Origin of the sequence: Winogradskyella psychrotolerans (genome assembly GCF_018860545.1) — a bacterium.
In the GTDB taxonomy this organism is placed as follows: Bacteria; Bacteroidota; Bacteroidia; order Flavobacteriales; family Flavobacteriaceae; genus Winogradskyella; species Winogradskyella psychrotolerans_A.
In genome coordinates this window covers 57,672-115,342 of sequence record NZ_JAHKPN010000026.1, presented here as the reverse complement: position 1 = coordinate 115,342, position 57,671 = coordinate 57,672, and the positions used below count along the sequence as shown (strand labels likewise).

The 57,671-nt window shown below is 33.8% G+C and carries 49 protein-coding genes (2 of these 49 cut by a window edge); 25 read left to right on the top strand and 24 right to left on the bottom strand.

Translation table 11 applies throughout. The features are described 5' to 3' along the window. Window positions 1-205, top strand: the final stretch of a protein-coding gene (locus tag KO515_RS09980; protein WP_215936216.1) for an aldo/keto reductase. It extends 638 nt beyond the left edge of the window; the window shows 205 of its 843 coding nt (coding positions 639-843); the start codon falls outside the window, past its left edge; the stop codon is at window positions 203-205. Window positions 206-236: 31 nt separating this feature from the next. On the opposite strand, the gene rimO is transcribed toward KO515_RS09980, so the two are convergent. Next, window positions 237-1,550 (bottom strand): 30S ribosomal protein S12 methylthiotransferase RimO, encoded by a 1,314-nt coding sequence (rimO, locus tag KO515_RS09975; protein WP_215936215.1) that lies wholly within the window; start codon window positions 1,548-1,550, stop codon window positions 237-239. Window positions 1,551-1,630: 80 nt separating this feature from the next. Here rimO and KO515_RS09970 point away from each other — a divergent pair, with 80 nt between their 5' ends. From KO515_RS09970 to KO515_RS09960, 3 genes are all read left to right on the top strand, one after another. Next, window positions 1,631-2,722: a serine hydrolase domain-containing protein gene (locus KO515_RS09970; protein WP_215936214.1), complete on the top strand. Its 1,092-nt coding sequence runs from the start codon at window positions 1,631-1,633 to the stop codon at window positions 2,720-2,722. A 2-nt stretch (window positions 2,723-2,724) separates the two neighbouring features. Next, window positions 2,725-3,798: a serine hydrolase domain-containing protein gene (locus tag KO515_RS09965; RefSeq protein WP_215936213.1), complete on the top strand. Its 1,074-nt coding sequence runs from the start codon at window positions 2,725-2,727 to the stop codon at window positions 3,796-3,798. Window positions 3,799-3,918: 120 nt separating this feature from the next. After that, complete coding sequence (locus KO515_RS09960; protein WP_215936212.1) at window positions 3,919-6,102, top strand: T9SS type B sorting domain-containing protein; 2,184 nt, start codon at window positions 3,919-3,921, stop codon at window positions 6,100-6,102. Window positions 6,103-6,144: 42 nt separating this feature from the next. Here KO515_RS09960 and ftsY read toward each other — a convergent pair whose 3' ends face one another. The 8 genes from ftsY to KO515_RS09920 form a co-directional block, all read right to left on the bottom strand. Next, complete coding sequence (gene ftsY / locus KO515_RS09955) at window positions 6,145-7,119, bottom strand: signal recognition particle-docking protein FtsY (RefSeq protein WP_215936211.1); 975 nt, start codon at window positions 7,117-7,119, stop codon at window positions 6,145-6,147. A 194-nt stretch (window positions 7,120-7,313) separates the two neighbouring features. Beyond that, complete coding sequence (locus KO515_RS09950) at window positions 7,314-7,466, bottom strand: DUF4295 domain-containing protein (protein ID WP_008271041.1); 153 nt, start codon at window positions 7,464-7,466, stop codon at window positions 7,314-7,316. Window positions 7,467-7,472: 6 nt separating this feature from the next. Then, window positions 7,473-7,655: a 50S ribosomal protein L33 gene (rpmG, locus tag KO515_RS09945; RefSeq protein ID WP_020896723.1), complete on the bottom strand. Its 183-nt coding sequence runs from the start codon at window positions 7,653-7,655 to the stop codon at window positions 7,473-7,475. 27 nt (window positions 7,656-7,682) lie between these two features. Next, complete coding sequence (gene rpmB, locus KO515_RS09940) at window positions 7,683-7,919, bottom strand: 50S ribosomal protein L28 (RefSeq protein WP_173588130.1); 237 nt, start codon at window positions 7,917-7,919, stop codon at window positions 7,683-7,685. Window positions 7,920-8,080: 161 nt separating this feature from the next. Beyond that, window positions 8,081-9,328: a competence/damage-inducible protein A gene (locus KO515_RS09935; RefSeq protein WP_215936210.1), complete on the bottom strand. Its 1,248-nt coding sequence runs from the start codon at window positions 9,326-9,328 to the stop codon at window positions 8,081-8,083. Window positions 9,329-9,340: 12 nt separating this feature from the next. Beyond that, window positions 9,341-9,682, bottom strand: a complete 342-nt coding sequence (locus KO515_RS09930) for an Hpt domain-containing protein (protein WP_215936209.1) — start codon at window positions 9,680-9,682, stop codon at window positions 9,341-9,343. Beyond that, window positions 9,683-10,294: a fumarylacetoacetate hydrolase family protein gene (locus KO515_RS09925; RefSeq protein WP_215936208.1), complete on the bottom strand. Its 612-nt coding sequence runs from the start codon at window positions 10,292-10,294 to the stop codon at window positions 9,683-9,685. 86 nt (window positions 10,295-10,380) lie between these two features. Further along, complete coding sequence (locus tag KO515_RS09920; protein ID WP_215936207.1) at window positions 10,381-11,157, bottom strand: 3'-5' exonuclease; 777 nt, start codon at window positions 11,155-11,157, stop codon at window positions 10,381-10,383. 172 nt (window positions 11,158-11,329) lie between these two features. Between KO515_RS09920 and KO515_RS09915 the strand changes: the two genes are divergently transcribed. Next, on the top strand, window positions 11,330-13,552 hold the full coding sequence (locus KO515_RS09915) for a tetratricopeptide repeat-containing hybrid sensor histidine kinase/response regulator (protein WP_215936206.1): 2,223 nt from the start codon (window positions 11,330-11,332) through the stop codon (window positions 13,550-13,552). A gap of 100 nt (window positions 13,553-13,652) precedes the next feature. Here KO515_RS09915 and KO515_RS09910 read toward each other — a convergent pair whose 3' ends face one another. From KO515_RS09910 to recR, 4 genes are all read right to left on the bottom strand, one after another. Continuing rightward, entirely contained in the window at window positions 13,653-13,805 is a 153-nt protein-coding gene (locus tag KO515_RS09910; RefSeq protein ID WP_215936205.1) for a hypothetical protein, read from the bottom strand. 2 nt (window positions 13,806-13,807) lie between these two features. Continuing rightward, window positions 13,808-15,241, bottom strand: coding sequence for a dihydrolipoamide acetyltransferase family protein (locus KO515_RS09905; RefSeq protein WP_215936204.1), 1,434 nt, complete (start codon window positions 15,239-15,241; stop codon window positions 13,808-13,810). A 90-nt stretch (window positions 15,242-15,331) separates the two neighbouring features. Beyond that, the gene (locus KO515_RS09900) at window positions 15,332-16,432 is read right to left on the bottom strand and encodes a glycosyltransferase family 2 protein (RefSeq protein ID WP_215936203.1); all 1,101 of its coding nucleotides are present in this window, start codon (window positions 16,430-16,432) and stop codon (window positions 15,332-15,334) included. 7 nt (window positions 16,433-16,439) lie between these two features. Further along, window positions 16,440-17,057, bottom strand: a complete 618-nt coding sequence (recR, locus tag KO515_RS09895) for a recombination mediator RecR (protein ID WP_215936202.1) — start codon at window positions 17,055-17,057, stop codon at window positions 16,440-16,442. Between the two features lie 168 nt (window positions 17,058-17,225). Between recR and KO515_RS09890 the strand changes: the two genes are divergently transcribed. From KO515_RS09890 to KO515_RS09880, 3 genes are all read left to right on the top strand, one after another. After that, window positions 17,226-18,671 (top strand): sodium:solute symporter, encoded by a 1,446-nt coding sequence (locus KO515_RS09890; protein WP_215936201.1) that lies wholly within the window; start codon window positions 17,226-17,228, stop codon window positions 18,669-18,671. A 138-nt stretch (window positions 18,672-18,809) separates the two neighbouring features. Next, entirely contained in the window at window positions 18,810-22,061 is a 3,252-nt protein-coding gene (locus tag KO515_RS09885) for a VCBS repeat-containing protein (protein WP_215936200.1), read from the top strand. Window positions 22,062-22,063: 2 nt separating this feature from the next. Continuing rightward, entirely contained in the window at window positions 22,064-23,401 is a 1,338-nt protein-coding gene (locus tag KO515_RS09880) for a vanadium-dependent haloperoxidase (protein ID WP_215936199.1), read from the top strand. Here KO515_RS09880 and KO515_RS09875 read toward each other — a convergent pair. Beyond that, window positions 23,398-23,760 carry a CoA-binding protein gene (locus KO515_RS09875; RefSeq protein WP_215936198.1) on the bottom strand — a complete coding sequence of 121 codons (363 nt, stop codon included), beginning with the start codon at window positions 23,758-23,760 and terminating at the stop codon, window positions 23,398-23,400. The two genes, KO515_RS09880 and KO515_RS09875, sit on opposite strands and share 4 nt — an antisense overlap. Before the next feature lie 105 nt (window positions 23,761-23,865). Between KO515_RS09875 and KO515_RS09870 the strand changes: the two genes are divergently transcribed. Beyond that, window positions 23,866-26,310 carry an outer membrane beta-barrel family protein gene (locus tag KO515_RS09870; RefSeq protein ID WP_215936197.1) on the top strand — a complete coding sequence of 815 codons (2,445 nt, stop codon included), beginning with the start codon at window positions 23,866-23,868 and terminating at the stop codon, window positions 26,308-26,310. Window positions 26,311-26,613: 303 nt separating this feature from the next. Here the strand turns inward: KO515_RS09870 and KO515_RS09865 are convergent, their stop codons facing one another. The 4 genes from KO515_RS09865 to KO515_RS09850 form a co-directional block, all read right to left on the bottom strand. Beyond that, a complete protein-coding gene (locus KO515_RS09865; protein ID WP_215936196.1) occupies window positions 26,614-26,922 on the bottom strand; it encodes a hypothetical protein in 309 nt (102 codons plus the stop codon). Between the two features lie 34 nt (window positions 26,923-26,956). After that, a complete protein-coding gene (locus tag KO515_RS09860; RefSeq protein ID WP_215936195.1) occupies window positions 26,957-28,255 on the bottom strand; it encodes a metal-dependent hydrolase family protein in 1,299 nt (432 codons plus the stop codon). 12 nt (window positions 28,256-28,267) lie between these two features. Further along, window positions 28,268-28,450, bottom strand: a complete 183-nt coding sequence (locus tag KO515_RS09855; protein WP_215936194.1) for a hypothetical protein — start codon at window positions 28,448-28,450, stop codon at window positions 28,268-28,270. Window positions 28,451-28,538: 88 nt separating this feature from the next. Beyond that, entirely contained in the window at window positions 28,539-29,549 is a 1,011-nt protein-coding gene (locus KO515_RS09850) for a 3-oxoacyl-ACP synthase III family protein (protein ID WP_215936193.1), read from the bottom strand. 235 nt (window positions 29,550-29,784) lie between these two features. Here KO515_RS09850 and htpG point away from each other — a divergent pair, with 235 nt between their 5' ends. The 6 genes from htpG (at window position 29,785) to KO515_RS09820 (ending at window position 37,058) form a co-directional block, all read left to right on the top strand. Continuing rightward, window positions 29,785-31,695, top strand: a complete 1,911-nt coding sequence (gene htpG, locus KO515_RS09845; protein ID WP_215936192.1) for a molecular chaperone HtpG — start codon at window positions 29,785-29,787, stop codon at window positions 31,693-31,695. A 284-nt stretch (window positions 31,696-31,979) separates the two neighbouring features. Further along, on the top strand, window positions 31,980-32,657 hold the full coding sequence (locus KO515_RS09840) for a carboxypeptidase-like regulatory domain-containing protein (RefSeq protein WP_215936191.1): 678 nt from the start codon (window positions 31,980-31,982) through the stop codon (window positions 32,655-32,657). A gap of 12 nt (window positions 32,658-32,669) precedes the next feature. Further along, entirely contained in the window at window positions 32,670-33,671 is a 1,002-nt protein-coding gene (locus KO515_RS09835) for a transglutaminase domain-containing protein (protein WP_215936190.1), read from the top strand. A 287-nt stretch (window positions 33,672-33,958) separates the two neighbouring features. Next, window positions 33,959-34,450, top strand: coding sequence for a Crp/Fnr family transcriptional regulator (locus KO515_RS09830; protein ID WP_215936189.1), 492 nt, complete (start codon window positions 33,959-33,961; stop codon window positions 34,448-34,450). Window positions 34,451-34,799: 349 nt separating this feature from the next. After that, the gene (locus tag KO515_RS09825; protein WP_215936188.1) at window positions 34,800-36,452 is read left to right on the top strand and encodes a serine hydrolase; all 1,653 of its coding nucleotides are present in this window, start codon (window positions 34,800-34,802) and stop codon (window positions 36,450-36,452) included. Window positions 36,453-36,512: 60 nt separating this feature from the next. Next, window positions 36,513-37,058 (top strand): hypothetical protein, encoded by a 546-nt coding sequence (locus KO515_RS09820; protein ID WP_215936187.1) that lies wholly within the window; start codon window positions 36,513-36,515, stop codon window positions 37,056-37,058. A gap of 60 nt (window positions 37,059-37,118) precedes the next feature. On the opposite strand, the gene KO515_RS09815 is transcribed toward KO515_RS09820, so the two are convergent. After that, entirely contained in the window at window positions 37,119-40,940 is a 3,822-nt protein-coding gene (locus KO515_RS09815) for a beta strand repeat-containing protein (protein ID WP_215936186.1), read from the bottom strand. A gap of 218 nt (window positions 40,941-41,158) precedes the next feature. On the opposite strand from KO515_RS09815, the gene KO515_RS09810 reads away from it, so the two are divergent. The 5 genes from KO515_RS09810 (at window position 41,159) to KO515_RS09790 (ending at window position 48,822) form a co-directional block, all read left to right on the top strand. After that, window positions 41,159-41,794: an MOSC domain-containing protein gene (locus tag KO515_RS09810; RefSeq protein ID WP_215936185.1), complete on the top strand. Its 636-nt coding sequence runs from the start codon at window positions 41,159-41,161 to the stop codon at window positions 41,792-41,794. Window positions 41,795-41,999: 205 nt separating this feature from the next. Continuing rightward, window positions 42,000-45,452: a pyruvate carboxylase gene (locus tag KO515_RS09805; RefSeq protein WP_215936184.1), complete on the top strand. Its 3,453-nt coding sequence runs from the start codon at window positions 42,000-42,002 to the stop codon at window positions 45,450-45,452. A gap of 240 nt (window positions 45,453-45,692) precedes the next feature. Continuing rightward, entirely contained in the window at window positions 45,693-46,391 is a 699-nt protein-coding gene (locus KO515_RS09800; protein WP_215936183.1) for a DUF4377 domain-containing protein, read from the top strand. Window positions 46,392-46,493: 102 nt separating this feature from the next. Continuing rightward, entirely contained in the window at window positions 46,494-47,450 is a 957-nt protein-coding gene (gene rlmF, locus KO515_RS09795; protein WP_215936182.1) for a 23S rRNA (adenine(1618)-N(6))-methyltransferase RlmF, read from the top strand. A 136-nt stretch (window positions 47,451-47,586) separates the two neighbouring features. Next, window positions 47,587-48,822 carry a DEAD/DEAH box helicase gene (locus KO515_RS09790; protein WP_215936181.1) on the top strand — a complete coding sequence of 412 codons (1,236 nt, stop codon included), beginning with the start codon at window positions 47,587-47,589 and terminating at the stop codon, window positions 48,820-48,822. Between the two features lie 83 nt (window positions 48,823-48,905). Here KO515_RS09790 and KO515_RS09785 read toward each other — a convergent pair whose 3' ends face one another. From KO515_RS09785 to KO515_RS09770, 4 genes are read right to left on the bottom strand one after another with little or no spacing between them, the layout of a single operon-like run. Beyond that, a complete protein-coding gene (locus tag KO515_RS09785; RefSeq protein WP_215936180.1) occupies window positions 48,906-49,544 on the bottom strand; it encodes a hypothetical protein in 639 nt (212 codons plus the stop codon). 12 nt (window positions 49,545-49,556) lie between these two features. After that, window positions 49,557-50,720: a hypothetical protein gene (locus tag KO515_RS09780; RefSeq protein WP_215936179.1), complete on the bottom strand. Its 1,164-nt coding sequence runs from the start codon at window positions 50,718-50,720 to the stop codon at window positions 49,557-49,559. After that, window positions 50,704-51,225, bottom strand: coding sequence for a hypothetical protein (locus tag KO515_RS09775; RefSeq protein WP_215936178.1), 522 nt, complete (start codon window positions 51,223-51,225; stop codon window positions 50,704-50,706). Before KO515_RS09775 ends, KO515_RS09780 begins: the two co-directional genes overlap by 17 nt. Continuing rightward, window positions 51,209-51,754, bottom strand: coding sequence for an RNA polymerase sigma factor (locus KO515_RS09770; RefSeq protein WP_215936177.1), 546 nt, complete (start codon window positions 51,752-51,754; stop codon window positions 51,209-51,211). Before KO515_RS09770 ends, KO515_RS09775 begins: the two co-directional genes overlap by 17 nt. A 127-nt stretch (window positions 51,755-51,881) precedes the next feature. Between KO515_RS09770 and KO515_RS09765 the strand changes: the two genes are divergently transcribed. The 4 genes from KO515_RS09765 to KO515_RS09750 are packed head-to-tail and all read left to right on the top strand — an operon-like array spanning window position 51,882 to window position 55,785. After that, window positions 51,882-53,198, top strand: coding sequence for a hypothetical protein (locus tag KO515_RS09765; protein WP_215936176.1), 1,317 nt, complete (start codon window positions 51,882-51,884; stop codon window positions 53,196-53,198). A gap of 44 nt (window positions 53,199-53,242) precedes the next feature. Then, window positions 53,243-54,220, top strand: coding sequence for a hypothetical protein (locus KO515_RS09760; protein WP_215936175.1), 978 nt, complete (start codon window positions 53,243-53,245; stop codon window positions 54,218-54,220). Next, the gene (locus KO515_RS09755) at window positions 54,213-54,587 is read left to right on the top strand and encodes a DoxX family protein (protein WP_215936174.1); all 375 of its coding nucleotides are present in this window, start codon (window positions 54,213-54,215) and stop codon (window positions 54,585-54,587) included. The genes KO515_RS09760 and KO515_RS09755 overlap by 8 nt, the downstream gene beginning before the upstream one ends. Continuing rightward, window positions 54,577-55,785, top strand: coding sequence for an MFS transporter (locus KO515_RS09750; RefSeq protein WP_252723833.1), 1,209 nt, complete (start codon window positions 54,577-54,579; stop codon window positions 55,783-55,785). Before KO515_RS09755 ends, KO515_RS09750 begins: the two co-directional genes overlap by 11 nt. Here the strand turns inward: KO515_RS09750 and KO515_RS09745 are convergent. Continuing rightward, window positions 55,754-56,434, bottom strand: coding sequence for a M15 family metallopeptidase (locus tag KO515_RS09745; RefSeq protein ID WP_215936173.1), 681 nt, complete (start codon window positions 56,432-56,434; stop codon window positions 55,754-55,756). The genes KO515_RS09750 and KO515_RS09745 overlap by 32 nt on opposite strands. Window positions 56,435-56,938: 504 nt before the next feature. Between KO515_RS09745 and KO515_RS09740 the strand changes: the two genes are divergently transcribed. After that, window positions 56,939-57,671, top strand: partial view of an alpha/beta hydrolase family protein gene (locus KO515_RS09740; RefSeq protein WP_215936172.1) — the 5' portion only. Its footprint extends 194 nt past the window's final position; 733 of the gene's 927 nt are visible here — the first part of the coding sequence; it begins with the start codon at window positions 56,939-56,941; its stop codon lies off the right edge, out of view.

Below are 57,671 nucleotides of genomic sequence, written 5' to 3'. Positions count from 1 at the left end.
CACATCTGTAGCCAAGGTTTGCCTGCGATGGATCATTCAGCACGACGTTATTGTAATCCCAAAGTCGACAACCAATGAACGGATTGAAGACAATATAAAATTATTTGATTTTCAGCTGACTAGTACAGAAATGAATCAAATAAATGAATTACCTGAATTAGGATTTAGCGGAGAACATCCACTGTATTGGCCCGACAGAATCTAATAAGATTAAGCTATGATACTAAAAAATACTGCTACAATCCGTTTGGAATCACTTCACCATAAAGATCAAAATCTTCGGCTTCAGTTACTTTAATAGTTGCAAATTCACCTGTTTTTAAATACGTTTTTGTCGCATCAATCAACACTTCGTTATCAACATCTGGAGAATCAAATTCTGTTCGTCCTACAAAATAGTTGCCTTCTTTTCTATCGATAACCACTTTAAACTCCTGCCCTATTTTAGCTTGATTCAATTCCCAAGAAATCTGCGATTGAATTTCCATAATGTCATTCGCACGTTGCATCTTTATATCTTCTGGCACATCGTCTTCTAAATTGTAGGCATGTGTATTTTCCTCATGAGAATAGGTAAAACACCCTAAACGTTCAAAACGCATATCAGAAACCCATTGTTTTAGTTCTTCAAAATGTGCTTCTGTTTCACCTGGATAACCAACAATAAGCGTTGTTCTAATCGTCATATCTGCAACAATCGCTCTAAATTTATGAATCAATTTAGTCGTTTTTTCTTTTGTAGTCCCACGGCGCATCGATTTTAATAAGTCGTCTGAAATATGCTGTAACGGAATATCTAAATAATTACAAACCTTTGGTTCGCGATTCATTACATCTAAAACATCCATCGGGAAACCTGTTGGGAAAGCATAATGTAAACGAATCCACTCAATACCTTCAACTTTTACTAAGTTTTCTAGCAACTCAGCAAGATTTCGCTTTTTATATATGTCTAAACCGTAGTAGGTTAAATCTTGTGCTATAAGAATTAATTCTTTAACTCCACTAGCCGCCAATTTTTCAGCCTCAGTCACTAAGTTTTCAATCGGAGTACTTTTGTGTTTTCCGCGCATTATTGGAATCGCACAAAAACTACATGGTCGGTCACAACCTTCAGCAATCTTTAAATACGCATAATTCTTTGGAGTTGTTGTTAGGCGTTCACCTATAAGCTCATGCTTATAATCTGCGCCTAAGGCTTTTAATAAACCCGGTAACTCAGTGGTTCCAAAATACTGATCTACATTAGGAATTTCCTTCTGTAAGTCTGGCTTATAACGCTCGCTTAAGCAACCTGTTACAAAGACTTTATCGACTTCACCATCTTCTTTCTTTTGCATGTATTCCAAAATGGTATTCACACTTTCTTCTTTGGCATTATTAATAAAACCACATGTATTAATCACTACCACGTTCCCTTCTTGTTCATGGACCACGTCCTTTCCGCTAGCTTTTAGTTGTCCCATTAACACTTCGCTATCGTAAACATTTTTACTACAGCCTAGTGTAATGACGTTGATTCTATTTTTCTTAAGAGTTTTAGTACGCATATGTTATAAATCAGTTGGCAAAGATACAATGTAATTTAAACCTTTTATATATTTACAAGTCTAAATACAAAACCTATCTTATGGAATATACTAAATATGCATTCATCTTTGCCTGTATTTTTTTAGTATTATCATGTTCTAGTGATACCGATTCCTCAGATGAACAAGATCCTCAAAATGAAGATTTATATTTTCCACCTATAGGATCTGATGACTGGGAAATTTCAACTATTAGTGATTTAAACTGGAATGAATCTGCTCTAAATCCGCTTTTAAATTTTGTAGAAGCACAAAACTCAGATGCTTTTATCATTTTAAAAAACGGAAAAATTGCAGTTGAATGGTATGCTAATGATTTTTCTGCAGCTGATAATCACACCTGGAATTCTGCAGGAAAAACGTTGACCGCATACACTATTGGTATTGCTCAAGAAGAAGGTTTTTTGGATATTAATAACCCTTCTAAAGACTATTTAGGAGAGGGCTGGTCTAGTCTTACTCCAGAACAAGAAGCTAATATAAACGTTTGGCACCACTTAACATTAACTACAGGTTTGGACTATAATGTCCCTAATATTTCTTGTACAGAACCTACTGATTTATTGTATTTAAATGAACCTAATACTTTTTGGTATTACCACAATGCCACCTACGAATTAAATTTTGAAATTATTGAAGGTGCTACGGGAGAATCATTTAACGACTATTTTGATGAAAACGTTAAAACCAAAATTGGTATGCAAGGAAGTTGGTTTCAGGTTGGTTGTTATAAATTATTTTTCAGTACTGCCAGAAGTATGGCACGTTTTGGCTTACTTAGCCTTAATAATGGTGTTTGGGATGATATCACCATTTTAGGAGATACCGAGTATCTTAATGCTATGACTAATACCTCACAGGATCTTAACAAATCTTATGGTTATTTGTGGTGGCTTAATGGAAAAGATGGTTTTAAACTTCCACAATATGAAGACAACTATTCAGGTTATCTCATACCAGATGCACCTCTCGATTTGGTAGCTGGCTTAGGTAAAAGTGATCAAAAAGTATATGTGGTACCAAGTGAAAACCTTGTAGTAATAAGAATGGGAGATGATGCAGGAGAGGAAACTTTTGGACCAAGTACTTTTGACAATGAATTATGGATAAAAATTAATGCTTTAACTAATTAACTATGAAATCAATCTACCTTCTATTTATTTTTTTGAGTCTATTTTTATGTCTTTCGTGTTCTTCAAATGATGATAGTACAAATACGACGCCAGACGAAAGTATTTATTTTCCTCCTATAAATTCTGATATTTGGGAAACCACATCAATTTCAGAATTAAATTGGAATGAAGACCAATTACAACCTTTGTTAGATTTCTTAGAAGAAAAAAACTCAAAAAGCTTTATGATTCTTCATAATGGTAAAATAGTTGAAGAACATTATTTTAACAATCATACCAACTCAACATCTTGGTATTGGGCAAGTGCCGGGAAAACATTAACCACAGCCACTACAGGAATTGCAGAAGACAATGGCCTACTGAATATAGAAAACAAAGTCTCAGATTATTTGGGTACGGGTTGGACTAATGCTTCACTGGAAAAAGAAAACTTAATCACTTGCAAACATTTATTATCTATGACCTCTGGATTAGATGACACGTTAGGCGATGATGTGTCTCCTAGCAATTTACAATATGTGGCAGATGCAGGCAGCCGTTGGGCCTATCATAATGTATATGTAAAATTACAAGATGTAGTAGCAGCATCTAGCAATACCACTTGGGACGATTATTTTAATACCAATCTTAGAGACAAAATAGGTATGACTGGTAACTGGGTGGATCTTTTAGGCTTAAGTGTTTATTTTAGTGACACGAGAAGCATGGCTAGATTTGGTTTACTAACCTATGCCAATGGTAAATGGGAAGATGAACAAATTGTTAGTGAAAATTATATATCTGCTGCGACAAATACATCTCAGGATGTGAATTTAGCGTATGGCTATTTATGGTGGCTCAATGGAAAATCTAGTTACCATCTCCCACAAACGCAAATTGAATTCCCTGGAACTCTTATTCCTGATGCTCCAAATGATATGTTTGCCGCTTTAGGTAAAAATGATCAAAAAATCTATGTGGTACCTAGTCAAAAATTAGTAATTATTAGAATGGGACAATCTGCAGACGATGATAATTTTGCACTTTCTGATTTTGATAATGAACTTTGGATAAAAATTAATGCATTGATTGATTAACTGTTAAAACCGGCTCACACTTAAAAATTGATTTAATATGAGGCCATAGCGCAAGTTTTATGTAAAGATGACATCTAAAAGTTAACAACTCATTAGATAGACGCTTTAATACATATCGATTTGCAAATAAAATATCAACTTCTACTTATAATTCTTTTTTGTTACTCACTTCAAACTTATGCCCAATTATGCGAAGGTAATTTAGGTGATCCCGTAGTCTCTATTGATTTTGGATCAGGCACAGCCCGAGGAAGTGCATTGGGTTCTGATATTACAGCCTTTACATATAGTGGTTCTGGTGAATTAGACGAAGGTGAATACACCATTGCAAATACTACAAGTGGTTTAAAAGGGAACGCATGGCATGTTACTTCAGACCATACAGGAGACACCAATGGCCATATGATGGTGATAAACAGTGCCGTTTTAGCAAACGAAGGAGTATTTTATACAAAAACAGTAACCGGACTTTGTGCAAATACTACTTTTGAATTTTCTGCTTGGTTAATCAATTTAATGAATCCTTCGGTAGGTACGGATGAATACCATCCGGATGTAACGTTTAGAATTAGTGACACCTCTGGAAATATTTTAGGTTCTTATAATACAGGAGATATTGCACAATCATCTTCTGGTATATGGCAGCAATACGGCTTCTTCTTTACATTAGAAGCAGAAACGGAAGTCATAATAACCATATTAAATTCTGCTCCTAGTGCACATCCTGGAAATGACATCGCTTTAGATGATATTGCCTTTAAACCATGCGGACCAACCATTACAAGCGCCATTGAAAACGAAACAAGTATAAGTTTAGATATTTGCGAAGGTGAAAATGTAAGTTACACGTTTCAATCCGTTGTTTCTTCTGGATATTCAGATCCTCAATATCAATGGCAATATTCCGATGATTCAGGCACAAGTTGGATAGATATTATCGGTGAAACTACTCCAGATTACATATTTACAAATACAGGGCAATCTGGCACCTTTTTATATCGATTAGCCGTTGCAAATGGAACAAATATAAACTCACTTTCCTGTCGGATCACTTCAGATGAATATACCATAGAAATTCTTGAAACTCCAGACCCATTAACGGGAGATTCTGAACAGTTTTTCTGTACAACCCAACAACCGACGGTAAACGATATTGAAGTCAGTGCAACTGCAATTTGGTATGACTCTGCTATCAATGGAAATGTAATAGACACTACCACTGCTTTAATTGATGGCACCATATATTATGGCGCTCAAGCCACTAGTAATGGCTGCGAAAGTGATGAGCGCTTTGCTGTATTGGCCACTATAAATTCACCAAGCCTCATCATAAACGCTATTGAAGCTTCCATTTGTGACACTGATAATGATTTAGAAGAAACTATAGATTTAACCGTGTTTGAGCCTAATATAGTGGATTGTGAAGATTGTATTTTTAGTTATTATTTAAACCTATCTGATGCGGAAAATGACACCGACGAACAGAGGATTTCAACCCCTGAAAATTACAATTGGAGCTCAGAAACCATCGCGATTTATGCACGAATAGACTCACCTGATCAATGTTTCCAAACTGCTGAAATCATCATAACCCTAGAAGAAACACCTATTATACTTATTGATGATTATATCGGTATATGTGAAAATGAGAACTACACCACCATAGATGCCGGATATGGTTTTGATACTTATTTATGGTCTACAGGAGAAACAACGCGATCTATAAATATTACTAGTGAAAATTTAGGTCTATATGACGTCACTGTAACAGAGAATCACGTCACTTACAACTGTTCAACAACCAAGGAGTTTGAAGTTATACTATCTAACAACGCGAGTATTTCTAGTATCGCTATTAAAGATTGGTCAGATTCTAATAATAGTATTACGGTTTACTTATCGGATAGTAGCTTGGGGAATTACGAATATTCTATAGATGACATAAGTTATCAAGACAACAATACTTTTTCAGGCTTAAGTCCTGGTGAATATACCGTGTATGTAAGAGACAAAAACGGCTGTGGAATTACCCAAGAAGTGGTCTATCTCTTAAATTATCCTAAATATTTCACTCCAAACAATGATGGCAATCATGACACTTGGTTCATTGACAATTCCTACTTAGAACCCAATATGACTATCCAAATATTTGATAGGTATGGGAAACTATTAAAATTAATGAATTATAATTCACATTGGGATGGGACTTATAATGGTAACAAATTACCAACTTCTGATTATTGGTTTCTTGTGACTAGAGAAGATGGTAGAAGTTATGCTGGTCACTTTACATTAAAACGATAACCGACTCAGTTCATATTATAAATCCATCAAAAAAAATAGTGCTTATTTGAAGAAAGAATCTACAAATTCATATTTATTAAAGACTTGTAAATCTTCAATACCTTCTCCTACTCCAATATATTTTACAGGAATTTGAAACTGATCACTAATACCAATAACCACTCCTCCTTTTGCTGTACCGTCTAATTTGGTGACGGCTAACGACGTGACTTCGGTAGCTGCGGTGAATTGTTTGGCTTGTTCAAAAGCATTTTGCCCAGTAGAACCATCAAGTACTAAAAGTACATCATGAGGTGCATCTCCCACTACTTTTTGCATCACACGTTTTACTTTAGTCAACTCGTTCATTAAGTTCACCTTATTGTGCAAACGACCTGCAGTATCAATAATAATAACATCTGCATCTTGATTTACTCCAGATTGCAAGGCATCAAAAGCCACAGACGCAGGATCCGACCCCATTTCTTGACGTATCATAGGAACATCTACACGATCTGCCCAAACTTGTAACTGATCTATAGCGGCTGCTCTAAACGTATCAGCAGCACCAAGAACCACCTTTAAACCTTTCTTTTTAAACTGATACGCCAATTTCCCAATAGTTGTAGTTTTACCAACACCGTTGACTCCAACGACCATTAGAACATATGGAGTTTTAGAACCATCAACTTGTTTAGGTAATTCAGGAATAGTGTATTCTGTTTCTTCTCCAGATTTTGTTTCGGACAATAACGCAGCTATTTCCTCTCTTAGAATCTTATTTAACTCAGAAGTGCCTAAATATTTATCTTTAGCTACACGTTCTTCAATACGCGTAATCACTTTTAATGTGGTATTCACGCCAACATCACTAGTTACTAAAATTTCTTCAAGATTATCTAAAACATCATCATCTACTTTAGATTTTCCGGCTACGGCTTTATTTAATTTATTGAAAAAAGAAGATTTAGATTTCTCTAAGCCTTTATCTAAGGTTTCTTTCTTTTCGGACGAGAATATTTTTTTAAAAAAACTCATTTCTTTAGTTTAAACGTTTAAGGTTGAAAAGCTTTTAAAGTTCTTTTCTGTCTTAATTTATAATATTAATAATTGAAAGCAACAACCTTGCCCATAGTAATTTACTGCTAAGATGGCAGATGCATTCAAATATAAACATAAAAAAACTGCTTTCAAATGAAAGCAGTTTAGTTAATCTACATATAAACTGTAGTTTATTTCTTGTTTAAAAAGTCATTGACAAATTCTGGTGCCATTACTGATTCTACGAACATGTAAGCTCCAGTTTTTGGTGATTTTACCATTTTTATCGCTTTTGTCAAACGCTTCGATCCTGTCTGTAAAGATGCTACTGATTTCTTTGCCATGTTTTCTTATTTTATCTCTTTATGAACTGTCATACGCTTAAGGATAGGATTAAATTTCTTAATCTCCATACGGTCTGGCGTATTCTTCTTATTTTTTGTCGTAATGTATCTTGATGTTCCTGGTTGACCAGAAGTTTTATGCTCTGTGCACTCTAAGATTACCTGTATTCTATTTCCTCTTTTTGCCATTGTAAATTGACTTAAGCGTAAACGCTATTATTTGTAAAATCCTTTTGCTCTAGCTTCTTTTAACATCGCTTCGATACCAATTTTATTGATAGTCTTTAATGCTGATGTAGAAACTTTTAATGTTACCCACTTATCTTCTTCAGGAATGTAAAAACGTTTTTTAATCAAGTTTGCATCAAACTTGCGTTTCGTTTTATTCATTGCGTGTGAAACATTGTTTCCAACCATCGCTTTTTTCCCAGTAAGTTCACAAACTCTTGACATTGTTTTCTTTCTTTAGGTCTATAATTAATTTTCTGCTAACTCATATTGTTTTTAAAGGAAAACCTCTAGTAAAGTGACAATAAGAATTTAAAATCCGAACATGGATATTTTAAACAGGGTGCAAATTTAATAAAACTTTACGTTTCAGCAAATATAAAACTCTACTTTTTCAAAAAATATTTTTGAAGCATTTCAAAAGCTTTGTTTGTGGCTCTTCCAATAACTTTCTCGCGAAGGTTTCCAAAGTTAAAAACTTCAGAATATACCTCGTCTTTTGTAGCAATAGCAATCCATACGGTTCCAACCGCTTCATCTGAATCTCCTTTTGATGGACCAGCGTTACCTGTTGTACTGATAGCATAATCACTATCAAATAGTAGCCTTACATTTTCTGCCATGGCTTCTGCCACCTGCTTACTCACTACAGAATGTTCATTAATAGCGTCTTCTGAAACGTTTAAAATTTTTATTTTAGATTCTGTTGCATAAGTGACTACGCTTCCCTTAAAATACGCAGAGGATCCGGCATGCGCTGTAAATGATTCAGCAATTCTTCCACCTGTACAACTTTCTGCTACGGCAATGGTCTTATTCATTTCAGTTAAACGCTTACCTATTACAGCTTCAATAGATTCATCTTCTTCATAACCAACAAATACATCTTCAATTTGAGTTAGCAATACATCCACTTGCTTCAGTATTTCATTTTCTACAACAGATTTATCTTCAGCTTTCCCTGACAATCGTAAACGTACACGACCTAAACTTGGCAAATACGCTAGTTTTATAAAATCCGGTAAATTGTTTTCCCAATTTTCAATACGCTCTGCTAATGCACTTTCTCCTAAACCATAAGTTAGAATCGTTTTGTGCATTATATAAGGAAACTTAAATTTTGTTCGTAATTGTGGAATGACTTGCTCGGTGATTAAGGCCTTCATTTCGTAAGGTACACCTGGAAGTGACACAAACACTTTTCCGTTTTTCTCTAACCACATACCTGGTGCTGTACCATTATGGTTCATTAACACCTTACACTTAGAGGGTACTAAAGCTTGTTGTTTGTTAACTTCTAAAAGTGGAGCCGAACTATATTTAGAAAAAATCTGCTCCACATTTGCCAAAACAGCTTTGTCTTCCACTAAGGTATCGTTAAAGTATTCGCAAATGGTATGCTTAGTAATATCATCTTTAGTTGGTCCTAAACCACCTGTTACAATGATGATATCAGCATTCTCTTCAGCTTCTTTAAGGGCTTTCAGAATATGCGATTTTTCATCTTGTACTGATGTAATCTGATAAATTGAAATTCCGAATTTATTAAATTCCTTACCTAAAAATGCAGAATTTGTATCTACAATTTGACCAATGAGAATTTCATCTCCAATGGTAATAATTTCTGCTTGCATTTCTAAAATCGTTTAAAGTCCAAAATCGGCTTTAATTTCATTAACGGCATTATCTACCGCAGTTAATACGGTTATAAGTTGTTCATCGACATTTTTGTCGGTCTGCTCAAACTTTCCCCAATCTTGAACTTCAATCAACGTATCTAAAACTCCAAGTTCAAATAAATCGATGGTAGGTTTCATTTTGTGAGCCGCTTGGTAGACTTCTTTATAATCCTTAGCTGGTACCCCTGTTCTTAAACGTTCAGCATCTTCTGGAACTTCTTCTATAAAAGCTGCTGCTATAGCTGAGACAAAATCTTCGTCGTTATCAGCCATTTCTCGAACACGATGTAATTTATAATATTGTGACATTTACTTTATTTTTATTGAAAACATTTCCTCGTCTTCAAGATATCCTGTTAATCTATCTTCTGCAAAAACTTTACCAACACCTGCTGGTGTCCCCGTAAATATAATGTCTCCAATTTTTAAAGTAAAATATTTTGACACATATTCTATAATTTCATCAATTTTCCAGAGCATCAGCTCCGTATTTGCGTCTTGAACTACGGCATCATTCTTTCTTAAACTGAAATTGATGTTATCTATATTCTGAAATTTAGTTTTAGGTAACCATTTTCCAACAACAGCAGCACCATCAAAAGCCTTTGCTTTTTCCCATGGTAATCCTTTTGCTTTTAATTGTGCTTGAAGATCACGTGCTGTGAAATCTATTCCAAGGCCAATATCGTCATAATATTTATGTGCAAATTTTCTGTCGATATACTTCCCTACTTTATTGATCTTCACTAAAACCTCAACTTCATAGTGAACATCATCAGAAAAATCTGGAATAAAAAATGGCTGTTTCTTTAACAAAATCGCAGTATCTGGTTTTAAAAAAATAACTGGATCTGTCGGTTTTTCGTTTTCTAGTTCTTTAATGTGGTCGGTATAATTACGACCTATGCAGATTAGTTTCATATTTCTGTCATTCCTACCAAAGCAGGAATTTTATTAATTCAACCTTTATTTTATAGTATGGGTTCTTACCTTCGCTGGGATCACAATTAACTCAACTTATTATTAAACTGACGCAGTTTAATAGCTGTTAATACCTTTTTGGTGTATAATGGAAAATCAGCATTTAGCAACCAACCAAAATAACCGGGTTCTTTTTCTAAAACATCTAACACACGTTTTCCTTTATGTTTTCCAAATGAAAAACATTCTTCACCTTCTTTATTAAAGATTAAGAAACCAGCAAAATCTGCAAATTTTTTACGTGAGCTAAATTCAGCTAAAAACTTGGTATTATTTTCTAAGTCGTCATAACGATCTAATTGTGCTTTTAAAACTTCATATGTAGCCTTAGTGTCTGCCTCTGCGCTATGTGCATCATCTAAATTTTTATCGCAATAAAATTTGTAAGCTGCCACCAATGTACGTTGTTCCATTTTATGGAATATGGTTTGCACATCTACAGATTGGGTATTCTTCATATCGAAATCAACCTCTGCGCGCAACAATTCTTCTGCCAATAATGGAATATCGAAACGATTAGAATTAAAGCCACCTAAATCAGAATCTTTAATTAGATTATAGATCTCCTTAGATAAGTCTTTAAACGTTGGCTTATCTGCAACATCTGCATCTGAAATACCATGAATTGCAGTCACCTCTGCAGGAATTGGCATTTCAGGATTTACCACCCAAGTTTTAGCTTCTTCCTTTCCATCTGGATACACTTTAAGAATGGAAATTTCTACGATTCTATCTTTTGAAATATTAATACCTGTAGTTTCTAAATCGAAAAAACAGATGGGCTTTGTTAGGTTGAGTTGCATTCTAAATTATTTTTTTACAAAGGTACTCAGATTCTTTAAGAAAGTCCTAATCGGTAAGTAAATAAGCTAAAGACATTTATACATGTCAACACGATAAATATAAATAAGTAATTAAAATAAATTTTATCCTTTTAATATTTTAACCGATATTTAAACACCTTACCGAACTCAAATGCGAATTTTACTACTTACCCTAACATTCATTGTCTTACACAACAGCAGTTATACACAAAAAAATGAGACTAATCCTGATGACATTTTAAACGCAACTGAAACTAAAGTCACTGCTCATATTGATTCTATTAAAAGCTTAATGATGGCAGACTTCTATAAAGAAGATTATAGCTCAACTATCATTAAGGCAAAACGTCTAATCGAATACAAAGAAATCAATAAATATCCTGAGAAAGTCGCAGAAATACGAAGTTACATTGCAAATTCTTATATGCGATTGAATGATTCGGTTAGATCCTTGGAATATGCCAACAAAAATATAGCGCTTGGAAAAGAACTGAATGATTCTAATATTATACTAGGCTCGCAAATTGATCTCGGAAACATATATTTAACCTTTAATAAAATAGACGAGGCCCTTAATTCACTCAAAACAGCTTTACCTCTTGCCACAGAAACAAATGATGAAACGCGTCTTTTTATCCTCAATTATAATATTACAGAAATATACTTAGAATACTTAAACGATTACAAAGGCTCCACGCCTTATTTAAAAGCCGCAGAAAAATATGCTCCAAAAACATTTATAGTTGGACTAGCCGGAATCAACCTATTTAAAGCGCATTATGCATTTCAAGAGAAAGACTATCAATTAGCTTCTATTTACTACCAGGAAGCTATTGATTTGGCAAAAGAATCTAACCACACTGAAGTATTAAAAAAAGGTTACCATGGTTATATTGAGTGCCTTTCCCAAAAAGGGGATTACAAAAAAGCCTATGAAATAGGTAAAATAAAAGACAGTCTTTCAGTTGCTCAAAGCAAATTAGAAATTGAAAAATCGGCAAAAACGCTTAAAACTAGCCTTGAAAATTCACGAAAACAAGAAGAACTAAAAACTGAAGCTCTTAGAAATGAGTTAATAATTGAAAAGTCAGAGACTCACAGAAAATTATTAATCTTCAGCGCCATCGTTTCTCTTATTCTCCTTAGTCTCTTGTCTTACCTTTTAAAAGTCACAAAAAACAGAAGGAAACTAAACATTGAATTAAAACTTAAAAATCAAGAATACTTAGAGGCGAAGTTAGAATCTGAAAAATTAGCAGAAGCCAAATCTCGTTTTCTCTCTACTATGAGCCATGAACTTCGCACTCCATTATATGGTATCATTGGATTAAGCACCGTACTAAATAATGACAGCAACTTAAAGTCTCACAAAACCGAGTTGCAATCTTTGAAGTTTTCAGCAGATTACCTATTAAACCTCGTAAACGATGTACTTACCTTAAATAAGATGGATTCTGATGAAAAAATCAAGTTCGAATCGAAGCCGTTTCATCTCAAAGATTTTCTCAATAATATTAAAGAATCATTAGAATATTTAACTAGACAAACCAACAATGAACTCATTATAACTTTAAACCCTAAAATTCCAAATTGGATAACGGGAGATCAAACTAAAATGTCTCAAGTACTCATCAATTTATTGGGTAACGCTTTAAAGTTTACTTCTAACGGGAAAGTAGAACTAATTGTAAGCTTATTAGACATTAAAGAAAAAGACATAAAACTTAAATTCGAAGTAAAAGACAATGGTCTTGGAATCCCGATAGCCGACCAGAAAAAAATCTTTGAGGAATTTGGACAACTTAAAAACGAGGGAGATATTCAAGGCTCTGGTTTAGGACTTACTATTGTGCAAAAATTACTCATAGACATGAAGTCTAATATTCAACTAGAAAGTGTCGTTAACGAAGGTTCAAATTTCTTCTTTGATATAACATTCGGAATTACACAAAAGAATCATGTAAGCAAAGACACTCATGATGATGTTTCAATCGAGATACTTCGTGGCAAAAAAATATTAGTTGTAGATGACAATAGAATTAATCTTATGGTAACTAAAAAAACATTGGAAAGCCATGACATTATTGTAGATATTGCTACTAATGGTCAAGAAGGTATAGACAAAATTATGCTAACGGATTATGATTTAGTTTTAATGGATGTTCATATGCCTATAATGGATGGTATTGAAGCAACAAAAGAACTCCGTAAACTTCAAAAACCTGTTATTGTAATTGCGCTAACAGCTGTAACACAAGACGAACAAGACAACCGTTTTAAAAGCGCCCAATTCAATGACTCTATTGTTAAACCGTATAAGGTTAACGAGTTTATAAAAACACTAGCATCTAATCTTGTGAAAAAACCTTCATAAAACAAAGGTGCTTTACACTTCGAAGTACCTAACTAACCTATACTATATAAAAAAAGCACCGTTCTAAACTGTGCTTTTTCTATAATTTTAAGCTAATTTTTTAGGTTACAAATAACAAAACTAATACGACTAAATAATAAAGAATTGTAGACGCAACAGATATAAGTATAATACCACCTATCCAATATAATATAACTTCACCTACTTCAACAAGTTTGGCTTTCGTTTTATTATCAATTAGTTTTTTAGACATTATTATATTTCTCTATCCATATCCCAAGCTTCCAAATAATCTTTTACAGCTTTTACAAATTGTCCTCCAAGCGCTCCGTTTACAACGCGATGATCGTATGAGTGCGATAAGTACATTTTAAAACGAATACCAATATAATCTCCTTCTGGTCCCTCAATAACAGCCGGTGTTTTTCGAATAGCACCTAAAGCTAAAATACCAACTTGTGGTTGATTAATAATTGGTGTTCCCATAATACTACCAAATGTACCAACATTGGTTACAGTATAAGTTCCACCTTGTATATCATCTGGATCTAATTTCCCTAAACGCGCTCTATTAGCTAAATCGTTGACACGTTTTACCATACCGTATAAATTTAACTGATCAGCGTTTTTAATAACCGGAACAATTAAATTACCATCAGGTAAAGCGGCTGCCATACCAACATTAATCACTTTCTTTTTAATGATTTTACCTCCTTGAACAGAAATATTCATCATCGGAAAATCTTTCAACGCTTTAGTAATCGCTTCCATAAAAATTGGGGTAAAGGTTAAGTTTTCCCCTTCACGCTTCACAAAGCCATCTTTAACTTTCTTTCTCCAGTTCCAAATATTAGTAACATCAGCCTCAATAAACGACTGCACGTGTGCAGAGGTTTGTACTGAATCTACCATATATTTTGAAATGAGTTTCCCCATTCTGGTCATTTCAATAACCTCATCTCCTCCTGAAACTGAAATTGGCTTTTCAGCCGGTTTGTCCGCAAGCTTTTCAGCTTTTGGCTTTTCTTGAGCTGACGTTGCATCACTCTTAGTTTCTTCGATTGAATTTCGACTACGCTCAGCATCTAGCGTTTTCGTATCACCACTCTTAGTGGCTGATATAGGTTCTGCTACATTTTCTACTGCAGGTTCAGGACTTGGTGCAGAACTACGAGATTCTAAATACGCTTTAATATCATTTTTAGTTACACGAGCGTCTTTTCCTGTTCCAAGAATGGTATCTAATTCTGCTTGAGAAATACCTTCTTGCCTAGCTATGTTTTTTACTAATGGAGAATAAAAACGATCTTCAGAAGACACAACAGGTTCTACTGATGCTTTTGCTGCCACAACCGTTTGCGCCACTTCTGCCACAACTTTTGGCTCCACTGGCTCAGCAACCGATTCTGGTTCTGCCGCAGGAGTTTTCACTTCTACCGTTTCTTCACCCTCAGTTTCAATGATTGCAATGGTCTGTCCGACTTGCACAACATCATCAACGTCAAATAGTTTTTCTACTAAAATACCATCGACTTCACTTGGGACTTCACTATCTACTTTATCTGTCGCAATCTCTAAAACAGCTTCATCTGCCTCAATTGTATCTCCAACATCTTTAAGCCATGAGGTTATGGTTGCTTCTGCAACACTCTCTCCCATTTTAGGTAACTTAAGTTCAAACTTTGCCATATCTATAATTTGTAGGTCGTTATTCGCTAATCGCGTGCAAAATTACTAAAAAAATCGCTGTTTTGCTGATTTTTATTCAACAAATACAGATTAGAAATGAAGCACTTCACCTCTATTGATTGCACTGTCACTTCCGATGATAAATTTACTGTTTTTTGGAATAAATCTAAAAACAATATTTTCTTGCATCGATTTTTGTTTCATATCCACAATTACCGCACTCGAAGTCAAGCTATTAAAATCATATACAAGCATACTACAATCTTTAACCTCTTCTTGTATTACTGTTTCAATTTGCGTTGGTTTTGGTAATAGTTTAAGTAATGTATTATCAAAATCAGTTGAATATAAATAAGAGGCCTTCAACTTTATGACGTCTTCAACAGGACTCTTTCGCATGAGCTGTGCCATTTTAATACCAATCCAAACAACGGTATTAAACACAAAATTCTGCTTAAAATGCTTTTTATAAAAAATCTGCATCGCTCCGTAAAACCGTTTCGCGTACTGAGCATCTTTTAATGTGCTCTCTCCTTTAAAATGAATAACAGTTGTGGCTCCAAAGTAAAAATTATCATATCCTGCTTTTAGTACTTTATATGACAAATCAATATCTTCACCGTACATAAAATAGTCTTCATCAAAACCACCTACAGCGTTATACACGTCTTTTTTTAACCACATAAAAGCTCCAACTAAAATATCTACTTTTCCTGTGTCTTCAATATCGACATGATTTGCGTAATAATCATTACTACGGCCTAATACTTTTTTTAAGGACACTTTTGGTGTAGGAATATGACGTTTGCTTTCAGGAAGAAATTTACCTTTTCCATCGATAAGCTGACAACCTACAATACCAAGATTTTTTTTAGTTTCTGTAAACTTTATAAGTTTAGTGAATGTATCTTCAGCCAATACAGTATCTGGATTAAGAATACACAAATACTCTCCTTTAGCCTGAGCGACTCCTATATTGTTTCCTTTTGAAAACCCTGAGTTATCTTTATTCTCAATTAATTTTACTAAAGGAAATAATTGCTTCACCATAGCACAACTATCGTCAGGTGAATTATTATCTATAACTATAATTTCTGCATCAATATGAGCAATGGCAGCTTCCACACTTTTTAGACATAATTCTAAAAAGTAGCGTACATTATAATTTAATATGATGACAGACAGTTTCACTATTACATTATGATTTTAAAGATGCTTCAAAAGGCACACGATCTACAATACTGCGTCCTAAAGTAATTTCGTCTGTATATTCTAATTCGTTTCCTGCTGCAACACCTCTTGCAATAGTTGATGTTGCCACCTTATAATCTTGTATCTGTCGGAAGATATAGAAGTTTGTAGTATCACCTTCCATCGTTGGACTCATGGCAAAAATTAATTCTTTCACTTTGCCTGTTTTTACTTTTTCAACTAAGGACGAAATATTTAAATCTTGAGGACCAATACCATCCATTGGAGATATTTTACCTCCTAAAACATGATACAAACCCTTAAAAGAACTCGTGTTTTCTACAGCCATGACGTCTCTTATGTCTTCAACGACACAAATTAATTCGCTATTCCGGTTTGGGTTTGAACATATTTCACACAACACCGTATCACTAATATTATGGCACGATTTACAAAAATTAATTTCCGCCCTCACCTTTGTTAATGCATTAGCCAATTGAAAGGTTTGACTATCTGGCTGACGTAACAAATGCAAAACCAATCGCAAGGCCGTACGCTTACCTATCCCTGGTAATTGCGACATTTCGTTAACTGCGTTTTCTAAGAGTTTTGATGAAAATTCCATAGCTGCGAAGGTAAAGATTTTTAGACATAAAAATGGAGTTGTTTTAAAAGTCTATTTTTAAGTAAATTAACACTTACTATATTATTTTTAATAATTAATTCTATTTAAAGACAGTCTTATTTTTTGAAATATATTACTTTCATAAATTATACTAAAAATCTTACTATCATGTCACCAACATCAATCCTCCTTTTAATTGTATGCTACTTTGGGTTACTTATTTTGATCTCATATTTTACAGGAAAAGAAGATTCAAATGCTGCTTTTTTTAAGGCCAATAAATCGGCTCCATGGTATTTGGTAGCTTTTGGAATGATTGGAGCATCATTGTCGGGAGTGACTTTTATTTCTGTTCCTGGTGCTATTGAAGCTAAACAATTCGGCTATTTACAAGTCGTTTTTGGTTACTTTTTTGGATATTTAATTATAGCCTACGTATTATTACCGCTTTATTACAGACTAAATCTTACGTCAATTTATACGTATTTAAAAGACCGTTTTGGGATTGTAAGTTACAAAACAGGTTCGGTTGCTTTTCTTATCTCTAGAACCGTTGGTGCTGCATTTCGTTTGTTTTTGGTAGCTAAAGTGCTACAGCTTTTAGTGTTTGATTTGTTTGATATTCCATTTGCCATAACCGTAATAATTACTATTGCTTTAATTTGGCTTTACACCTTTAAAGGAGGTATAAAAACCATCATCTTCACCGATACGCTTCAGACGTTATTTATGTTAGTCTCCGTTGTGGTCACCATTGTATTTTTAGCTTCAGCATTAGATTTAAATAGTATTGGTGAAATTATAACCTATACTAAAGAAAGTAATCTCAGTAAGGTGTTCTTTTTCGAAGATGGCAATGATTCACAATATTTTTGGAAGAGCTTTTTATCTGGAATTTTCATCACTATCACTATGACAGGTTTAGACCAAGATATGATGCAAAAGAATTTAACCTGTCGTAATCTAAAAGATGCTCAGAAGAACATGGTAACGTTTAGTATTGTTTTAATTTTTGTCAACATACTTTTCTTAGTCCTTGGATTAATGTTAACGCAATATGCAGCTACCAACGGCATTACCGCAACTAAAGATGACTTATTTCCAACCATAGCCATGCTTCCTGAAATAGGCATTGTGACCTCAGCTTTCTTCCTATTGGGCTTAATTGCTGCTGCTTATTCTAGTGCAGATTCTGCTTTAACCTCTTTAACCACATCATTTTGTTTCGACATTTTAGATATTGAAAACAAACCTGAGACAACAAGAAAAGGTTTAAGAAAACGCGTTCATATTGGCTTTAGTGCCGTCCTGGTTTTAGTCATCTTGTTATTCGATTTAATTTTTAAAGATGTCTCTGTGATTTGGGAACTTTTTAAAGCTGCCGGGTACACCTATGGTCCGTTATTAGGGCTATTTGCTTTTGGACTAATGACCAAATACCAAATTAAAGATAAGTTGATATGGATTATTGCGATAGTAGCACCTCTCATTTCATACATCTTAAACTTATATTCTAAAGAATTATTTAATGGCTATGAAATTGGCTTTGAAATCTTAATTATTAATGGCTTGCTTATGTTTCTAGGAGTCTTCTTTATTAAAAAAACAAAATAATACAAAAAAAATTACATAAATGTTAAAAATAAACACATAATAAATAGATATCACCTTATTTAACACTTTATATCCATTAAAATTGTTAAAATATGTTAATATTCATATTTTTGAAACATTAACAAACCCTTAACATTAATGAATAAAACTATTGTAATTGCTGTGGCTTATATTTTGGCCGTAAGTTGTTCTAATGATACTAACACAACAACCAAGCTCAACGATTACCTCTTCACCCTTGTTAGCCCAAAAGAATCAAAAGTAGATTTCTCTAACATTTTAATTGAAGATGCCGACCTCAACATCATAAATTATATTTATTACTATAATGGTGGTGGTGTCGCCTCAGGAGACATTAACAATGACGGTTTACCTGATTTATATTTCGTTTCAAATACGGGTAAAAATAAACTCTATCTCAATAAAGGAAACTTGAAATTCGAAGACATATCCAAATCTTCGAATTGCGAAGGCAAAGCTAGTTGGAACACCGGTGTAACTATGATTGACATTAATAACGATGGCTATCTTGACATCTACGTTTGTGCAGTATCTGGTTTTTTAGATTTCACAGGGCACAACGAACTATTTATTAATAACGGCGACAACACCTTTACAGAAAAATCAGAAGCATATGGGCTAGATTTTAAAGGGTATTCTACACAGGCATACTTTTTCGATTACGATAAAGACAATGATCTTGATGTATATCTTGTAAACCATGCCGTTCATACCACACTTAATCATTGTGAAGCGTCATTAAGACATAAGAAAGCTCCATATGTAGGAGATGTACTACTTAATAACCGTAACGGCAAATTTGTTGACGTGAGTGACTCCGCCAATATCTATGGCGGAATTAATGGCTACGGACTCAGTGCTGCTATAGCTGATTATAATAATGACGGATGGGATGATATCTATGTGTGTAACGATTTTCATGAAGATGACTACTACTACATAAACAACCAAGACGGAACTTTCACAGAAAAACTAAAAGACAATTTCTCTGCAATCAGCAGGTTTTCAATGGGTAGCGATGCTGCAGACATAAATAACGACGGCTACCAAGACATTATAACACTTGATATGCTACCAAAAGATGAAAGAACTATAAAAGAAACTGAAGGAGACGAATCCATGTTTAACGTACAACTACGTTTAAAAAAATTAGGCTATAAAGATCAATTTTCAAGAAATATGCTTCAAATGAATACTAGCGGCAGTTATTTTACAGAAACTGCGTTTCTAAATACAGTAGCCAACACTGATTGGAGCTGGTCTCCGTTATTTGCGGATTTAAATAATGATGGGTATCAAGATTTATTTATATCTAATGGCATACAGAAAAGACCAAATGACTTAGATTTTAAAAAATATGTTGCAAGCGCATTTAAAGGGAGATCAGAAAAAGAAGGCATTCAATGGCTCTACAATTCTATCTCTGAAATGAAAAGTGGTGAAATTCCTAACGAAGTATTTGAAGGTGATGCTAAAAGATTTAAGAATCGGACAGGTCAGTGGATTGAAGCCGAACCCAATCTTTCAAATGGAGCTATCTATGTCGATTTAGATCGCGATGGAGATTTAGATCTTGTCACTAATAATTTCGGACACACCGCCAATATCTACGAAAATAAAACTAACGGTTCTCATAATCATATAACTCTTAAATTTCATTATAAAGGGAATAATATAGAAGGAATAGGCACAAAAGCTATAGTCTACAGCAATAGACAAAAACAACTAAAACAGGTTTTCAAATCTAGAGGTTTTTTGTCCTCCGTAGAAAGTCGACTGCATTTTGGACTTGCCAACGCTACTCAAATAGACTCTATCGTTACCATATGGCCTAATAACACTTATTCAACCATTACCAATCCCACTATAAATCAAACGGTATCTATAACCTATCAAGACAGCTTAAATATTTACAAGTATTCTACTCAAGAAAATAAGCCACCTTTATTCACCAAAGAAAACCTAATCGATTTTACACATAAAGAAGATAGTTACAATGATTTTGTGGAAGAAAAATTAATTCCTTATAAGGTATCTAATCTAGGTCCAGCCCTAGCCGTCGCAGATATTAGCGGTAATGGATTTGAAGATGTATTTATAGGAAACAGCTCAGGACAACCTGCTAAATTATACATGAATTCAGGAAAAGGTTTCACTATTTCACACCAGGAAGCTTTTATTAATGATTCTAATTATGAAGATAACGATGCCGTGTTTTTTGATGCTGATAACGATGGAGATTTAGATTTATACATCGCCTCTGGTGTTAACGAACACAAAATTATAGCACTACAAGAAAACAGATTATATCTTAATGAAAACGGTGTATTTAAAAGAACAAAAAATAAAATTCCTAGCAACACATTTATCTCTACTTCAGTAGCGGCAAATGACTATGACAATGATGGGGACATGGATTTGTTTGTTGGTAATTTAGCGCATTCAGAAGATTTTGGTCCTCCCGTGCCTTCTCATCTTTTAAAAAATGATGGTTCTGGCAATTTCAGTATAGACCTTAATTTCAAACTAAATACAAAAGTAAATCAAGCTATTTGGAAAGACATTAACAATGACAATACTGACGACTTGCTTATTGCTACGGAATGGGATGCACCAAAAGTTTACATTAATAAGAACGGCCAATTAAAGCCTTTAAGCTTACCTGATGAGCTTCATGGCTTATGGCAAACGGTTTCAACTTTTGATTTTGATAATGATGGTGACGAAGATATATTATTAGGAAATTGGGGTTTAAACACTAAATTCAGCCTTAACTTCGATGGTCCTCTTCATTTGTACCACTTCGACTTTGATGGCAATGGCAAACCCGAAAGCTTACTAGCCTATAACAGAAAAGAGCAATATTATCCTTTAAATTCTAAAGATGAAATGGCTTCGCAAATGAATGCAATCAATAAACTTTTTATTGATCATAAAAGTTATGCTGGAAAACCTTTAGACCAAATAATTGACACCAAATCTATCAATGCTTCACTTCAACTTAAAGTAGACCTGTTGGCTTCTGGCTATCTAAGAAATGATGACGGTCAATTTAATGTATTTGTCAATTTCCCTGACGCTTTTCAATTAGCACCAATTACGTCCTTCAACAGTTTTAACATCAATAAAGTGGATCAACTTCTAGTTGGAGGAAATTCATTCAGAGTCAACACCTACCACGGAGCTTACAGTGCATTTAAAGGGCTAATAGCTTCAGGAGAAACGAACTTCAATTCAGTCATTAATTATGGAATAGCACCATTTAATGAACAAATAAAACAAACCCAGTGTATTAAGATGAAAGATAAAAACTTACTTCTAATTCTATCTAACAACGACACATTACAAACTTATTCTTATCAAAATTAGGCATGAACTTTAAATTCCCACATTATCTTTTCTTACTAACAATTCTAATTTTTATTTCTTGCGAGCAACCTCAACAGCCTATTGAAATTAAATCTAGTGATTTTCATAATGCCGTAGATCAATTAACTAAAATCATGATTAGGGATATTTTTTCCCCTCCTGTAGCGAGCAGAATATATGTTTATCCAAATATCGCCGCCTACGAAACATTAAATCAAGACAGCAAAGCATACAACTCTTTAAGCAATCAATTAAATGAATTAAAAGGACTTAAGTCAACGACAGATCTTACAAATGTTAATTTAAATTTAGCCTCATTAATAGCGTATATCGATGTAGCTAAAGAACTTGTTTTCTCAAAGGATTTGATGTTGTTATATCGCGATAGCTTATATACACTCTATGAGAATAAGAACCGTAAAGAGTTTATAACATCTAAGAACTATGGCATCGGTATATCCAATCAAATTCTAAAATGGATGCATTCTGATCACTATAATGAAACCAGAGTTATGTCAAACTACAATATTTACAGCCAAGATTCATCACGATGGGAACCAACACCACCAGCTTATACAAACGGAATTGAGCCACACTGGAGTAAAATAAGACCTTTTATTTTAGACTCTGCATCACAATTTCAACCGAAACCCCATCCTAAATTTTCATTAGAAGCGAACAGTATATTCCACTCTGAATTAATGGAAGTTTATAATACAACCAATGCTATACGCAACAGTAGTGATACGTCTCCAGAAGTCGAAATTGCTCAATTCTGGGATTGCAATCCGTTTGTATCCATAAATAAAGGACATTATATGTTCGCAGCGAAGAAGATAACTCCAGGTGCACATTGGATAGGGATCTGTAAAATAGCATGTAAAACGTCTAACGCAGATTTTAGTAAAACTGTTTTCGCCTATACTAAAACCTCTTTAACAATTGCTGATAGTTTTATTAGCTGTTGGGATGAAAAATACCGAAGCAATCTTATAAGGCCGGAAACTTTAATAAATAGATATATCGACACAGAGTGGGCACCCATACTCCAAACTCCGCCATTTCCAGAATACACAAGTGGTCATTCCGTCGTTTCTGGTGCTGCATCAGAAGTTTTAACTGAAATTTTTGGTAATAATTTTCATTTCGAAGATACTACAGAAATACCCTACGGTTTGCCTCAAAGAAATTTTACGTCATTCCAAGCCGCAGCTCAAGAAGCGGCTATTAGTCGACTGTATGGTGGAATTCACTATAGATCAGCCATAGAAGCAGGTTTAAATCAGGGTCATAAAATAGGGCATTTCACCAATTCAAAAATATCTTTTATTAAACATTAATATTGCCCGGTACCTAATAACACTAACGTGCAAGCCACCTCATAATCAATGTTTTGCTGCTCTAAAATGTTGTAAAATTCCGAATTTTCTGTTCCTGGGTTAAAAATGACGCGCTTAGGCTGCAACCCTACTATATAATCATAATACGGTTTTTGACGTTGTGGATTAAGATACAATGTTACGGTATCAATCCCTTTATATGGCATTAATTCTGTATCAATAGATACACCATCAACCTCACCCGATTTCAAACCAAAAGCTTTAACCTCATGGTTATAACGTCGTAATCGTTTTATAGCGATATTAGAATAGCGCTCGGGCTTTAAGGATGCTCCAATAACTAATGTTGTTTTGTTCATAATGTTAAAATAATGTTAAGTAAAATATTTAGAGTAACACAACATAAATATAGTCGTCTACTATTAAAATCAGTGTTCAATCAATCAAAAAATTAATCCAAAAAAATGAAACAATTTTTACTAATGCTTATAATGGTCTCATCAACTATTGTAAGTGCACAACCCAACGCCAATTCTGATATTAAAAACGGTTCTGTTTCCGGACGCGTTATTGATGCAGAATTAAATGAACCGTTACCCTATGTAAATATCGTCATAAAAGATATGGCGAATAAAATAATTACAGGAGGTATTACAAATGATGATGGCACCTTTGAAATTGAAAATATCCCTGAAGGAAAAGTTATTGTTTCCATTCAATTTGTAGGTTTTAAAACCATTGACAAAAATATTACAATAGGAAAGGGCAACTACAAACCCAACCTCGGTGACATCAAACTCGAGGAAGAATCAACAGGTTTAGATGAAGTTACCGTTGTAGCAGACGTCTCTACCATTCAGCAACGTGTAGACCGAAAAGTCATTACCATAGGTAAAGATTTACAAACGGCTGGAGCAACGGCAAGCGAGCTTATGAACAACTTACCATCGGTAAGCATAGATCAACAATCTGGAGCTATTAGCTTACGTGGTAACCAAAACGTTCGCGTTATGGTAGATGGAAAATTATCTAATATTCCGGCAGAACAGTTATTGAAACAAATTCCTTCAACCTCTATTAAAAGTATTGAGTTGATTACAAATCCCTCGGCAAAATATAATCCTGAAGGTATGAGTGGCATCATCAATATTGTACTACATAAAAACACTCAAATTGGTTTTAATGGTAATTTAAATGTCGGCTTAGCCCATGATATAGAGGCCAAATTTAATAGCTCTATTGATGCCAATTACCGAAATGGTAAATTCAATTTTTACGGATCTTACAGTAATAGCATCGTTAAAAACGCTAACAATGGAGGCTTTACTAGAGTTGAACAAGACATTCAGCAAAATTTCGACATCTTAAATAATAACAAATCTCACTTGTTTAAGGTTGGTGTCGATTACTATCTTAATGATAAAAATACCATTTCTATCTTTACGAATCAGAATACATTCAATGGAAAGCCTATAGTAAATTCTGAAATTTTATACCTAGCTGACCCAAGTCTTAATGAGTCTCAGTATATGGATGGTGAATCCACTAATGACTCACAACAATACAACTTTAATTACAAGCACGATTTTAATGAAGAAGGTCATAATATAGAGCTTGAAGTTGATTATAACACCTATGAAGGTATAGGCGACACTAACAATATATTTTACAATTCTCAACGTCCTAACTTCATAGAAGATACGGACACCGATAGAGATAATACTACGATAAACTTAGATTATGTTAACCCAATATCAGAATCAACAAAATTAGAATTAGGTTTGGAAGCCCGTTTATTCGACACGAGTATTTTCTATGAATCTAATAACCGTGAAACTAATGCGTTTGGTGATTACATTCCAACAACAACACTTTTTGATTACCAAAGAGATATTTATTCTGCTTATGCTACCTATGGAAAGAACATAGAAAAATGGAGTTACCAAGTTGGTGTAAGAGCTGAAACGGTAAATGTAAGTTCTGACGCTTTTAAAAAAGATTTAGCATCTAATGAAGAATTAAATATACCATTTGAAAACGATTACTTTGAATTGTATCCTTCCGCCTTTGTAACATATACTCCATCGGAAAAAAACTCATATCAATTAAGTTATAGCCGAAGAATTGATCGCCCTGGAATAGGACAAGTTAATCCATTACCCGAATGGAGTACACCATTAATTTCTCAATTTGGAAATCAAGAACTACGACCGCAATTCACAAATTCAATTGAAACCAATTACACCAGACAATTTGAAAAAGGAAGTATAACCGCTGGTGTGTTTTATAGAATTATTGAAGATGAAATTCAACAAGCCATACTTATTGACCGTACAGATATCAATCGTTTAATAATGACGAACATGAATTTTGACAACAGCACCTCTTATGGTTTAGAGGTTTCTTCAAATTATCGTCCTACGAAATGGTGGAGCGTGAATGCGAGTTTCGATTTATTCTCTCAGACTCAAAAAAGTGTGGCCGAATCTTTTGATAACAACCTAGATATTGTTTTAAACACCGTAGAAGTAGATAATGTTACATGGAGTGCAAGAGCATTTAACAATTTTAAAGTGAGTAAGAGTTTAAGTTTTTCTGCTTTTGGAATGTACCGTGGAAAAAGCAAAAACATTCAATTTGAAATGAGCGAAATGCTCATGGTAAATTTAGGCATGCGTTATAGTTTCATGGAAAACAGAGCGAGTTTCAGTCTAAGTTATAATGATATTTTTAATACAATGTATGCTGAATTTGAAAGCGAAAGACCTTATGAACAATACGGACGTTTTAACTGGGAAAGTCAACAAGTCTCAGCACGTTTATCGTACCGTTTTGGTGGTGGAAAATACAGAGCTAAATCTAGAAAGCAGCGCGATAATGATGTAAAAGAAGGTGGTGGCATGTTCTAAAAAACATTTAATAGTTGAGAAAAGTCTTGATGGTTAGTGTTAGTACTTAACTATTAAATAAAGAAAACCCGAAACTTGCGTTTCGGGTTTTCTGTTAAATACACGTTAAAAGAGAATAGTCATGAAATAAAATTGGACTTTCTACGTCTAATGTAGTATAAGTTTTAAGTAACGTATTTATAAATTAATTTTTATAATAGTGTTAGTTAAGTTGGTTAATAGCTGAAAAGCCCAGACGAGTTATTGTTTGGGCTTTTTTTAGTTTTAACTATATTAAATAATTATCGTTATTTATCAAATCATCTATTTATGAGACTCTCTACTGTCAAACTCATTATCTATAAATACCAGCATATGTGACATACTTAAAACATCGTAACTACCATCTATTTCTTGAATATAATACCAATTCTCATTTTCTTTTTTTTCAGGATCTCCCCAATCTATTCGAACAAATTCTGGTTGACTCTCTTTTACAATTTCTATATTGGTATGAGGCTCGATATTATCAATCCAATTTATAGTTTCGTTGTAATAATTTTTACACCCAATTACAAAAAATGCAATGCAAAAAAATAAAATTGATTTAAAATAATTTCTAAGGTATCTCATTCAGCTTATACAAATACTCTTAATTAAAAAGCGTTTATTTAGGGTTACTTACATAAACAACTCCATCTTTCATTACAAATACGACGTCTTTTATGGTCGTTATAAAATCGGTAGTTATATTTCCTTTAACCGCAATAATATCTGCTTTTGCACCAGGCTTAAGAACACCTAATTCATTTTGCTTATTTAAATTCAGTGCAGAAGTATAGGTTGCGGATTGTAGAATATCTAAAGGTTTCATTCCTGCTTCAAAATAAGCCCGAAACATATCTCTTGAAGATTCACCACGCGTACCACCAATATCTGTGTAGTTATCTGAACCAGCCACAATAGTCACTCCCTTTTCAATAGCCCTATCAAGCCTATTTTTCATTCTAGCTAAATAATTAGCTATCCAACCTAAATCATCATCGTCATAACCTGCAAGGTTGCTATACGTTTCCATATAGGTTTTACTATTTTCGGTAGGGACCAAAAACACCTTTTTATTAGCCATTAAAGTTAATGTAGAATCTGCTAAATTAAAACCATGTTCAATCCCATGGACACCAGCCTGTATGGCATTCCATGCCGATTGATTGGTGATAGAATGTGCAACTACTGTAAGATCATACCCATTGGCAGTTTCTACAATCGCTTTCATTTCTGCAATGGATAAATGTGTATTGTTCGGAATGTTGTCTGCACAAATCTTAATAAGATCCACCTTTTGATTCACGTGTTCTCTAACCGCAATTTTAGCATCTTCTACACCACTTATAATCCGGTATTCTAAATCGATGAGATCTTGATGTTTTGGAGACACTCCATAAATTTGACCTCCTGTTGCTGCCAGTATGGGTCCTGATGCAAAAATACGTGGTCCTTCAATAGTACCTTCAGTTATAGCATCGCGTAACGCAACATCTAAAAACAATCCTGAATTACCAAGTTCTTTTACTGTTGTGATTCCAACGTCTAAATAAGATTTCGCACGTTTTGAACCTCTAAGTGCCCTTATGGCATCACTCTCCATGGTGAGTGAGTGAATGCTATGTTCTGAAAAATCTTCAGTGGCATCTTGAGAAAAAAGAACATGTGTATGTGCATCAATAAGTCCTGGAAGCACTGTATACTCCGTTAAATCTAAAATTTCAGCATGCTTTGGGATGGAATTAAAATCACCAATAGATACAATCGTATTACCTTTAACTTGAATGACTTTATTCTTTATTATTATATTTTGTTCACTGTCGTATAAATGACCTGCTTTAATGTAGACCTCATTTTGTTGGGCGCATACACTTGCGAGTGAACAAAGGGCTAGGAATAATAAGAGGAATAATTTGTGCATTGAGAATGAGGTTTAGTCGTTGCTGTTCTTTTTACGTCCATAAAACACAAAAGAAAACAATAAAATCCCGACGATTAACATTACATATGCCTTGTAATTATCTTCAAAATTTAAATTATCAAAATCTAAATACGTAATTCCAAAAGTCAAAAAAATAATTGCAATAAATCCGACAAATCCCAAGTTATTTTTCATAATTAATCTTTCTCGTTTTTATATAATATTTTTAACCAATAATTTTGATTTAAACTTCATGAGATCCCTTTTTTTTAAAGGGATTTTTTTACCACTTCATAATCACACTTCCCCAAGTAAAGCCACTACCAAAAGCAGCTAATACAACGGTATCTCCCTCTTTTATTTTACCTTCTTCCCAAGCTTCAGTTAATGCAATTGGAATAGAGGCTGCCGTTGTATTTCCGTATTTCTGTATATTGTTAAATACTTGATCATCGCTTAACTTAAACTTACGCTGTATAAATTGTGAGATTCTTAAATTGGCTTGATGCGGAATTAACATATCGATATCAGAAACCTCAAGCTTGTTTTTCATTAAACCCTCCATAATCACTTCACTAAAACGAACCACGGCGTTTTTGAATACAAATTGTCCATTCATGTGTGGAAAATAACTGACATCATCAGGATCATTATCAGCTAAAATATCACTGACCCAACGTTTACCCATTCCTGGAGCAATGAGTACTAATTCTTCAGCATGTTCTCCTTGCGAATGTAAATGGGTTGATAAAACACCTTTACTATTATCTTCTTCTCTAGTTAAAACTGCAGCTCCTGCTCCATCACCAAATATTACAGATACTCCACGACCTCTTGTCGTTTTATCTAAACCAAAAGAATGTAATTCACTTCCAATAACAAGAATATTCTTATACATCCCTGTTTTAATAAAGTTATCAGCAACAGACATCGCATAGACAAATCCAGAACATTGGTTACGAACATCAAGAGCTCCAATGGTTTTAATATCTAAAGCATGCTGTACTTGCACGCCAGGACCAGGAAAATACATATCTGGACTTAAGGTGGCGAAAATGATGAAGTCAATATCATCTTTATCTAAACCCGACCGTTCTATTGCAATTTTAGCAGCTTTCACGCCCATAGTTGCTGTAGTATCACCACTACCCTTTTCTACCCAACGACGTTCTTTAATACCTGTGCGTTCTTGTATCCATTCATCATTAGTATCCATGAGCTTAGACAAGTCATCATTAGTTACAATATTATCTGGCACATATTTACCTAAGCCTATTATTTTAGAATTGTACATCGAGAATTTATTTTCGTTCCCGAGATATCGGAAAACTCATTATTTAGTTTAGCAATTTAAGATATCTCAAACAATTTACTTTTATTAGAATTTACATTCGTTATGCATGCATAATACTTGTGTCACTTTGTCACATTTTAAGACTTGGTATTTTATTTGACTAGTAGTAAAATGTAATGAAAACAATAATTAATTAGATTCCTGCCTTCGCAGGAATGACAAAAACCACATAAAAATGACAAAAGGAAGTATTAATGTATCGGTAGAGAATATCTTTCCGCTAATTAAAAAGTTCTTATACAGCGATCACGAAATATTTTTACGTGAGCTTATTAGTAATGGTACAGATGCCACACTAAAATTAAAACACCTTACTCAAATTGGCGAATCTAAAGCTGAATACGGAAACCCAATAATTGAAGTAAAGATTGATAAAGAAGGTAAAAAACTTCACATCATTGACCAAGGTTTAGGGATGACTGCCGAAGAGGTTGAAAAATATATTAACCAAGTCGCTTTTTCTGGTGCAGAAGAATTCTTAGACAAGTATAAAGATTCTGCTAAAGATTCAGGAATTATTGGACACTTTGGTCTTGGATTTTACTCTGCTTTTATGGTTGCAGAAAAAGTTGAAATTATCACTAAGTCCCATACTGGTGCTGAAGCTGCACATTGGACATGTGATGGGTCTCCAGAATTTACGTTAGAACCATCGGATAAGGAAACTAGAGGTACAGAAATCATCCTTCATATTGCTGAAGATTCTACTGAGTTTTTAGAAGAAAACAGAATCAGCGAGTTATTAAATAAGTATAACAAGTTTATGCCTGTGCCAATTAAGTTTGGAACGAAGGAAGTAAACGACCCAGACTTTACTCCACAAACCACAACAGACGCTGAAGGAAAAGAAACAACGGAGCCACATAAACAAATTACGGTTGATAATATCATTAACAACCCAAATCCGGCTTGGACCAAACAACCGTCTGAATTAGAACCTGAAGATTATAAAGGATTCTATAGAGAATTGTATCCTATGCAATTTGAAGAGCCACTTTTCAATATCCATTTAAATGTAGATTATCCATTCAACTTAACAGGAATCTTGTATTTCCCTAAGATGACGAACGATATGAACATGCAAAAGGATAAGATTCAATTGTATCAAAACCAAGTGTATGTAACGGATAATGTTGAAGGGATTGTACCAGAATTCTTAACCATGTTACGTGGTGTAATTGATTCACCAGATATTCCATTAAACGTATCGCGTTCTTACTTGCAAGCTGATGGAGCTGTAAAGAAAATTTCATCTTACATCACGCGTAAAGTAGCTGATAAGTTGAAATCATTATTCAACGCCAATCGTGAAGATTTTGAAGCCAAATGGGATGATATTAAAATCGTCATTGAATACGGAATGCTATCTGAAGAAAAATTCTTTGAAAAAGCAGATGCTTTTGCCTTATATCCAACAGTTGATGGTAAATTCTATACCTATGAAGAGCTTTTCAACAAAATAAAAGCAACACAAACGGATAAGGACGGTAAGCTCGTAATTCTTTATGCTTCTGATAAAGACCAACAACATAGCTACATTGAAGCAGCTAAAGCTAAAGGCTATGAAGTGTTATTATTAGATTCTCCAATTGTATCACATTTAATTCAGAAACTAGAATCGACTAAAGAAAATATTTCTTTTGCACGTGTAGATGGAGATCATATTGATAACTTAATTAAGAAAGACGATAACACTATTTCTAAATTAACAGAAGAGCAGCAAACTGAATTAGACACACTTTTAAAAGAAGTAATTCCTTCTGAAAAATTCTCTGTGCAACTCGAAGCTATGGATAGCGATGCCTCTCCATTCATCATTACACAACCAGAATTTATGCGTAGAATGAAAGAGATGCAGCAAACTGGTGGTGGAGGAATGAATATGTTTGGTAATATGCCAGAAATTCATAATCTTATCGTAAACACGAACTCAGCATTGGTAGGTGAAATTTTAGAAACTAAAACTAAAAAGAAACAAGAGCGTTTAATCACGCAAAGTTTAGATTTAGCACGTTTATCTCAAGGCCTATTAAAAGGAGAAGAGTTAACGAACTTCATTAAGCGTAGTTATGAATTATTAAAGTAAGTAGATTTTTGTCTCATATTTTTTTTTAAAATATGGATAACAAAAACGTGCTTTCAAAAATAATCAGCGTAGCTATATGATTAAATAGATAAATGACCGCTTCGCTTTTAGATCTAAGAGTCAAGACTAAAACCACTTTGTTAATTCAAAGTGGTTTTTTATTTTTTACAAACTAACTGAAAGCGCTATGTTACGCATCAAAAAGCAGCGTTAACTAAACCTTCGTTTTCTATTCTTGAATTGATACCTAAGTTTGAGGTATACTAACATTAAAACTTTATATCATGCAGAATCAATTCAACTTAGACATTAAAAAACCATGTTCAGAAAACTTTAATCAATTTTCACCAACTGAGAAAGGTGGTTTTTGCAGCTCATGCGAAAAAGAAGTCATTGACTTTACGCAAATGAATGCAGAAGAAATTATCATTTTCTTTAAAAACAAGTCTACTCAAAATACCTGTGGTCGTTTTAACAAAAATCAGTTAGGCGAATACACTAAAAAACCGAAAAACAATAAGCGATTAAGTTTCCTAAGTGGCATCGGATTAGCTTGTGTAGCACTCTTCTCTAGTTTTACCTCACAGGCGCAAAACACAACAAACACGATTGAACCAAAACAAAACACATCTGAACGTAAAGCCACTAAATTCGAAAAAAATATCATTGTAAAAGGTAATGTAACCGAAGGAGATTCACCACTTCCTGGCGCAAATGTAGTTTTACAAGGTACGACAGTTGGCATTGCTACTGATTTTGACGGAAATTTCACCTTTCCAGAAAAACTTAAAATAGGAGATGTTTTAGTCATTAGCTATCTTGGTTTTGAATCTCAAAAAGTAATTATTGAAAACAAAGATTCAGCTTCAAAAATTGAACTTAATATTGATATGAAAGTGGATTCGTGTATGATTTTGGGTAAAGTAGCTGTCAAAGACATTTACAAATCTAAAAGAGACTAATCTTTTGATGTTATGAAAAATTGGTTTGTCATCTTTTTAGTTGTGCTCTTTAATAATTCTAACGCTCAAGTATCAGATTTTAAAAACATCGATTTTATAAAAGCAGATAATACAGCCAAATTAAATGAAGGTCATAGCTTAGAGAATTTATCTGTTTTAGCGCACAAACTAACAAGAAATCTCACCACAGATGTTGAAAAATTTAGAGCTATTTATACTTGGGTTTGTACCAATATTAAAGGGGATTTTAATCAACATAATAAAGTCAGTAGAGCGCGAAAAAAATTTAAAAGTGATAGTTTAGGCTATGTAGTATGGAATAATCACTTCAAGAAAATAGCATTTAAAAAATTACGAAATCAGAAAAAAACGATGTGCACGGGTTATGCGTATCTTATTAAGGAATTATGTTTTATTGCCGATATAGAATGTATAATAATAGATGGTTACGGCAGATCTTTTGAAACTAACGTCGAAAAACTAGAAAACTTAAACCACTCTTGGAATGCCGTAAAATTAAACAACAAGTGGTATGTATGTGATGCCACTTGGTCTAGCGGTTACATGATGGACAAAAGCTTTTTTATTTCGGATTATAATGATGGTTATTTTCTTACCGATCCAATTTTATTTGCAAAAAACCATATTCCACTCCAAAAAAAATGGTTTCTTAATGACACTTTAAAAACTATGAAATTTGTAGCTGAACCCATAGTGTATGGAGAAACATTTGAGCATAAAATAATTCCTATTAGTCCTAAGAAATTGAATACAACAATTACGAAGAATGAAGACATCACCTTTCAGTTTAAATCATTAAATGACATTGCTACAAGTACAATTTCACTTGTTCAAATTTCAGGAACTGATCAATTACCGTATAAAATACATGATGTTATAAATAAAAATGAAATAATAACATTCAAGTACAGTTTTAACCACAAAGGTTTATACGACGTCCATTTAAAAATAAAGAATGATATCGTGGCAACCTACAGCATTAAAGTGTTGTAATTTTCAGAGTGACTATAGTCATCTTATCAATTTAGCAAAAGTTATTTTAAAGTCTAAAGGTATTTTTTTAGTTAATAAAGTGGTTTTTTCTTACATTAAAAATCGCATCAACATTTATTTAAATTAGCGCATCGATTTTAAGTAACTCATATCAAAGTATTTACATACATTGATAGAATCAATATGAGTTTTAAGTGCAGAAAGACAACGCTATTATTAAGCAAATATTTAAAGGACTCTCATTTTCAGATGAAGAGCTAAACATAATTTCAAGCGTATTTAAAAAAATGGAGTTCAAAAAAGGAACACATATATTTAAAGCGCATAGTGTTGTTGATGATATGTATTACATCCATGATGGTTGCTTAAGAACCTATTACTTAGATGGCTCAGGAAAAGAACATACCGTTCAATTTGGGATAAAAGATTGGTGGATCACTGATTTTACAGCCTATTTTTCTAATTCCAAAGCTATAATGAATCTTGAAGTTATTGAAGACGCTACAGTATACGCAATCTCAAGTGCTGACAAAGAATATTTATACTCAGCTATTCCTCAAACCGAAACTTTTATCAGAAAGAAATTAGAGGTTGCATTTGCCGCTTTTCAAAAAAGAATACTGGTAAGTTTATCCCAATCCGCCAAGGAGAGATACCTTATATTCCTAATTACCCATCAACATATTGTGAAAAAATTAAAAAATTATCATATTTCATCGTATTTAGGTATCACTACAGAAAGTTTAAGTAGGATTAAAAAAGAATTATATAATTCTTAGACAATCTGCTATTTCTTAACATACATCAATTTTTATAATCACTAAACCTTATAACTTTGTACCGGTACAAATCCCTAACTATATTGTACTATCATTTTTTTCCCTAATGAATGATTAATAGCTAAAAAGCGCAAGTTGTACAACTTGCGCTTTTTTTATACCTTATCTTATGAAAATTCAACCGTAATTATTTGGAACTCGCAGTACCATTATGGGTTAAAAATTTTTAGAGTATTAATTAAGTATATAGTTAATTATTGAATTTTATTTATAATCTAATGTAACATATACTAGTGACCAACGTCTTATAGAAAACCTATAACCACCTAAATATCAAATAAATAAAATTATGAGAATTCATCACCAACTTTCTATGCTATTATTTGGTCTATGTATATGTTTAGCACCATCAATTGCATCTCAAAACCTCGAAAAAAGTATTAACACATACATTAGCGACCAGTATACTGCAGATACACCTGGAATTTCCATACTTGTTGCTAAAGACGGAAAAATCATATATATGAATGGTTTCGGTATGTCCAACCTAGAACTATCAGTTAAAACCAATCCAAAACATGTTTTTGAAATTGGGTCTATAACTAAACAATTTACCGCAGTTGCTATTTTAATGCTAGAAGAACAAGGTAAACTCAAAATAACAGATGACATTACCAAGTATATAGCAGATTATCCTACATACGGTAAAACGATTACCATACACAATTTACTTAATCATACCTCTGGCATAAAAAGTTATACCGATGTTCCAAGTTTTATAAGTTTAGCCAGAACGGATATGACTCCTACCGAGCTTATTGATACATTTAAAAATCTGCCAATGGATTTCGATCCAGATACGGAATTTCGATATAATAACTCTGGCTATATTCTTTTAGGTCATATTATAGAAGTTGTTAGTGGGCAAAGTTATGCCGACTTTATAAAAACGCATATTTTTGATAAAATAGATATGAAAAATTCATACTACGGCAGTATGTTAGAATTGATTCCCAATAGAGCGAGTGGCTATTCTGAAACTGCATCTGGCTTTAGGAATGCAGATTATTTAAGTCTAACCTTACCTTATGCTGCAGGTTCTATTATGTCTACCACCGAAGATCTACTCAAATGGCAAAATGCATTAAGCGCTAATATATTGATTAAAAAAACGTCCTTAGACAAAGCTGTAAATGGTTCTAAGTTAGCTTCTGGAGAAACTATTTCATATGGGTATGGCTTTACAAAAGGCACTATTAATGGCTCTAAAACAATTGAGCATTCTGGTGGTATTTTCGGGTATTCTAGTAATGGTATTTTTCTACCTGAAGAAAATGTTTATGTTATTGGATTAACTAATTGCGACTGCGGTAGCGTTGGAGCAATTACTACAAATATAGCTGCAATGGCAATTGGCAAACCATTTCCTAAAAAAGAAGACGCTATTACGTTAAACACAGAGCAATTATCACAATGGCTTGGCGCTTACGAATTCGACAATAACATTATTAGACATATTACAATAAAAGATAATCAATTATTTAGCCAACGAGAAGGTAGTACGAATTTGAAAATTTACCCCATGACGGCTTCAAACTTTATTTTTGATGGAGGAAGTACATCTTATGATTTTTATTTTGAAAACGAGCAACGCATGGTTAAAATGACAACAAATGGCAATACAAGTATTGGAAGAGGTATTGACAAAGCACCTCCTTCTGAACGTAAAGAAATTCAATTATCTAATGAGATCTTAACTGAATACATTGGAAAATATGAAATACAACCCATGTTTCACATCAGTATTTCTGTTAGAGACAATAAAACATATGCTATTGCAACTGGCCAAGGAGAAGTTGAAATATTTGCCAATGAGAAAGATAAGTTCTTTTTAAAAGTTGTTCCCGCTGAAATTTTGTTTAATAGAAGTACTGAGGGTAAAATTGAAAGTTTAACTTTGAATCAAGGAGGGCAACAAATGCTAGGAAAAAAGATAGAGTAATTAGATATGTCTTTATCCCCATTCCAGTGTGTGAGATTGGTCTTTAACTTAAATTAATTTATGGAAGCAATTAACATATTATTCTTTGTTGTTGGTACTTTTTTCGGTTTGACTCAAAGTAACATCATTGCAGAAAAAACAACAGTTACTGTAAATCCTGAAGAAAAAACGATTGTCATCCTCCAAGAAAACTTAGTTACTTTTATTAAAACTGAAAGTGATAGTTTAAATATTAAAAATGAATTATCAAAAATTGTACACTCTAATCATCCATGGAGCTCTGAACTTAAAAACTTTCCGGTAAAAGAAAAGGAATTCTATATATCTGATGATCATAGATCACTTCATTTAAAACTAAGTCTAACGTATTCAACCTTAAAAGATTTAAAAATCTTTGGTATCGATATGAATACTGACGGAAAGTTCTCTATGACGAATTTTCCAAAATCACATACAACATCTAAGGATGGTATATTAGAAGAGCCGTATTGGAATTTTCAAGCTGATCAGCCTTTCACCTTTACCGAGGAACCTTTAACGGATTTACCTGAAGCTTTCCAAAAACTTAAAACGAATTTGTTGCCGTTTTGGTTAGCAATAAAATAGTCAGAACAAAAAAAGACCATCTTCCGATGGTCTTTTCAATTATTAAGTAATTACTAACTATTAATCCAAAATCAACTTATGTGATACTCTTCCTTGTTCTGTAAATACATTAACAATATAAACTCCAGCAGACATCCCTCTAATATCTACGGAATTTGTTCCATTCACTATCTTAACTTGCTTTACTATTCTCCCTGATAACGCTGTAACCTCAGCTTTTATTTCACCCGACACCGAATTATCAATCACAATATTAAATTGTCCTTGTGATGGATTTGGATAAAGATTTAAAACGGAATCAGCATTAAAATCATCTACTGATAAAGCGACTTGCGCTTCTACAGATCCGATATCTCTAGTACTACCAAACACACTCTGACCTATTTGATCTACAAACATATCTGTGGCATCACCAGCATCATAAGCAGGTGAATTATTTAATAACACATGGGTTAGGCTTATTCCACCATTATCTTGTAATGGTCCTAACAAAGGATCTACGCCTTCAAGATCATTCATCTGAGCTGTGAATACTGACAAATCATCTGTTCCAATTAAGTTAAAATCATTTGACATTAATAGTCCAGATACATCAGTTCCTGTTGTCGCTGTGTTTAGAGCTACAATTGTATTCTTCAAAGAAACAGTATTAACCGCATCGATACCGCCACCAATTCCATCAGTTGAATTCATAGCAACCGTTACCGCATTTAAATCTAAACTTGCACCATTATTGGTTAATCCACCGCCAGAAACTGATGCTGTATTCCCTGAAATAGTACTCGTCATTACAGACGTCATTGATCCTGTGTTGTTATAAATTCCACCACCTTCAGCAGCGGTATTATTATCTATTGTAGACATCAAAACACTCATTGTTGTGCCACCTTGATTCCATAATCCACCACCTTCATTAGCAGCAGCGTTTCCTGTAATTGTACTTGTAGAAATGTTAATCATTCCTGACATTCCTGTTACATGAAAGCCTCCACCATTTCCTGGCGCAGCAGTTCCTGCTAAACCGTTGACATCATTATTAGACATTGTTGAATTTGAAAACATCAAGTTCCCATCAATCAGTTCAATAGCACCACCTGCTCTGTTAGCTGCATTACCATCAAATGTCGAATCCATCACAGTAACATCACCTGCTGTACTCAATAATCCACCACCAGATGCAGAAGCTCCTGTTGCCATATTATTAGAAATTATACTGCCATTGGTAATATTTAATGTTCCTCCATTATTGAAGATTCCAGCACCTCCATCATCAGCACCGCCGCCTAAAGCATTATTAGAATCTACTAATACATTGTCAGTTGTCATTATTCCTGAACCATTCCATAATCCACCACCTTCAAGCGCTGCACTATTTCCATTTACAGTTCCACCTACAACATCAACACTGCTATCTCCACTGACGTGAAGTCCACCACCATTTCCAGGTGCTCCTGTACCAGTGACAACTCCTGTTATATTATTATTCAAACTAACATCAGTCAATAGTACTGGTCCACTTCCATTAGTTTCAATTCCACCACCTGCTCTATTCGATTCATTAAAAGCGATTGTAATTCCGTTCGCCATCAAAGTACCTGCTGCGTTTAAAATTCCACCACCAGTAGATTGTGCTCCATCAGCTATATTATTTGTAATTTCAGTCATTCCTGAAATATCGAGCGTACCACCTTCGTTATAAATTCCGCCGCCACCAGCAGCACCTGCAGTCATAGCATCATTTCCTGAAGCTGTATTTCCGTCAACGGTATGATCTACAATAGTCATGATTCCTGATCCATTCCATAAACCACCACCTTCATTAGCGGCAATATTGTTGTTAGTTGTACCACCTGTAATGTTCGTTGTTGCAGCACCAGATACATGAAGTCCACCACCAGATCCTGGAGCAGCCATTGCCGGAGACACACCAGCATTATTCATATCTAAGATTGTATCTATAAGATTTAAATTTCCACCTGCATGTTCAATGCCACCACCAGCTCTATTCGCCTGATTCATTGTAATTGTCGAACTCGTTACAGTAACATCACCACCAATAGTTAATATACCACCTCCAGAACCTGAAGCTCCATCTGCACTATTATTGCTTATGGTTGTATTGTTTTGAACGATTAAAGTTCCACCATTATTAAAAATTCCGGCACCACCATCATCCGCTGCTGGACCACTTGCTATATTTCCACTAATCATTGCACCATCAACAGTCATTGTAGCTGTACTGTTCCATAATGCACCACCTTCTCTAGCAGCTACATTATCATTCATTGTACCACCTGTTAGTGTTGCTGTTCCTGACCCACTAATATGAAGTGCACCTCCATTTCCTGGACTTGCTACTGCTGGCGCAACACCTGTATTGTTACCACTAACATTGTAGTTTCCTAAGAAATCAATAGAACCATCTATAATTTCAATTGCACCACCTGCACGGTTAGATTGATTAAAAGCCAAAACAGCATCTGTAATCGTAACAGCACCATCAATACTTAAAATTCCACCACCAGAACCAGAAATTCCGTCTGCGATATTATTTGTTAGCGACGCAGCACTACCTACAACTAAAGTTCCTCCATTATTAAAAATAGCACCACCACCATCAGTTGCCTCATCTCCTGAAGCGATATTAGCATCTAAAAATGTTAAGCTAACATCCATGGTTCCTAAATTGTTCCATAATCCACCGCCTTCTTTAGCTGCATAATTATTAGAAACTGTTGAAAAACCAGAAACTGTTGCATTGGTTGTACCAGATAAATGTACTGCACCACCATTTCCAGGATTTGGTGTAATTGTATTTCCTAATCCAATATCTACACCTGCAGCGTTTCCTGTAAGTGTAACACCAGATAAAATTAAATTCCCATTAGAGTTATCTTCAATGGCACCACCTGCTCTACTGGCGTAGTTTCCTGTAATTGCCAATCCATTTGCTAGATTTAAAACCCCATCTGTATTATTAAAAATAGCACCACCACGTCCACCTGGAGTTGATCCTGAAGCGATGTTCCCCGACAAAATTGTTCCTGCTGAAATATTTATAGTTCCGTTACCATTATTATAAATACCACCTCCACCTGTAGCATCACCTACAGCTGAGTTTTCTGTTATTGTGACATCAACCACATCTAAAACTCCACTACCATTCCATAGTCCACCACCTTCTTTACCGGCTACATTTCCATTAACAGTACCACCAGTAACAATCGCACTTCCGGCACCAGTAATATGTAACCCACCTCCATTTCCTGGAGCTGCAGTGGCAGGTGAAACACCTGCATTGTTATCATTTAAAGCAACATTTAGTAATGTGATTGCTAAGCCTGCACCAGAATTATCCTCTATACCTCCACCTGCTCTATTTGCTGTATTGTTTGAAATTTCAGAATTATTAACGATTAAAACTCCACCTACATCATTAAAAATTCCACCACCGGAACCAGAAGATCCGTTAGCTGTATTTCCTGATATCGAAGTATCGTTAATTGTGACAAGGGCATTAGAAATATACATAGCACCGCCATCAACCGCTACACCATTAATTAAAGCTAAATCATTTAATACCACTACTCCTGAGCTGATATTAAATATTCTTCCATTACTGTTAGCGTCAATAGTTATTGGAGTTATTGAATTTCCACTAATAATCAAATCTTTATCAATAAAAAGTTCACTATTTAAAGTTACCGTTGTCACAGAAGTGTCAAAAGTAATAATGCCACCAATTGGCGTATCTGCAATTTCATTTCGCAGTGTTCCATCTGTTCCGTCATCTGCACCACTTGTTACGACTTGAGCAAATGCATCTATTGAAATAAAAAATGTCATTGCCATCGCAATAACGTAAGTAATTTTGTTCTTCATGTTGATTAGTATTTGATTAAATTAGTTAAAAACACTTCCATTTTGGAAAGCACAAATACCTACGAGATTATCTTTGGGTGGGTTTTAAAATTTATTTGCTTTAACATTTTATTAACATAATTGACAAGATTTATATAATTTGACAAGACGTATGTACCCATGAAACACCCATTATAAAACATCCTTCTAAGTGACTATTTTTTTTATATTTTTAATGGATGAAAATTATCTCAACGAATATTGCACAACCCACCAAATTCCTATGGAATGGAAAAGAAATCACTACAGGTATCTATAAAAAACCTACGGATACTCCTATATTTTTAGGAAAAGAAGATGTGCGAGGAGATGAAGTTTCAGACCGAAAGGTACATGGAGGAGAATTCAAAGCCTGTTATTTATTTTCAGCAAATCAGTATCCATATTGGGAAAATTTATATCCACATTTAGACTGGACGTTTGGTATGTTAGGAGAAAACTTAACCGTTGAAGGCTTAGATGAACGACAACTTTTTATTGGAGACACCTACAAACTAGGAAGCGCCTTAGTACAAATTACACAACCGAGAGAACCTTGTTTTAAATTCGCACATAAGTTTGGTTCCGATACTGTTTTACAACAATTTATTACCCATGGTTACTCTGGTGCTTACGTCAAAGTTTTAAAAGAGGGAGACGTCAAAGTTGGAGATACTTTTGAATTGCAAGAACGCGGAAAAGATAGTATTTCTATTTTTCAATTGTTTCAATTACGCTATGCAGAACACAAAAATATAATGCATGTTAACTTACTTCTAGATAATGATGCTTTGCCAAAACGCTTGAGAAAACGCTTAAAGTTTTTTGCACGATAACATTAAAATCAAAATTTCAAAACCGTCTCACATGAGAGAAAAATATCAGGTTGAAATTGGTTTTCATGAAATCTATGTATCTGCCATAAGCCTCTAAAGATTTGAATTGCGTTAAATAATATCATTTTTACGCAAACGTTGTAGTAATTCTTTTAATACCTTTACGAGGTCTGAATACGAATCACTTAAAGATATCCTTCCATTTATGAAAATCAAAAAAATATTAGTCGCCAACCGAAGTGAAATTGCTATCCGTGTCTTAAGAGCATGTACAGAACTTAATATTGCAACAGTTGCCGTCTATACTTATGAAGATCGCTATTCGCAACACAGAAATAAAGCTGATGAATCCTATCAGATTGGAGAAGATAACGAGCCTTTAAAGCCGTATTTGGATATCGAAGAAATTATAACATTAGCAAAAGACAAGAATGTAGATGCTATTCATCCAGGCTATGGATTCTTGTCTGAAAACTCAGAATTTGCCAGACGTTGTGCCGAAAATGATATTATTTTTATTGGTCCAGACCCTGAAGTTATGGATGCTTTGGGTGATAAAATTACAGCCAAGAAAATCGCAGTAAAGTGTAACGTTCCTATTATTGAAAGCAATAAAAAAAGCTTAACATCTTTAAAAATCGCGCTTTCTGAAGCCAATACCATTGGTTATCCGTTAATGCTAAAAGCCGCTTCTGGCGGAGGTGGACGTGGCATGCGTGTGGTGAGAAATAATAAAGATTTAGAGCAAAATTTTGATTCCGCAAGAAACGAATCCCTAAATGCTTTTGGTGATGACACGATGTTTTTAGAAAAATATGTTGAAAACCCAAAACACATTGAAGTCCAGATTGTAGCTGACCGACATGGTAATATTCGTCATTTATTCGAGCGCGATTGTTCCGTGCAGCGTCGACACCAAAAAGTAGTTGAAGTTGCTCCATCTTACAATGTTTCTCAAACTGTAAAAGATGCGCTCTACAAATATGCCGTTGCAATTACGTCTGAAGTCAATTACAACAACATCGGAACTGTTGAATTTTTAATCGACCAACAAGACCATATCTATTTCATCGAAGTTAATCCTAGAATTCAAGTGGAACATACCGTTACGGAAATGGTTACCGGAATCGACTTGGTAAAAACACAAATTTTTATTGCTGGAGGTTATAAACTTTCTGATAAACAGATAAAAATATACGAACAAGACTCTTTAGAAACCTACGGTTTTGCATTACAATGTAGATTAACAACCGAAGATCCTGAAAATAATTTCACACCAGACTATGGAAACATTACCACTTATCGCAGTGCTTCCGGAATGGGAATTCGTTTAGATGCAGGTAGTATTTACCAAGGTTATAATGTGAGTCCGTTTTTCGATTCTATGTTAGTTAAAGTGTCAGCCCACGGAAGAACACTCGATGGTGCTGTTCGGAAAATGACACGTGCTTTAAAAGAATTTAGAATTAGAGGTGTTAAAACCAACATTCATTTTCTTCAAAATGTGATTCAGCATGATACGTTTAAAGACGGAAAAGTTACTGTCAATTTCATTCAGAATACTCCTGCTTTATTCGAAATAAAATTACCTCAAGATAGAACGACCAAAGCTGTCAATTTTCTTGCAGAGGTTATTGTTAATGGAAATTCCGATGTTAAAAACATTGATAAATCCAAAATTTTCAGAACGGCTAAAGTTCCAAAATACAATCGTTCGGAGGCGTTTCCAAAAGGCACCAAAGATCTATTAACAGAACTGGGGCCTGAAGCTTTTTGCGAATGGTTGAAAGACGATAACAAAATACATTATACCGATACTACGATGCGCGATGCACATCAATCACTTTTAGCAACACGTATGCGAAGTTACGATATGCTTAAAGTGGCAGAAAGTTTCGCACAAAACCATCCCAACACCTTCAGTATGGAAGTTTGGGGAGGTGCAACCTTTGATGTTTGCATGCGCTTTTTACACGAAAGTCCTTGGACACGTTTACGAGAATTACGCAAGGCGGTGCCTAACATTTTATTCCAAATGTTGTTGCGAGGTTCAAATGCTGTAGGTTATAAAGCTTATCCGGATAATTTAATTGAAAAATTTGTTGAAAAATCGTGGGAAAACGGAGTCGATATTTTTAGAATTTTCGATTCGTTAAATTGGGTAAAAGCCATGGAGCCGAGTATTAATTATGTTCGTGATAAAACAGGAGGCATTGCACAAGCTGCCATTAGTTATACAGGTGATATTTTAGACCCAAAACAAACCAAATACAACCTCAACTATTATACGCAACTTGCCAAAGATTTCGAAAATGCAGGTGCACATATGATTGCCATAAAAGACATGGCAGGTTTACTAAAACCGTATGCTGCAACAGAATTGGTTGGTGCACTAAAAGATACTGTTAATATCCCTGTGCAGTTGCATACACACGATACCTCTTCATTACAAACGGCAACCTATTTAAAAGCTATTGAAGCCGGAGTTGATGTGGTTGATGTGGCATTGGGCGGACTTTCTGGCTTAACATCACAACCTAATTTTAATGCTGTTGTAGAAATGATGAAAGGTCAAACACGCGCTCACGATTTTGATATGAGTACCTTAAATCAATTTTCAAATTATTGGGAAGATACACGCGAAATGTATTACCCATTTGAATCGGGATTAAAAGCAGGAACGGCAGAAGTATATCAACATGAAATTCCTGGCGGTCAATATTCAAATTTACGACCTCAAGCTATTGCTTTGGGATTAGGAGATCGCTTTGATGAGGTAAAAAAAATGTATGCGAAAGTCAACATGATGTTTGGGAACCTGATCAAAGTCACACCAAGTTCTAAAGTCGTAGGTGATATGGCGATTTTTATGGTGACTAACAATTTAACACCAGAAGACGTTATGAAACGCGGCGACGGCATTTCGTTTCCAGAATCCGTAATCAATTTCTTTAAAGGAGATTTAGGGCAACCTGTTGGAGGTTTTCCGAAGGAACTTCAAAAAATTATACTACGAAATAAAGAAGCTTACACCGATCGGCCAAATGCGCATTTAAAACCGGTTGATTTCACAAAAGAATTTGCTGCTTTTAAAAAGAAATTCCAACAAGGGTTTACAAGACCTATTGAAATGGAAGATTTTCTTTCTTATATGTTATATCCCAAAGTCTTTGAAAGTGCCCATGAAAATTATAAAAAATATGGAAATATAGCACTCATCCCTACAAAAGATTTCTTTTTTGGCATGAAGCTTCAGGAAGAAACGAACATCACTTTAGAACCCGGAAAAACAATTATTGTTAAATTACTATCGGTTAGTATACCTAATGATGCTGGTGTAAGAACGGTGTTTTTTAAAGTGAATGGTGAAAACCGATTTGTCGAAATATTTGATACCTCTTTAGATATAAAAAAGGTTGAAAACATAAAAATTGATAAAGAAAATATTAACCAAATTGGAGCTCCTTTACAAGGCTCACTTTACAAGGTTTTAGTGAAGAAAGGTACAATGGTTAAAGAAAATGATCCACTATTTGTCATTGAAGCCATGAAAATGGAAACAACCGTTACCGCACATCAATCTGGAAAAATAAAATCGGTGACTTTATCGGAAGGCAGCATGGTAAAACAGGATGATTTGGTGATTACATTTGAGTAAGGAGATGACATCTTTTTCACTAATTAGTAATCAACCTTATGCTGATGATTGAATTAAAAATTATCCATTCAGGGGATTTTAGTTTTTTCTGTCATGTTAAACTATAGAGTTATTTACAATGTTTTATAGTTCCATCACATATTCAACTATCAATTAATTCATACTAACAAATTTTTAACGATTCATTTAAAAATTGGCAAGACTTTTGAAATTCAGAATCTGAACAATGAAATCATAACAATGACACTATTAAAAAACCTTCCTATTATTATACTCGCTACAGTCTTATCTTCTTGTGGTTCAACAAATAAAACAACATCCACCTATTGGGTTAATAGCTCTAAAGTTGATTGTGATGCTGGCGCAGGAAAAACAACATGTTTACAAGTGACCAAAGCAGATGCTTACGACAATGCAGAGTGGTCTAATTTTTACTCAAAAATAAATGGTTTTACTTTTGAACCTGGTTACTTACAAAAAATTGAAGTGACTGAAACGGCATTAAACTCAGAAAATGTGCCTGCAGATGCCGCTTCCATTCAATACGATCTTGTAAACGTGATAGAGAAAAAACAAGATCCTAAATTAGCGATTCACGATATTTGGGCGGCAACACATATTAATGGAGACCCCATTGAAATCACGAATAATAATAATAATAATAATAATATTCCAACACTTGAAATCAACACGACAGAAATGCGTGCATTTGGCACCAATGGTTGCAATAGTTATAGCGGACAAATAAAGAACATCACTTCTGATGCTATTGAATTTGGAGCGATGGCATCCACCCGAAAAATGTGCATGGATATGGAGATTCCAGATCGATTCGATAAAGCATTTAACAGTATTTCCTCATATAAAAAAGAAGGTTTAACCTTATCCTTTTTTAATGAAACTGGCGACGAAGTTTTACGTTTTAAAAAAGTAGATTAATAGGTTAACTTTTAAATTCTCATAATATTGGGTTATTTAGGCAAAAGGTCTAAATAACCCAATTTCTTTTCCATTACCTTTGCCACCATAAATTATTAAGTATTGGAAAAGAAAAAATCACATCCCGAAGTAAAATCTGAACTTCATCCAAGAAGTAAACATCGATCGCGTTATAATTTTGATGCACTTATAAAAAGTTCACCAGAATTAGGCGCTTATGTGGCACCTAATAAATACGGTGACGATTCTATAGATTTTTTCAATCCTGCAGCCGTTAAAGCACTTAATAAAGCCTTATTAATTCACCATTACGGATTAGAGTATTGGGATATTCCTGAGCATTATTTATGTCCACCAATTCCTGGACGTGCAGATTATATTCATAATATCGCTGATTTATTAAAAGGAACGGGTACATTGATTCCAAAAGGAAATCATATTAAAGGTTTAGATATTGGTGTGGGTGCCAATTGTATTTACCCTATAATTGGACAGCATGAATACGGCTGGTCGTTTATAGGAAGTGATACGGATGAAGCTGCTATTATATCTGCTAAAGCCATTGAGCAAAAAAATTACAAATTAAGATCAACTTTAGAAATTAGACGTCAAGAAAAAGCAAACAACTTTTTTTACGACATTTTAAAACCTGAAGAAAAAGTAGATTTTACGATTTGTAATCCACCATTTCATGCGTCTGCGGAAGATGCTCAAAAAGCAAGCTTAAAAAAACAAAAAAACTTAAGAGGGAAACGACCTAATAAAGCACTTTTAAATTTTGGTGGCCAACATAATGAATTATGGACAAAAGGTGGTGAAGCACGTTTTGTAAAAGACATGATTTACGAAAGCAAGCATTTTGGAAAACAGTGTTTTTGGTTCACGAGTTTAATTTCAAAAGAAACAACGCTTAAACCCACCTATAAAATTTTAGAAAAAGTGAATGCCACTGCTGTAAAAACCATTGAAATGGGACAAGGTCATAAAATCAGTCGGTTTATTGCTTGGACATTTTTAACCGAACAAGAGCAACACGATTGGAAAGCTGAGCGTTGGTAAAACATTTCATTTACCTTTGTACTATGTTTGTCACATCTTATTTGTCATTCCTGCATAGGCAAGAATCTATGAGCTATGACTTACAAAGTGGATTCCTGCCTTCGCAGGAATAACAAACTTAATAAATACAAAATCGATGTCATTTAAAGACTTACAACTTATTAAACCGATACTAAAAGCTGTTGAAGCTTCTAGTTATGTTGAACCTACTTTGGTGCAACAACGCTCTATTCCTTTAATTTTAGAAGGTAAGGATGTCATAGTTTCGGCACAAACTGGTACCGGTAAAACAGCTGCTTTTGCACTACCTATATTACAAAAATTGTACGATAAGCAAGATGCACCAAAAAAAGGCAAAAAAATAAGAGCATTAATTGTAAGTCCGACTAGAGAATTAGCAGTACAAATTCAGCAAAATTTTAAAACTTATGCTGAGTTTACCAATTTAACCTCCTTGGTGATTTTTGGTGGTGCTTCCATTGAACCTCAAATTGATGTCTTAAAAAAGGGTGTTGACATTTTAGTGGCCACACCAGGTCGTTTGCTCGATTTGCACAAACAGGATTATGTTAATCTCGATTATATTGAAACCTTCGTTTTAGATGAAGCCGATTTAATGTTAGATATGGGCTTTATTGATGATGTTAAAAAAATTGAACGTCTGTGTCCTGAAAACAAACAATCCTTATTATTTTCGGCAACGATTCCAAATACAATAGAACATCTAACACAAAGCATTCTCAAAGATCCAGAACGTATTGATGTCACTCCAACAAAATCGGTGGCTAAAGATGTGAGTCAGGTGTTGTATTACGTTCCAAAACGTAATAAAATAGAATTGTGTTTACACCTTATGCGAAACACTATAGAAGGGAATGTACTTATTTTTAGACGCACCAAATATGGCGTAGATAAATTAGAACAAACCTTAGCTAAAAATGGCTATGCCGTAAATAGTATTCATGGAGATAAAGCACAAAGCGAGCGTCAAACAGCATTAAATAAATTTAAAAATGGCTATGTAAAAGTATTGATTGCAACTGACGTGGCTGCACGTGGTATTGATATTAATGAATTAGACAACGTTCTTAATTTTGATATGCCCAACATCCCAGAAACCTATGTGCATCGTATTGGTAGAACGGGAAGAGCTGGACATACAGGAAAAGCTTATTCAATGTGTTCTGCTGACGAGAAAAGTTATGTTAAAGCGATTCAGAATGCTATAAATGTTCAGATTCCTGTAGAAACCGAACACCCTTATCCTTTAGACCCCAAAGCGAAACCTATTGTGCACAAAAAACAAGGTAGCAAATATAAAAAAGGTCGTAAAAGTGAGGCTTCTAAGAAGAAGAAAAAGCGTTGGTATTAAATAGATATTAGATTCTAGAACCAAGAATCAAGACAAAAAAGCACTTAGATTATCTAAGTGCTTTTTTATTCATTATAATGAAACTATTCAAATATCATTTCGAAAAGTAAGTAGTGTTTTATTCCAAATTTCTCTCCCCAGTTTTCAATATCCTTTCCTGAGGTTCCTACATCGCACCATGATAATATGCCATCTTCTCTTTCGTAAGGTAAAATATAGGCTAACAGGTAAAACGACTTATTATAGCTGATTTCTAGATTGCTTTCATCGGCTAAATTTCTTAAACTATAGTTTTCAGAGTCAATAGCTTCATAGGTTTTATTGACTCTAAATCTTGGGAACTTAAATGTCATTTTTAGTTGATTATCTTCGGTATGTTTAGAAATAACTTTCATTTTAAACACCGTATCACTTAAAGTTTCAAATTGCTTAACACCAATACTTCTACTGTCTATTACAGTAGTATCAGACACTATTTTACCATCCCAAATTTCCTTTACCGTGAGTTTGTAACTTTTACCTTTGAGTTGCTCACCTGAAAATTTCAACTTCATATAATCAATACCCTCAAAGCTTAAAAGATCACTTACTTCTTCTATTTCTGATGCATATTCAGTTTCCATCCTTAAACCTGAATCCGTTTTAGAATTCGTTTCCTTCTGTTGTGCTAGTAATCCGCTGAAACACGCTAATGCTACAGCCATAATTAGAATTCTCTTCATAAGTTAATTGATTTATTTTTTGATTGAATCGTTGTATGAATAAATAATACCATGGATAATATCGAAGAAAATTTCACCTGAAAACTCGCCTTTCCCTTGTAATTTTCGTTCCATCATATTAAACTTCTCCCCTTTCTTGGTAGGCTGCATTTCTATGGTATACTTGCCAATAAAATTCTTTGTGTTATTGCCTATCACTTTAAAACTGTAATCTAATTTGGGATAAAAGAAATGTATCTTAGAATATTCTGAATACAGATTAAAACGCTTAAAATCTTTAGCCCAATTATAAAAATAATACTCACTATTAAAATCCGTTATGGTTACATTCTTTTGAATTTCCCCTATTTCAAACTTTGAGAATTCTGATGTAATTTTAGTATTTTGAATACTTCCTATTTTACTGTTTTTTAAATTAATAAATTCAAAATCACCGCCATCGATCGCTAAGGCTTCCATTGTTGCATTCTCGATTTTAAGATTATTATAGGGATTTGAGATTTCTTTGGCTTTCATAGTGCCACCAATTAGCGTTCCTGTCAATTCATTTCTTAGATGATGTCTTATGTATAATCCTGATTCCTTCGCGTTAATCGTTAATTTTAAATGGGGTGGAATTTTAATCGTAAAACGACTTCGCATCATTTTTACACCTCCTTTTTTAAAATTAGTCACCTTACCATTTTTATCGACTTTTTTAAAACGATCGTTAATATATTTTAAAGAATTACGCTGTACACTGTGATTATCCTGTTCTATTTCTAAACGTAATCCATCTAATGATTTACGACTGACAGAATCTTTTTTAGGTTCAAAAAACGATTGATTTATAGTAATGGCATCTGTTGTTTTAAATTCATAAGTTTCAATTGAAACTTTATTTTCACTACTCGCAGTGAGTGTTATATGATTATCATATTTGCCAGCCTCGACATTTATTTCATCTAAAAAAGAATTAATTTCTTTCTTTGAATACCCATCAAATTCCATAATATAATCCACATAAACTTTCCCATCTGTGGACTCCTCCAACGCCACTGTCATATTATCTAGATTAAAGATCGCTGTGGTGGTTTTATCGATTGTAAAGGACTCACTGTAAATCTTGTGTTGCTGCGCATTTAGCATAACTGATGTGATGAGCATCAGTGCTAAAAATTTATATCGTACTTTCATTCTGTTCGTTATTTTGATGTAATATATTGATGTGCTTTTGAATATCTTTTAAAATTTGAAGTCGTGTTTGAAGATTCTCAACAAGGGCTTCAATGACTAAAATATTATTAGAATCCTCTTTAAACTGAACCGAAATAGCTTTGTAATCGGTATCTAAGTCTTTCAGCTTTTTTCTGAAGCGTTCTACCAAAACGGCGTCATCTGCGATAGCTATAAAACTCTGCCATTCGGTTTCAATATCTTTAAGATAAGCTGCTTCAACAGCTTCTACTTGCGCTATAATTGGTGACACTTGATTTAATTCTGGTTTTACTTCCTTTTGCATTACATTAAAGCCAATCGTTAATGCAATAATTAAGATGGCCGCTGCACTTAACCATGCATAAGGACCTCGTTTTGGTTGGGATTGCTTTTTGAGTCTTTCTCTAAACTCTATTCTATGCTTTTCCGGAAGCGTTTTTAAATCATCTTCCTCATTAAATAGGTTTCTAATATCTTGCTTCATTGTACTTTTGTTTTAAAAGTTCTTGTAATTTTAATTTTCCACGTCTTAAATGTGTACGAGATGTTTTTATGGGAATTCCTAAAATGTCCGAAATCTCCTCGTGATCATAGCCTTCTAGCAAATAAAGCTTCACTACAATTCTATGCTTTTCACTAATCTGTTCAACGGCAAATAAAATATCTTGTTTCGTTATTGTACTATCAAAATTCCAATCGTCTTCGTTTATAATTTGCAACTCTGATACTTCTACGGCTTCAAACTCTAACTTATTTTTCTTTAAAACATCTAAACATTGGTGTATAATAATTCGTTTTAACCAAGCCCCAAAAGTGGCTTCTGGCTTATACGATTCAATATGTCTAAAGGCTTTTAAAAAGCCTTCTTGCATCGCATCTTTTGCATCTTCATCGCTGAGATAACGACAAGCAATGGTATACATCGCCTGACTGTACTTATCATAAACTTGCATTTGTGCAACCTCATTTCCTTTTTTACAAAGCGTAATAAGTTTAGTCTCTTGTTTTAGCATTTGATTAGTTAGCGGTTTATTATAAAAACGATGAAATTTAGAAAGAGTTTCAAAATAGGATAAAAAAGAGTGATTTTAATTGAATATGTCTAATTTTAACCTTGAATTTCAATCCACCCCATAAAAGATGAGCGACGAATACAAGAAACCTGCGTTTAAGAAATTATTAGATCGATTACAGGAAGAAAGCTGGCAATTAGAATTGCTGATTTCTGGTTTTGCCATTTTTGGATTATTCTCAGCCTATCCAGCTTTAGAAATGAAGATGGCCTATCACCAATCTCAAAACGATAATAATCTGTTTTTTACGTTGATTTTAATTCTTGCACTTTCTGCGTGTTCCATATTAATTTTTAATTTACTTCTCCATGTGCTTTTACGAGGCTTATGGATTGGTGCCTTAGGATTACGGTATGTTTCTGGAGACATTGAATACGACACCTTAAATTACACCAAACGATTTAGCAATTATCTAAAAATAAAAGTAGGTTCTTTTGACAGGTATATTTCAAGATTAGAAGACTACTGTAGCATCATTTTCGCAATCACGTTTTTACTCATCTTTTATTTACTTGCTCTTGTTCTAATCATTGGAACAATTGCTACAATAATTTCAGTGTTTTTTAATGGTCATACCTTTCGTGATTTTTCTACGTACGTTGGTATTATTCTTTTAGCATTTGTAGTTATTGGTATGCTACTAACTTTTATCGACTTTATTACGCTCGGTTATTTAAAAAAGAAAAAATGGCTTAGCAAAGTATATTTTCCTTTCTACTGGGTTTTTAGCATTATCACACTTTCTTTTTTATACCGACCATTAGTTTATAATTTTCTAGACAATAAATTTGGAAAACGTCTGAGTCTCTTTTTAGTTCCTATTTATATTTTATTGATATGGATGACCTCTTTATACTACAATCAATCTAATTATTTTAATTTTATTGAGGAGTCAAGCAATAATATTTCTAATTCTTTAAATTACGAAGACATGTTAGTTGAGGAATCTGATTTCATTGAAAAGATTGCTATTAATAGTAAAGTTATAAGCGATCCGTACGTTAAAGTTTTTATAGCTTTTGATAAATATATAGAAGATGAAATTTACCTCTTCAACCCAAGTTTAAAAGTTGAAGAAGATACTAGAGGTATTACATCAGAAATAGGTTCCATGAATTCTGGCTCCACTAATAATTCATTAAAAAGGGACTATTTAGCCACTTTTAATACGATCTATTCTATTGAAATTGATTCTACACTTTATACAACTGATTTTGTACTTGGTAAAACTATAAAAAAGCAAAATGGGTTCGAAACTTATATAGGTATTAAAAACATAGAAGAAGGTAAACACATGCTTTATGTAAAACGAAGAGAACTAAAAGAATCAGATACCATAACTAAAATTGATGCTTCTATACCGTTTTGGTACTATCCCAATTAGCATACAGTATAAATAATGTATCTTTAGAATCTATAAACTTAACCATGTATAAAATTTTATTTATTCTATTATTTATTGGACAAATCACATTTGCCCAAATCACAATTAAAGATAGTATCACAACCTATCCTGTTAGTTATGCCACTATATCCTTTGGAAATGGCAATGGTCTTTTTGCAGATGACGCAGGGCAATTTATGTTTACCAAAAAATTATATCCAGATATCGACTCCTTATTTATTTCGGCCTTAGGGTTTAAAGATTTGAACATCGCAACGCATAATTTACCCAATGAAATAGTAATGCAGCCCGAAGCACACCAGTTAGATGCCGTTATAATTGCCAATAAATTAGATCGAAAATTTAAAGAGGAAAAACTAAAACCCTATTTAGATGATGACTATTATAAATGTTGGCTGCCGACTATAGAATCTGAGATTGCTGTGTATTTTCCTAAAACCACAACTAAAGACCAACAACTTTCCGAAGTACTATTCCCTATAGCTTTAGAATCAAAAGATTGGAATAAAAGAAACCGTTCTAATAGTGACAAAAAAAAGTTTTCCACCTTATTTAAAGTCAAATTCTATGAAAATGATAATGGGAAACCAGGTAAGGTTTTAACTTACGAAACGACTGTATTTAGAGCCACTGAAAAAGATGGAGATGTGTATACTCTAAATGTTGAAGATTATAATCTCTTTATCCCTGAAAATGGTTTTTTTGTATCGCTTCAAGTATTAGGTTACACTAACGAAGAAGGGAAATTATTACCAAATAAAAAATATAAAGAAATAAAATCTAGACAAGGAGAGATTGTAAAAATACCAACCAATTTTAGACCTTTATTGCCTTTTACAGATCAGATGGAAGCAAAAAACACCTTTATAAAACGTGTCTTTATTAACGGCAATAATTGGTTAAAATTTGACAAAGGCAATCAATTTAAATCAAGTTTATTAGACAAAAACCTGTTTAATTACGGTATTGGATTGACTTATAAAACGTATAAAGATGAATGAGCCCATTGGACTTTATATCATGGCTGGCATGTACATATTTGCAGGCCTCATGCATTTTATAAAGCCAAAAATGTATATGCGCATTATGCCAAGATACATTCCTAATCACAAGCTCATGGTATATTTAAGTGGAGCTGCAGAAATTTTATTAGGTATTGGTCTTTGCATTCCATCTTTAAAGGCAATTGCTATTTATGGTATTATTGCAATGTTAGCCGTATTTCTATTAGTGCATTTTTATATGCTTTCAGGTAAAAAAGCGTCTGCAGGCATCCCAAAATGGCTATTGATATTACGATTACCACTTCAGTTTGGATTGATGTATTGGGCTTATATTTATCTAAACTCATCAGCTTTTGAATTTTAAAATCAACCCAGCTACCAAGGTTTTAATAGTTATTATCTTTTCGCAGTTTTGTTGTACATCATTGTGGTTTGCTGGAAATGCTATTATTGATGACCTCATTCTATTTTTTAACCTGAGTTCCGAGTCACTGAGTTACATTAGTTCGTCTGTACAATTCGGTTTTATAATTGGAACATTTATTTTCGCCGTTCTTACGCTGAGTGATCGGTTTTCACCATCTCGATTATTTTTTATCTGCGCTTTATTGGGAGCGACGTTCAATTTAGGGATGCTTTATTCTGAAAACACATTATATACTATACTTGGATTTAGATTTTTAACAGGCTTCAGTTTAGCCGGAATTTATCCTGTAGGCATGAAGATTGCTGCCGATCATTTTGAAAAAGGTTTAGGTAAATCGCTAAGTTTCTTAATAGCAGCGCTAGTATTAGGTACTGCTTTCCCTTACCTCATCCAATCTTTTGACTTTAATATTAATTGGAGAACTGTTATTTACACCACATCATTTTTGGCAGTCATTGGTGGATTTTTAATTCTGCTTTTAGTTCCTAATGGGCCTTATCAAAAATTAGCAGCTAAATTCGATACGTCTAAAATTCTAAAGGTCTTTAAAAAGCCAAGTTTTCGCTCTGCTGCGTTTGGATACTTTGGCCATATGTGGGAACTCTATGCATTTTGGACCTTTACTCCATTATTATTGATGATACATCAAGATTTACATAATGTACAGTTAAATACACCTTTATTTTCTTTTATTATCATTGCTTCTGGAACTGTATCTTGTATTTTAGGAGGCTTTGTATCCAATAGATTAGGAGTTAAGAAAACAGCAACTTTAGCATTATCTATGTCTGGGCTATGTTGTTTGGTTTCCCCACTATTATTTATGGTCAACTCCACTCCTATCTTTGTGCTATTTCTAATTATTTGGGGCATGTCGGTCATCGCAGATTCCCCTTTATTTTCAACAATGATAGCACAAAACTGTAAAGTTGAGTCTATCGGCACCGCACTAACTATTGTAAATTGTTTAGGGTATAGTTTAACTATTGTAAGTATTCAAATTCTAAGCTATTTAATAGGTCATGTCTCTTACACACCTTTGGTTTTTATGACATTAGGTATCGGACCCATTCTTGGCATAATCGCATTAAAAAGGACTAAGATTACTCCACTTCAAAATCAAAATACGTCTTAGGAAAGGGTTCCCAACGCAGGGTAAAATGCCACCACTCTTTCGGGTAGTTTCTAAAATTATGTTTTAACATCACTGTTTGTAGTAACTGTCTATTTTTCTTTTGTTTATCGGTTAAATTTTCATGAGCGACCCAAGAAGCTTCACCAAAAAAATCAAAAGGACTTCCCATATCTAAAGGCTCGCCAGTCTCTCCATCCATAATAGTTAAATCAACTGTACTTCCTCTACTGTGCCCAGAACGCGATGCGATATACCCTGCTTTAAACAAATTTTTCTTTTGAACTTCTGGATAAAAAATTGATTTATTAATGGTGTCATTTAACGCTCGAGCCCAACGAATAAAATGATTAACAGCACGTTGTGGTCTGTAACCATCGTAAATCTTCAAGCAAAGATTTTGTTGCTGTAATTCATCCTGAACTAATTTTAGTTTTTCAGCAGCCCCTTTAGTAACGATTAAACGGTTAGCTTTATAGCCGTCAATAGTATCGCCAACAAAATTATTCTCAGAAAAGTAACGCAATTCAACATCCAAATCTGGTATTATGGATTTTGCATATACAAAACCATCTGGCAAGGTTTGCTTTTGTTGAAAACCAAAAGTAAAAAGTATTAAACTTCCTATATAAAGTAGTGTTTTGTAATTCATATCGAAATCCTAATTTACTTAAAAAATAAAATTACGACTTGTTTTATAAATAGGCGAAATAATTTGGACATTATAATTACTAGAAAAAGATAAAAATAGCGCTAATAATTGAAGTTGTAAATAGCCATAAAAACAAAAAACCGAGATCCCTCAATCTCGGTTTTCGTTTTATTTGCTTTTTTTATGCTGGTAGATTCAGGGTCTCTAAGCCAACTCAACATAAGGCAAATATTAATTAATTAATCCATTGAACTAAAAACTAAATTTTAGTACGAGTCAAATATATAATTCATTTTGAATTACAACGCCAAAAAACATATTTAATCGATGAAACGCACTAAATTTTAACATTTAACGACGAAATAATGCATTTCACCGATGAAATACATTTTTTGAAACTAAAGTTTTTACAGATTTATAGCTAGAATTTGGTACAAAATTTGAAACATTCATAGAATTCAGTCCAATAAGGATTAACTTTATACCGCTTAAATATTTTTGAAAATGAAACAGTATTTAATTCTCATCCTTTGTTTAGTAAGTAGCATTGGATTTGGTCAAGATAAAACATACACAGAAGAAGATCTAACTATTTCAAAATGGATTGATGGAACCCTACTCACTCCTAACGCTATAGATAAACCAAATTTAGCCATTATCATTGCTGGTTCTGGTCCTACGAATAGAAATGGCAATCAGAACTTCATGAAAAACAATTCCTTAAAAAAATTAGCAGAAGGACTCACAGATCAAGGCATTGCAACGTATAGGTATGATAAGCGTATTGTAAAACAAATTTTAAAAAACAATGTAGATAAAGATATGACGTTCGATGATTTTGTGAACGACGCATCAGATGTAATCAACTATTTTAAAGAAAAGAACACATTCCATAAAATATATGTCATTGGTCATAGTCAAGGTAGTTTGGTTGGCATGCTGTCTGCAAAAGAAAAAGCTGACGGGTTTATTTCGTTGGCTGGCGCCGGTCATAATATTGGAGATGTTCTTATTGAGCAAGTCACACAGATGGCACCAAAGCTTGGTGAAGAAACACAACGTGTTGTAAATATTTTAAAAAGTGGAGAAAACACTACCGATTATCCTGATGCTTTAGGATCCTTATTTGGCCCAGAGATACAAGATTTTATGATTAATTGGATGTCTTACAATCCTACTGAAATTATTAAAGACTTAAAAATGCCTATTCTTATTGTTAATGGAACAAAAGATTTAC

Excerpts from the sequence above, each read along its gene's own strand:
- rimO (WP_215936215.1), bottom strand. The coding sequence starts at position 1,550 with ATGCGTACTAAAACTCTTAAGAAAAATAGAATCAACGTCATTACACTA.
- KO515_RS09970 (WP_215936214.1), top strand. The coding sequence starts at position 1,631 with ATGGAATATACTAAATATGCATTCATCTTTGCCTGTATTTTTTTAGTA.
- KO515_RS09965 (WP_215936213.1), top strand. The coding sequence starts at position 2,725 with ATGAAATCAATCTACCTTCTATTTATTTTTTTGAGTCTATTTTTATGT.
- ftsY (WP_215936211.1), bottom strand. The coding sequence starts at position 7,119 with ATGAGTTTTTTTAAAAAAATATTCTCGTCCGAAAAGAAAGAAACCTTA.
- KO515_RS09950 (WP_008271041.1), bottom strand. The coding sequence starts at position 7,466 with ATGGCAAAGAAATCAGTAGCATCTTTACAGACAGGATCGAAGCGTTTG.
- rpmG (WP_020896723.1), bottom strand. The coding sequence starts at position 7,655 with ATGGCAAAAAGAGGAAATAGAATACAGGTAATCTTAGAGTGCACAGAG.
- rpmB (WP_173588130.1), bottom strand. The coding sequence starts at position 7,919 with ATGTCAAGAGTTTGTGAACTTACTGGGAAAAAAGCGATGGTTGGAAAC.
- KO515_RS09935 (WP_215936210.1), bottom strand. The coding sequence starts at position 9,328 with ATGCAAGCAGAAATTATTACCATTGGAGATGAAATTCTCATTGGTCAA.
- KO515_RS09930 (WP_215936209.1), bottom strand. The coding sequence starts at position 9,682 with ATGTCACAATATTATAAATTACATCGTGTTCGAGAAATGGCTGATAAC.
- KO515_RS09925 (WP_215936208.1), bottom strand. The coding sequence starts at position 10,294 with ATGAAACTAATCTGCATAGGTCGTAATTATACCGACCACATTAAAGAA.
- KO515_RS09920 (WP_215936207.1), bottom strand. The coding sequence starts at position 11,157 with ATGCAACTCAACCTAACAAAGCCCATCTGTTTTTTCGATTTAGAAACT.
- KO515_RS09915 (WP_215936206.1), top strand. The coding sequence starts at position 11,330 with ATGCGAATTTTACTACTTACCCTAACATTCATTGTCTTACACAACAGC.
- KO515_RS09910 (WP_215936205.1), bottom strand. The coding sequence starts at position 13,805 with ATGTCTAAAAAACTAATTGATAATAAAACGAAAGCCAAACTTGTTGAA.
- KO515_RS09905 (WP_215936204.1), bottom strand. The coding sequence starts at position 15,241 with ATGGCAAAGTTTGAACTTAAGTTACCTAAAATGGGAGAGAGTGTTGCA.
- recR (WP_215936202.1), bottom strand. The coding sequence starts at position 17,057 with ATGGAATTTTCATCAAAACTCTTAGAAAACGCAGTTAACGAAATGTCG.
- KO515_RS09890 (WP_215936201.1), top strand. The coding sequence starts at position 17,226 with ATGTCACCAACATCAATCCTCCTTTTAATTGTATGCTACTTTGGGTTA.
- KO515_RS09885 (WP_215936200.1), top strand. The coding sequence starts at position 18,810 with ATGAATAAAACTATTGTAATTGCTGTGGCTTATATTTTGGCCGTAAGT.
- KO515_RS09880 (WP_215936199.1), top strand. The coding sequence starts at position 22,064 with ATGAACTTTAAATTCCCACATTATCTTTTCTTACTAACAATTCTAATT.
- KO515_RS09875 (WP_215936198.1), bottom strand. The coding sequence starts at position 23,760 with ATGAACAAAACAACATTAGTTATTGGAGCATCCTTAAAGCCCGAGCGC.
- KO515_RS09870 (WP_215936197.1), top strand. The coding sequence starts at position 23,866 with ATGAAACAATTTTTACTAATGCTTATAATGGTCTCATCAACTATTGTA.
- KO515_RS09865 (WP_215936196.1), bottom strand. The coding sequence starts at position 26,922 with ATGAGATACCTTAGAAATTATTTTAAATCAATTTTATTTTTTTGCATT.
- KO515_RS09860 (WP_215936195.1), bottom strand. The coding sequence starts at position 28,255 with ATGCACAAATTATTCCTCTTATTATTCCTAGCCCTTTGTTCACTCGCA.
- KO515_RS09855 (WP_215936194.1), bottom strand. The coding sequence starts at position 28,450 with ATGAAAAATAACTTGGGATTTGTCGGATTTATTGCAATTATTTTTTTG.
- KO515_RS09850 (WP_215936193.1), bottom strand. The coding sequence starts at position 29,549 with ATGTACAATTCTAAAATAATAGGCTTAGGTAAATATGTGCCAGATAAT.
- htpG (WP_215936192.1), top strand. The coding sequence starts at position 29,785 with ATGACAAAAGGAAGTATTAATGTATCGGTAGAGAATATCTTTCCGCTA.
- KO515_RS09840 (WP_215936191.1), top strand. The coding sequence starts at position 31,980 with ATGCAGAATCAATTCAACTTAGACATTAAAAAACCATGTTCAGAAAAC.
- KO515_RS09835 (WP_215936190.1), top strand. The coding sequence starts at position 32,670 with ATGAAAAATTGGTTTGTCATCTTTTTAGTTGTGCTCTTTAATAATTCT.
- KO515_RS09830 (WP_215936189.1), top strand. The coding sequence starts at position 33,959 with ATGGAGTTCAAAAAAGGAACACATATATTTAAAGCGCATAGTGTTGTT.
- KO515_RS09825 (WP_215936188.1), top strand. The coding sequence starts at position 34,800 with ATGAGAATTCATCACCAACTTTCTATGCTATTATTTGGTCTATGTATA.
- KO515_RS09820 (WP_215936187.1), top strand. The coding sequence starts at position 36,513 with ATGGAAGCAATTAACATATTATTCTTTGTTGTTGGTACTTTTTTCGGT.
- KO515_RS09815 (WP_215936186.1), bottom strand. The coding sequence starts at position 40,940 with ATGAAGAACAAAATTACTTACGTTATTGCGATGGCAATGACATTTTTT.
- KO515_RS09810 (WP_215936185.1), top strand. The coding sequence starts at position 41,159 with ATGAAAATTATCTCAACGAATATTGCACAACCCACCAAATTCCTATGG.
- KO515_RS09805 (WP_215936184.1), top strand. The coding sequence starts at position 42,000 with ATGAAAATCAAAAAAATATTAGTCGCCAACCGAAGTGAAATTGCTATC.
- KO515_RS09800 (WP_215936183.1), top strand. The coding sequence starts at position 45,693 with ATGACACTATTAAAAAACCTTCCTATTATTATACTCGCTACAGTCTTA.
- KO515_RS09790 (WP_215936181.1), top strand. The coding sequence starts at position 47,587 with ATGTCATTTAAAGACTTACAACTTATTAAACCGATACTAAAAGCTGTT.
- KO515_RS09785 (WP_215936180.1), bottom strand. The coding sequence starts at position 49,544 with ATGAAGAGAATTCTAATTATGGCTGTAGCATTAGCGTGTTTCAGCGGA.
- KO515_RS09780 (WP_215936179.1), bottom strand. The coding sequence starts at position 50,720 with ATGAAAGTACGATATAAATTTTTAGCACTGATGCTCATCACATCAGTT.
- KO515_RS09775 (WP_215936178.1), bottom strand. The coding sequence starts at position 51,225 with ATGAAGCAAGATATTAGAAACCTATTTAATGAGGAAGATGATTTAAAA.
- KO515_RS09770 (WP_215936177.1), bottom strand. The coding sequence starts at position 51,754 with ATGCTAAAACAAGAGACTAAACTTATTACGCTTTGTAAAAAAGGAAAT.
- KO515_RS09765 (WP_215936176.1), top strand. The coding sequence starts at position 51,882 with ATGAGCGACGAATACAAGAAACCTGCGTTTAAGAAATTATTAGATCGA.
- KO515_RS09760 (WP_215936175.1), top strand. The coding sequence starts at position 53,243 with ATGTATAAAATTTTATTTATTCTATTATTTATTGGACAAATCACATTT.
- KO515_RS09755 (WP_215936174.1), top strand. The coding sequence starts at position 54,213 with ATGAATGAGCCCATTGGACTTTATATCATGGCTGGCATGTACATATTT.
- KO515_RS09745 (WP_215936173.1), bottom strand. The coding sequence starts at position 56,434 with ATGAATTACAAAACACTACTTTATATAGGAAGTTTAATACTTTTTACT.